The following is a 55,480-nucleotide window of genomic DNA, read 5'->3' on the forward strand; positions in this document are numbered from 1 at the left end:
GGACGACGAGATCCGCGACGCCCTGTCGTGGCTGGACGGCCTGGCCGGCGCGGCCGAATCGCATCACGGCGAACCCGGCGATCGGAGCATGCGCGTCTATACGCGCGACGAGCAGGAGCATCTGGGCGAGAGCTCGATCGGCTTCATCAGTTTCCTGGCCTCGGCAGGCGTGCTGCCGACCGCCATGCGCGAGATGGTGATCGATCGCGCGATGGCCATCCCCGGCGGACCGCTCGACCTCGAGGACCTGAAGATCATCGTGCTGATGGTGTTCTGGAGCCTGGGTGAGGAGCCCGATGCGCTGATCCTCGACGAGTTGTTCGTCGCGCCGGAAGAGCGCCTGATCCACTGAGCCCGAACGCGCGGCGAAACAAGAACCGGCCCCGCATCGCGGCGCCGGTTTTTTCATGGCGAGCGGCAGGCCGGCCTCAGGCGAGCAGGCGGCTGGGGTCGACTTCGAGCTTGGCGAGCGCGTTGCGTGTCGCCTTCACGGTGAGCGATTCGTCCTGCGCCGGCAGCATCAGCCCCGCCTGCAGGAACGCGGCCAGCCGGTTCAGCTGGAACAGCACGCCGCGCCCCTGTGGCGAAACGAACAGGATCAGGTGGTGTCGCAGCCCGCGCCAGACGAGCTGGACCGGCTCGACGCGGCCACGGTAGTCCAGCATGTACCAGCTGCCGACCTGCAGTTCGCGCGCCCAGGCCAGCATCGCCGTCGTCGGCGCCGCGCCGCCCTCGGCGACCACTTCCAGTCCTTCGCACTCATGGCTGGACAGGTCGCGCACCAGCGTCTCGTTGATCTCGCCGGAATCGGGCGACGGGAGCATCGCCTCCAGCGTCTCGAGCTGGCTCATCAGGTCGTCCAGCCGCTCGCGCGGAATGGCGGCAGTCTTGGCCGTGAACGCCGCCGCCAGGGCGTTGTTCAGCGACCGGATGTGCTCGTCCTGGCGCTCATGCGTCAGCCCCGCGTGACCCATGCCGTCGCGCAGCGTCTTCAACAGCGGCGGCAGGCGACGGATCACTTCGGCCCGATCCTCGCGCGACACCTTCGCGCTCGCCGACCAGATCAGATCGGCCGCGGCACGCTTCATCGCCTTGGTCTGCTCGGCCTGAGGTCCGTAACGCACGCCGGTCACCGCCAGCACATCCGCCCAGACCTGGAACAGGAAGTCGCGCACGCCGTCCTGGACCGGGACCTCGGACAGCATCTTACGCAGCTCGATGGTGTACTGGATCGCCAGCGTCTCGCGCTGCTCGACCTGCTGGGCAAGCGACACCCCCTTCTTCGAGACCTCGTTCTCCTGCTCGAAGTAGTGGTCGAGGAATTTCTCGAATTCGGTCAGCACCGTCTGGAAGACCCGTCGGCCGGTGTCGGGATAGGCCTCGACGACCTGCACCACCCGCTTGATCTCGCGCTCGAGCGCGTCGCCGATCTCAGCGGTCGACGTGCTGAAGCCCATCACGCATGAGCCCATCCGGTCGATCAGGCGGCGCGCGGGGTGGTCGTCGGTGGCGAAGAAATCCGGCTCGCCGACCGCCACCCGCAATACCGGCATCTGCAGTCGCGCGAACCAGACACGGATCGCCGGCGGGATGCGCTCCTCCTGCAGGATGGCCTGGAACAGCAGCGCGACCAGTTCGATCGTGGCGCGCTCGGCCGGCGTATCGGCCGCATTCTTCAGGACCTGCTTCAGGGCCTGGTTGCGGTGGCGGATCTCGTCCAGCGCCTGTGGCGCGGTCAGGTCCTGATCGACGGTCGGCACCTTGTCGGCGCGGCGCTGCACCGCTTCCTGCGCATGATTGATCGCGGCGCTCAGCCGCGGCGAGCCGGTCCGCGTCGGCGGGCCGCCCGGATGTCCGGACATCGTCCCCGGACCGGCCGGCGCGGCGGGTAGTCCGCTGCGCGTCGCCGGTCCCGCCGCCGGCATGCCGGAACGGGTCGGCGTCGGTGCCTGGGGTTGCCGTGGCGGTTGCGCCAGTTCCGGCACATGCCGCGCGAGCACGCGCTGCAGCTGCGCCATCACCTGCTGGGCCGACTGGCTCGCCGGCGTACCCACCGGGCCGGCGGCCTGAGCGCCCACCTGCCCGGCCTGAGGCGCGATGCCGCCGTGCGCCTGACCCACGCCCTGCGCGGGACCCAGTGGCGCCGCCTGCGTCATGCCTCCCGCCGGCGCGTTGCGACGGATGAAGGGACGCAGGTCCACCTCGGGCATCACCCCCTGCTGGATCAGCCAGTGGTTGGCCTCGTGATAGGCCTCGTTCAGCAGCTGGGAGAACTCATGGTGCAGCCAGCGCTGCAGCATCTGCCAGACCGAGCTGCTCAACCCGGCTTCGAACCAGGCGTCCAGCACCAGCCGCGCCAGCACCTGCGCACGCAGCAGGTCCTGTTGCGGCAGGTCCTCGATGCGCTCCAGCGACTGCATCCGGTTGCGCAGGTCGCTGAATTCCCAGCTGGCCTTGTCCATCATCGCCAGCGCCAGGCGCGAGGCGATGATCTCGCGCTCGATCGTGTCGTCGCTGACGAGGGTCAGGTTCTGCGGTCGCGAGGACAGCGAGGCCGACCGCGAGTCGCCCGCACCGTGGTGGAACGCGTGCCGCAGCGACTTGCCCAGCCGCGCATGCCACGGTGTCGAGGCGCGCTGCCACGCCTCGAAGGCGTCGCGGCGGGCCATCTGCAGCGCATGCTCGGCCGGCTGCATGAGCTGATCCTGCACCGCCGTGGTGAGGATGGCCACCATGGCGGGCAGCCCTCGCAGCAGCACCTCCGTGTGGACGCGCCGCGCTTGCGAAGCCAGGGCCTGGGATCTTGCGTCGGCGGCGGTCATCGAGCTCGAGTTTGAGGAGTGCGGATGACTCTACTACACCACCGCGCCCGCGTTGGGGTCATCCGGGTCGCCGGCCTTGGCGGGGCCCGCCTTGACCAGGTCCTCGCGCTTGACGCCCAGCCACATCGCGATCGCCGCAGCCACGAAGACCGACGAGTAGATGCCGAACAGGATGCCGATCGTCAGCGCCACCGCGAAGTAGTGCAGCGTGGGGCCGCCGAACAGCAGCATCGACAGCACCATCATCTGCGTCGAACCGTGCGTGATGATCGTGCGGCTGATCGTGGACGTGATCGCGTGGTCGATGACCTCGTGGGTGTTGAGCTTGCGGTACTTCCGGAAGGCCTCGCGGATCCGGTCGAAGATGACCACCGACTCGTTCACCGAGTAGCCCAGCACCGCCAGGATCGCCGCCAGCACCGCCAGCGAGAACTCCCACTGGAAGTAGGCGAAGAAGCCCAGGATGATCACCACGTCGTGCAGGTTGGCGATGATGCCGGCCACGGCGAACTTCCACTCGAAGCGGAAGGCCAGGTAGAGCATGATGCCGATGACGGTGAAGCCCAGCGCGTAGGCGGCGTCGTGCGCCAGCTCGGCGCCGACCGACGGCCCGACCACCTCGCTGCGGGTCAGCTTCAGCGGTTCGGCGTCGCCGACCGCGCAGGCCTGACGGGTCACCGCCTCGCCCTGCGGCGTGACCTCCTGGTGCTGGACGACCTGGCCCTTCTCGGACTTGCACAGCTCGCCGAACACGCGGCTGACCAGCACGTCCTGCTTGACGTCAGGCTTGACCGGCAGCCGGATCATGACGTCGCGCGAGGTGCCGAAGTTGGTCACCTGGATCTCGCCGAAGCCCATCTGCTCGACGGTATGGCGTGTCTTGTTGATGTCCGCGGCCTGGGCGTACTGGACCTCGACCACCGTGCCGCCGGTGAACTCGATCGAGAAGTGCAGGCCCTTCGTGAGCAGGAAGAAGACTGCGGCGATGAAGGTGAGGAAGGACACGGCGTTGAGGATCAACGCGTGTTTCATGAACGGGATGTCCCGTTTGATTCGGAAGAATTCCATGGCGTTGTGCGCTCGCTTCTCTTCGGGGGCCGCAGCCGTTACTTGGCCTCGACGGCCTCGGCCGCCGATTCGGTCGACAGCGCGGTCGTGCCGGGCTTCCAGACGGTGCCGATGGACACGGACTTCAGCCGCTTGCGGCCGCCGTACCAGAGATTGACCAGTGCGCGCGAGAACATCACCGACGAGATCATCGAGGTGATGATGCCCAGGCAGTGCACCACCGCGAAGCCCTTGATCGGACCCGAGCCGAAGGCCAGCAGCGCCAGGCCCGCGATCAGCGTCGTCACGTTGGAGTCCAGGATGGTCGCCCAGGCGCGCTCGTAGCCGGCGTGGATCGCCTGCTGCGGCGCGAGGCCGGCGCGCAGTTCCTCGCGCACCCGCTCGTTGATCAGCACATTGGCGTCGATGGCCATGCCCAGCACCAGCGCGATCGCCGCGATGCCCGGCAGGCTCAGCGTGGCCTGCAGCATCGACAGCACCGCCAGCAGCAGCAGCAGGTTGAAGCCCAGCGCCACCGCGGAGAACACGCCGAACATCATGTAGTACAGGCACATGAAGACGGCCACCGCGACGAAGCCCCAGGTCACCGACGCGATGCCCTTGTCGATGTTGTCCTTGCCCAGCGACGGGCCGATGGTGCGTTCCTCGATGATCTCCATCGGCGCGGCCAGCGAGCCGGCGCGCAGCAGCAGCGCGGTGTCGCTGGCTTCCTGCGTGGACATGGCGCCGCCGGTGATCGAGAAGCTGTTGCCCAGCTCGCCGCGGATGACCGGCGCGGTCACGACCTGACCCTTGCCCTTCTCGAACAGCAGGATGGCCAGGCGCTTGCCGATGTTCTCGCGCGAGACGTCCTTGATGACGCGGGCGCCCTTGGCGTCCATCTTCAGCGTCACGGAGGGCTGGTGGTTCTCGTCGAAGCTCGGCTGCGCGTCGTTCAGGTTGTCGCCGGTGACGACGACCTGGCGCTTGACGATGATCGGCGTGACGCCGTCCTTCTCGGTGAAGCGCTCGGTGCCGAAGGGCACCGGGCCCGTGCCGGACAGCGCGGCCGTGGCCTCGGCGCTGTCGTCCACCATGCGCATCTCCAGCGTCGCGGTGCGGCCGATGATGTCCTTGGCCTTGGCCGTGTCCTGCACGCCCGGCAGCTGGACGACGACGCGGTCGCGGCCCTGCTGCAGGATCACCGGCTCGGCGACGCCCAGCTCGTTGACACGGTTGTGCAAGGTGGTGATGTTCTGCTTGATCGCGGCGTCCTGGACGGCGATCACCGCCTTGGGCGTCAGCGAGCCGGTCAGGCGCAGCTCGGTGCCGGCGCCGGACGGCGTCCAGGCGAAGTCGGGCACCTGGTCGCGCAGCAGGTTCTGTGCCTGCGTGCGGGTGGCCTCGTCGCGGAAGTTGATGGCGACGTCGTTGCCCTCGCGGCTCACGCCGGCATGGCGGATGGTCTTGTCGCGCAGCATCGTGCGGACGTCGGAGGCCATCGACTCGGCCTTCTTCGTCAGCGCGGACTTCATGTCGACCTGCATCAGGAAGTGCACGCCGCCGCGCAGGTCCAGGCCCAGGTACATCGGGAACGCGTGCAGCGCGGTCAGCCAGGCCGGCGACCGCGACACGAGGTTCAGCGCGACGATGTAGGTGGGGTCGGACGTCTCGTTGCCGTTCAGGGCCTTGGCGATCGCGTCCTTCGCCTTGATCTGGGCGTCGGTGTCGTGGAAGCGCGCCCGGATCGAGCTGCCCTCCAGGTGCACGAAGTCGGGCGTGACGCCGACCTGCGTGATCGCCTGCTCGACGCGCTGGCGCACCGCGTCGTCGATCTTGACGACGACCTTGGCGCTGGACACCTGCACCGCCGGCGCTTCGCCGAACAGGTTGGGGAGCGTGTAGATCAGGCCGACGAGCAGCGCCACGACGAGCAGCGCGTACTTCCACAGCGGATAACGGTTCATGAGGAGGTCCTCTGCAAACCAGGCGCCGGGTCGGCCGATGCGGGGCATCGTGCCGGGGCGCCTCTGAAAACCGACCCGGCGCGTGCGTCGCACGGGCCGGGTCGTCAGGGGCGGTCACGCCGGACGCGGCCGCCCCGGGTCGGGGTTTCGAATTATTTCGAGACGGTGCCCTTGGGCAGGACCTGCACGACGGACGTGCGCTGGACCTGGATCTCGACGCCGGAGGCGATCTCGACGGTCAGGTACTGCTCGCCGATCTTGACGACCTTGCCGAGCATGCCGCCGCCGGTGATGACCTCGTCGCCCTTGGCCAGGGCCTCGACCATCGTCTTGTGCTCCTTCTGGCGCTTCATCTGGGGACGGATCATCACGAAGTACATGACGACGAAGACGGCCACCAGGGGCAGCATCTGCAGGAAGCCGCCGGTCGGGTCGGACGAGGCGGCACCCGCGGTCTGGGCAAAAGCGTTGGAAATAAACACGTCGATATCCCTCAGGAATTGCGTTGGCGCCGGCCCGCGGGCCGGAGCGCCGCCGGACACGAGGTCCTGGCGTACGGAAGAACCGGTGATTGTATGCGGCCCATCCGTCCGGCCCGGCACCGGTCGGACGCGGATTTAACTGGGGTTGACCTGCGCAAACTCAATCCGATGCCGCCCCGGGGATACCCGCACGCCGGACCTGCGATGATCCGCGCCCATGACTTCGGACACCCTCGAGCTGCAGGACGTCGACAAGCGCCGCCAGGCGGACCAGGCCTACGACGCGATAGAGACGCTGATCGCGACCTTGCAGTTGCGCCCCGGCGCGCCGGTGGTGGAATCGGCGTTGATCGCGCGGATCGGGCTGGGCCGGACGCCGACGCGCGAGGCGCTGATGCGGCTGGTCGCCAGCGGCCTGATCACGCAGCAGCCGCGGCGCGGCCTGCTGGTCAGCGACATGCCGCTGGCGGAGCACCTGGACCTGCTGGAAGCGCGACGGCCGCTGGAGCGGCTGATCGCGTGCTGCTCGGCCCGCCGGGCCTCACCGGCGCAACGCTCGGCACTGATGGCCTGCGCCGCCCTCATGGCCGAGGCGGCCGAGCGGCATGACCTCGAGGCCTACATGCGCGTGGACCAGTCGCTGGACCGGGTCAACCACACGGCCTGCCGCAACCGGTACGCGGTCGCGGCGGTGCTGCCGATGATCATCCAGTGCCGGCGCTTCTGGTATGCGTACCGGCACCTGGGCGACGTCGCCGTCGGCGCGCGCGCGCATCAGCAGCTCGCGGAGGCGATCGCCGGCGGGGACGGCGAGGCCGCCGCGTCGGCCTCGGACGTCCTGATGGATCACCTGCGCGCGTTCACGCAGCGGGTGATCGCCTGACAGTCCTGTGGCGCCCGCTCACCGGAAGCGCACGCGGGCGACGCTGATCTGCGTCGTGCCGTCCGGCAGCGGCTTCACCGAGACGACGCGAAAATCCTTCGGCAGGCCGACCTTGTAGAGCTGACCGCCGGCATCGGGCTTGTCGTCGTCGCAAGTCAGCGGACCACCGTCCTTCGGCTTGCCGCGCGGGGCGTCGGCGGCGCCGCAGTCCAGCGGCGTGCCGTAGCGCGACAGCGCACGGCGGTAGAACTTCCCGACACGATCGACTTCGTCCCTGCTCTGGAATTTTCCGGCCGCCAGCTGCATGCCGAACAGCCCGCCCCACAGGCTCATCTGCACGCTCGACTTGTCCTCGTCGCGATCCTTGTAGGGCACGGCGCCGGGGTAGAGCGGCGTCTCGAGACCGGCACCATCGGTCCTGGTGTCGACGCGGATGCCGGCACCGAACCCTTCCGCCGCGGGAGGGGGCGGCGCCGGCTGCGCGCAGGCACCGAGCGCCAGCGTGACGGCGCCGACGAGCAATGCGGCGCGAGGCATCCGGACAGGCGGGCGGCAGGCGGCGGACGGCGCCGGCGAGGACGCTGGCAAGGACAGCGAGGAGGTCGACGGCTGGATCACGGAGCGCTCCCTGGTTCGTGGTGTGCGACGCACTCTACGAAGGGGCGCGGTGGGGAGCACCCATGCGGCGACCAACTGCGGCTCCGGACGGACAGGCCGCATCGATGGCGGAGAAGCCGCGTCCTCAGGCCTGACGGCGCAAGGTCCACAGCGCGACGGCGATGAGTCCGACGCCCGCCATCTGCGACAGACTCAGCGCCCGGCCATAAACCGCCCAGTCGACCAGCACCGCGGTCCCGGGATAGACGAACTGCAGCACCGCGATGCGGCCGGTGCCGAGCCGCGCCATGCCCGCGTACAGCACGACATACGCCAGCCCCGTGTGCAGCACGCCGAGTCCCGCCAACCAGCCCCAGGAAGCGCCCAACGCCGGCAGCCCGTGCATCAGAGGCCACGGCAGCACCACCACGGCGCCCACGAGGCACTGCCCCGCCGACAGCGCGAACGAACCGGCGCGTTCGGCCTCGAGCTTGGCGATGAAACTCGCCGCCGCGTAACTCACTGAACCGAGCAGGCACATCCCCACCCCGAGCGCGTAGCCCGGCAGTCGCAGGGCGCCGCCGGTCGAGCCGACCGGCGCGAATGCCTCATCCGCGATGCCGGTGGCCAGCGCGAGGCCACACAAGGCGATGGCGGCGGCCATCCACTGGGCGCGCGTCACGCGTTCGCGCAGCCAGAACGCCCCCATCGCCATCAACCAGAAGGGCTGCACATGGAAGACGACCGTCGACACGGCGATCGAGCAGCGCGGAATGGCCGCGAAGAACAGCCCCCAATTCACGACGGTGAGCAGACCCACGGCAAGGACCGCCGCCAGCGCGCGCCCGCGCAGCCGCACGAGTTCGCCGAGTCGGCCGCGCGCGGCGCCCCACAGCAACAGGGCCGCGAGCCCGAACACACAACGGAACCACACCGTCGTTGCCGGGTCCTGCGCCGCCTCCTCGACGAACACGCCGATCGTGCCGAGCAGCAATCCGCCACCGACCATGAGCGCCAGGCCTTCGTGCTGGCGACGGCCCTGCGTGTCCGGGCCGGCCGGCGAGGCCTCGACGACGGAGGCCTCGCCAGTGCCGGGCCCAGTTCCGGTGGCAGCCCTGGTGGAGGGGATGTTGGCATCCGCGGCGGATGGCACGAGCGATGAGGACATGCGACGAGTCTCGGGCGCCACCTGCATCCGGCAAAGCGAATCCTTTTCACGTTTAGCATCAGGGAATCGAATGGAAGCCCATGATGGGCAGAGGACCCGGATGCCCTCGACCGACCTTCAACTGGATTGGCTGCGCGCCTTCGTGGCGGCGGTGGATGCCGGCTCGCTGACGGCGGCGGGCGTGCTGGTTCACCGCTCGCAATCCGCACTGAGCATGCAGATCGCCAAGCTGGAACAGGCGGTTGGCCAGCCGGTGCTGGTGCGCACGCCGCGACGGCTGGACCTCACGCCAGCGGGACGCGAACTGCTGGGCCACGCGCGCCGCCTGATCGCCCAGCACGACGAGGCGGTCCAGTCGCTCCGACGCGAGACGCTGCATGGCCGGCTCACGATCGGCGTGCCGGAGGACTACGCCCTGCCCTACCTCACCCCGGTGTTGCGGGACTTCGCCGGTCGGCACACGGCGGTGGAACTGACCCTGGTCTGCCAGCAGTCGACGGTCCTCATCCCCCGCGTGTCGCGCGGCGAAGTCGACGTGGCCGTCGTGACGCGTGATCGCGCCGGGCGCGGACGGCCGCTGTTCGACGAGCCGCTGGCCTGGTTCGGCGCGCCGCGCTTCGAGGCGTGGCGGCAGACGCCGCTGCCCGTCGCGGTGTACGAATCGGGCAGCCTCGCGCGCAAGGCGGCGCTGTCCGCGCTGACGGCGTTGAAGCGGCCGCACCGCATCGTCTGCGACAGCGCGAGCCCGGCCGGCATGCTGGCGGCGGTCGAGAGCGGCCTGGCCATCGCGCTGTTCACACGCTGCAGCGTGCCCGAGGGCATGGAACTGCTGGACGAACGGCACGGCATGCCGCCCGCCACCTCGCTGCCGGCGATGTCGGTGGTGCTGATGCGCAGCAAGGCATCGGCGGGCTCGGCAGCCGCCGACGCCTTCGCGGGCCAGGTCTTGCGCACGCTGGCGCGCAGCCGGACAGGCTCGACTATGCTGCGCCGATGATGCTGATCCGCTGGCTGCGGCCGCTCCTTCTCCTGCTGGTTTGCGCTGCGCTCACGGGCGCGCCGGGCGCCTGGGCCGCGGAGCCGCTGCGCATCGGCTCCAAGCGGTTCACGGAGAGCTACATCCTCGCCGAGGTGATCGCGCAGACGGTGCGCGCCGACGACCCGGACGCCGAGGTCGAGATCCGTCAGGGCCTGGGCAACACGGCCATCGTCCACGCCGCGCTGAAGGCCGGCAGCATCGACGTCTACCCGGAATACCTCGGCACGATCGAGCGGGAGATCCTCGGTCACGCGACCACCGGCGCGCCGCTCGAACAACTGCAGGCGGAACTGCGCCCGCTCGGCCTCGCGATCGGCGTGCCGCTCGGCTTCAACAATGGCTACGCGCTGGCGATGCGTTCAGCGCAGGCGCGCGAACTCGGTCTCACCGCGCTGTCCCAGTTGAAAGGGCAGCCGGCGTTGAAGCTCGGCCTGAGCAACGAGTTCCTGGGCCGCGCGGACGGCTGGCCGGGTCTGACGAAACGCTATGCGCTGCCGCAGACGCCCACCGGGCTCGATCACGGGCTCGCGTATCGCGCGCTCGCCGATGCCCAGATCGATGTCACCGACGTGTACACGACCGACGCGCAGATCGCGGCGCTCGACCTCACGGTCCTGGCCGACGACGGGCGATTCTTCCCGCGCTACGACGCGGTGCTGCTGTATCGCATCGATCTGCCGCAGCGGCATCCGCGCGCCTGGGCTGCCTTGCAGACGCTGCGCGGGCGCATCGACGAGACCGCGATGATCGCGATGAACGCGCAGGCGGAGGTCAAGCGCCAGCCGTTCGACGCGATCGCACGCGAGTTCCTCGCGAAACGAGGCTCGACGCCCGGGTCTGCCGGGCCGGTCAAGTCGGGCTTGTGGACGAGATTGACCGGGCCGGACCTCGGACGCCTCACGGGGCAGCACCTGGCGCTCGTGCTTGGCGCCGTCGCGCTGGCCACGCTGATCGGCGTGCCGCTGGCCGTCGCGCTGCACCCCTGGCCGCGCTGGCGCGAAACGCTGCTGGCCGTCTGCGCACTGCTGCAGACCGTGCCCTCGCTGGCGATGCTGGCGCTGTTGATCTGGGCGATGAACCGGATCGGGCCGGTGCCGGCGCTGGTGGCGCTGACCCTCTATGCGCTGCTGCCGGTGCTGAGCAACTGCACCGTCGGTCTCAGCGAGGTCCCCGAGGGCTTGACCACCGCCGCCAAGGCGCTCGGGCTCACGCGGGGTCAGGTGCTGCGGTCGGTGCAGCTGCCGCTGGCCTTGCCGGTCATGCTGGCGGGCCTGCGCACGGCGACCAGCCTGTCGGTCGGCACCGCCACGATGGCAGCCTTCATCGGCGCCGGGGGTTACGGGGAGCGCATCGTCACCGGGCTCGCGTTGAACGACCAGACCTTGCTGCTCGCGGGCGCACTGCCCGCGGCGGCGCTGGCGCTGCTCTTCGAAGGCGTGTTCGGATGGATGGCCTGGAAACTGGCGGAGCGCCACGGCGCCTGACGCTGGCGGCGCGCGCCGGCGCCGTCGATGGGCTCAGAGCTCGCCGGCCGTGAACTCGCGTTCCAGGTCCGCATAGCAGCGCTGCTGCGCGGCGGACCAGTCGCCCAATTGCGCGGCCTGCAGTCCAGGCTGCATCAGCTGGCGCAGCGCGACCGCCTGCGCCTGCCGCACCAGATGCGCCAGCACGACGGACTCGGCGCCCCGGCCCGGGCGCGGCGCCAGCGCCTCGGCGACCTGCGGCGGGAAGCCCCAGTGCTCGACGATCTGCGCCGACCATGCGGCCGTGAGCGGCAGCAACTGCCGATGCAGGCCTTCTCGGTCCAGCGGCGGCACCGAAGGCGCGGACATCCCGTCCAGCGCCCGCAGCAGCGCCATCAGGCCGAGTTGTGAACTGAGGCCGGCGAGGTAGGCGGAGAACTCGTCGTCGCCCACATTGGCCAGACGCGCCGTGGCAAATGCGGTGCGCTCGCTGAGGTCCCACAGCAGCGTGCCGGAACGGCTGCCGTAGCGCCCCTTGCCGTGATGGAAGATGGGCCGTAGCGCGACGCTCATCACCAGCTGGTCCAGGCCCTGCTGGCCGAGCACCATCACGGCACCGGCAAGATCGGTGATCTCGCGTTCGGTGCGGTAGCGCGGGGAGTTGGCGAGCCGCATCAGCTCGCCGACCAGACTGGGATCGCGCGACATCAGCTGCACCAGTTCCGTCGACGACACGTTGCTGCGGCGCACGAGGCGCATCAACTGCGGCAGCACGGCGGGCAGGCGGGGCAGCAGGTCGGCCCACTGCGAACCGCGCTGCGCCTGCAGGCGTTGCATCAGCCCCTGCTCGCCAGCCGACGGGGGCACGTCCTTCAGGCGCGACAGGCCGAACAGCCGGGTGCTGAAGTGCAGCCACTCCGGCGAGGCATCGAGCGTGGGGAAGACGATGTCGCCGCCGCTGTACACCGCGGTCTGGGTCGAGACCATGCCAGGGCCCTGCGAGTGCGAGGACGCCGAAGACAGCGTGGGCGGGAGCGGGATGTCGACCGGCCGGACCGGCGGCGGCGCGGACGGCGCCCCCTTCGATGCCCCGCCCGAGGCGGAGGCTCCGCCTGTCGACTTGGAGTCGGCGGAACCGGTGAGCAGTTTGCGGAGGGAGGACAGCAGAGCCATGGCGCGAATTCGACGAATTATGGTCGGCCGGTCACGCGCGGGTGTTTCGTGGGCGTCACGCTTCTCCCCCGATTCGGGGTGGAAAGGGTCGCTTGCGGCGTTTCGTCACGCTGCGGCGGGTCTCACTGCGGCTGGCGACTCGCTCCAAGGTAGGTGTCGATCACCCGCGGATCCTTCGCCAGCGCCGCGGCCGGGCCTTCGAGCGCGATCTCGCCGGTCTCCAGCACGTAGCCGTAGTCGGCGACTTCCAGCGCGGCGCGCGCGTTCTGCTCGATCAGCAGGATGGAGACACCCGCCTCGCGCAGCCGCGCGACGATGCGGAAGACCTCCTTGACGATCAGCGGCGCCAGGCCAAGGCTGGGTTCGTCGAGCATCAGCAGCTTCGGACGGGCCATCAGCGCGCGACCGACGGCCAGCATCTGGCGTTCGCCGCCGGACAAGGTGCCGGCGAGCTGCGCCCGCCGCTCCTTCAAGCGGGGGAAGAGCGCGTAGACGCGCTCCAGTTCGTCACGCCATCCCTTGACGCCCAGGCGCATCGGCCGGAATCCGCCGAGCACCAGGTTGTCCTCGACCGACATCGTGGTGAAGAGTTCGCGCTTCTCGGGAACCAGCGCAAGCCCCTTCATCACCCGATCCTCGAGGCTCAGGCCCTGGATGTCCTCCCCGTCGAAGATCACCTGCCCGCGCGCCGGCAGCACGCCCATCAAGGCATTCAGCGTGGTGCTCTTGCCGGCGCCGTTCGGACCGATGACGGTCACGACCTCCCCTTCCCGCAGGCGTAGGTCGAGGCCCGTCAGCACCTCGGCGCGGCCGTAGCCGGCCTGCAAGCCGGCGACCTTCAGCAACTCGCTCATGTCAGTGTTCCGTTCCCAGGTAGGCCGCGCGCACCTCGGGACTGGCCTGCACCTCGGCGGGCGTGCCCTCGATCAGCTTGGTGCCGAACTCCATCACGACGATGCGGTCCGTCAGGCCCATGACGAAGTCCATGTCGTGCTCGACCAGCAGGATGCTCATGCCTTCGGCGCGCAACTGCCGCAGCACGACGGCCAACGCCTGCTTCTCCTTGTGGCGCAGACCTGCGGCGGGCTCGTCCAGCAGCAGCAGCGACGGGTCGCTGCACAGCGCCCGCGCGATCTCCATCAGGCGTTGCGGCCCGAGCGCCAGGTTGCCCGCGAGTTCATGCAGATGGTCCTGCATGCCGATGCGGCGCAGCTGGGTCTCGGCTTCGGCGAAGAGGCGCTTCTCCTCCGCACGATCGAGACGCAGCATCGCCTGAGCCGTGCCGCTGTGCGAGCGCAGGTAGCCGCCGAGCGCGACGTTCTCCAGCACCGTCATGTCCGCGATCATCTTCACGTACTGGAAGGTCCGCGACAGGCCGCGGCGCGCGATCTGCCGCGCCGGCAGTCCGGTGATGGACTCGCCGGCGAAACGCAGTTCGCCGCTGGTCGCGCCCAGCACGCCGGAGACCAGGTTGAAGGTCGTCGACTTGCCGGCACCGTTCGGCCCGATCAGGCCCATGATCTCGCCCGCGCGCAGCTCGAAGCTGACATCGTTCACGGCCACCAGTCCGCCGAACTGCTTGCGCAGCTTGTCGACCTTCAACAGCACCGAGCCGGCCTGGGGCTTCGCGCGCGACTCGAGTGGGGCAGCCCCCTCCCAGTCCCGCTCGCGAGGCCGTGCGGGCCACCAGCGCGACAGCGCCGCCTGCAGCGAGGGCCACAGGCCTTTCGGCGCGTACTTCAGCATCAGCACCAGCACGACGCCGAGCACGATGATCTCGAAGTTGCCGTTGCTGCCGAGCAGCGCGGGCAGCAGCTCCTTGAGCTGGTCCTCGATGATCTTGAACACACCCGCGCCGACGAACGCGCCCCATACGCTCGACACGCCGCCGACGACCGCCATGAAGAGATATTCGATGCCCATCTTCAGGCCGAAGGGGCTCGGGTTCACGGTGCGCTGGACATGCGCGAAGAGCCAGCCCGAGATCGATGCCAGCAGCGCGGCGATCAGGAAGACCACGACCTTGTAGCGGAAGGTCGAGACACCCATCGATTCGGCCATCACCGTCGCCCCACCGAGCGCCCGGATCGCCCGTCCTGGACGCGAGTCCAGCAGGTTGCGCACGGCGATGGCGCCGAGGATCGCGAACAGCCAGATCAGGTAGTAGATCGCGCGACCGTCGGCGAGGCTGACGCCGAACAGCGTGATCGCCGGCACGCCGAGCAGGCCGTCGTACTTGCCCAGCGACTCCATGTTGGCGATGGTGAAGTTCAGGCTCAGCGCCCAGGCGATCGTCGCCAGCGGCAGGTAGTGCCCCGACATGCGCAGCGTGATCAGGGCCAGTACCAGCGCAATGCCGAGCGTGATCACGAGGCCCGCGGCCAGGCCGATCCAGGGCGAGAGCCCGTAGCGCGCGCTCAGCAGGGCCGTGGTGTACGCGCCGACGCCAACGAAGGCGGCCTGCCCGAACGAGGTCAGCCCGCCCACGCCGGTCAGCAGCACCAGCCCCAGGGCGACGAGCGCGAACATGCCGATGTAGTTGAGCTGGGTGATCCAGAACTCGGGGACCGGCATCAACGGGAGCACCGCGAGCGTGGCGAGCAGCAGCGCCGGAGCGATGCGTCGCGACCACGGGTTGGGAGCGACGGAGGAAGCCACGGTGGCGGCTGGCGTGACGGCGGCCTTCACGGCCGTGGATTGATCGGAGGCCACCTCAATGCTCCTCGTGATGCGGGTCTCGCCAGCTGCGCCACAGCAGCACCGGCAGGATGGAGGTGAAGACGATGACCTCCTTGAAGGCGCTGGCCCAGAACGAGCTGAACGATTCGATCAGTCCGACCAGCAGCGCGCCGAGCGCGGCGCCCGGATAGCTCGACAGCCCCGCGAAGACGGCGGCCACGAAGCCCTTCAGGCCGATGAGGAAGCCGCTGTCGTAGAAGATCGTCGTCGTGGGGCTGATCAGGATGCCCGACAGCGCGCCGATGAAGGCCGCGAGCGTGAACGACAGCCGGCCCGCCGACGTACTGGAGATCCCCATGAGCCGGGCACCGAGCCGGTTCACAGCGGTCGCGCGCAGCGCCTTCCCGTAGAGGCTCTTCTCGAAGAACAGCCACAGCGCGACGATCAGCGCCGCCGAGGCCATCACGATGATCAGCGTCTGGCCCGAGAACATCAGGGGACCCGCCGAATAGCTCGCCTCCCAGAAGCTCGGATTGCGCGAGCCCTCGGCGCCGAAGAACACCAGGCCCAGCCCGGTCAACGCGAAGTGCACGCCGACCGAGACGATCAGCAGCACCAGCACCGAGGCGTCCGCCAGGGACTGATAGGCCAGCCGGTAGAGCAGTCCGCCCATGGGCGTCACGACTGCCAGCGTGAGCAGCGCCTGCGCCACCAGCGGCAACTTCATCGGCGCGAGCCAGAGTGCGCAGAGTCCGATCGCGACGGCGGGCAAGGCGCGTGACGCGATCCGCGCCCATTCGCCCTTGATCCGTCCGGCGCGTGCGGCCGCGATCAGGTCCAGCAGGCCCGCCAGCAACCCCATGGCGATCAGGAAGTGGATCGTCAGCGGGGTATGTCCGAGCTGCAACCCCGCCAGCGTCAATGCGCCGAAGGCGACGAACTCCCCTTGAGGGATGAAGATCACCCGCGTGACCGCGAAGACCAGGACCAGGGCCAGTGCCAGCAGCGCGTAGATCGCGCCGTTGGTCACCCCGTCCAGCACCAGGATGCTTGCAATCGCCCCGTCCACCTTGTCTCCTGTCGTGGTGCCGGGCAAGGCCGTTGGCCGCGCGTCGCCGATGCGTGCCGGCGCCGTCGCGACCGCTCCGAAGGCCGTCGCCCGGGGGTTGGTCGTCCATGGGACGTGTGGCGACCGACTCTAGCGGGAAGCCTTCAGCCGTCCGTCAGTGGATGCCGCATTGACATTTCGCAAGACATTAATCCGACCGGTCGGTCGAAGTTGACGAGCCTTCACACCAGCGGGAGTGGGTCGGAGGTCAGACCGTCTCGAGCTCGTTGCGCAGTGCGTGCAGATGGAGGCACGCCTTCGCGGTGGCGCGGCGCAGATCCAGCTCCTCGCGCTTCGTCCAGACACGGGCGGCATCGCGCTGCCCGAGCGCGATCACGCCGAAGGTCTTGCCGTTGATCTGTCCGGAAACATCCAGCATCGCGCGCCAGGTCGGCGGCGGTTGCAACGCGCTCAGCCGGGGGTCGGCCTGCGCGTCGGCGCAGTTGTAGACCCCTCGGACAGCAGGGCATCGAAATATCCGGGATAGGCAAGCTGCTCGCAGACGGGCCGCTGATGACTTGCGCCGTCGACCGCGTGCGCGCCGAGGCAGCGCAGGCGGTGTTCGCCGGGCTCGCCATCCAGCAGCCAGAGGCTGGCGTGCGAGCTGCGGAAGTAGACGCACAGCGCTTCGCTGACAGCCTGTGCATACCGCTCGGCCAGCTCGCTGGTCGTTTCCAGGCGACTGTCGCGGGCCTCGGTCGCCGGCCATTCCATTTCCTGACTGGCCGCCCGCATGGCGGCAAACAGCCCTTCGATCCTTTCCATCGCTGCGCTCGCTCCCTGTGTGTCCTTGTTGTTGACGCCACGGTGAAACGGCGCGCCGGCATTCTAGGTGTTTTCCCTAGACCGCGCCAAGCACCTTTGGATGGGCGTTCGCCAGAGGGGAACGCAAGCGCCGCCTGCAGCGACGAATGTCTCTTGGAACCGATTCGGGCGACCTTCGCGCGAGGTCATTAGCGATGCCCCGGTACGGGGACGCTCCGGCTTATAGGAAAATACGGGTTTCGCCGTCTGTCCCTGGGGGAACTTGGGACGGTCGGCGCGGCATTTCAAACTCTCATCAGGATCAGGAACAGCGTGGCCAAGGATACGACCAAGACGACCATCGAAGCCGATGGTCTGCGCTATCGCTCTAAAGCGCCGGGTTCGCCGTTCGCGGCAACCTCTTCGTTTGGCGCGGCAACCATGTCGTGCTTCCTCTGCGGCAAGCATCGCCCCCGGGCGCTGCTGAAGTCCCGCAAGCTGCTGGGCAAGTCCCAGCCGGTCTGCGCTCCTTCCTGCAAGGAACTGGAAGAGCAGCTGACCAAGAAGTAAGCCCAGGCTTACCGGGCCTCCTCAAGAGGCCCTGAAGCAGCGTCCACAGACCGCGCGGTAACGGGAGTTGCCGCCGATCTCGACCTGCGCGCCTTCGGTCTGCTTGCGGCCGGCGGCGTCGACACGCATGTTCATCGTGGCCTTGCGGCCGCAATCGCAGATGGTCTTCATCTCGTCCATCTCGTCGGCGAGCGCCAGCAGCGCGGCCGAGCCGGTGAACAGTTCGCCGAGGAAGTCCGTCCGCAGTCCGTAGCAGATCACAGGCACATGGCGCATGTGCGCGATCTCGTGCAGCGACCAGACCTGGTCCTTCGTGAGGAACTGCGCCTCGTCGACAAGGATGCAGGCGATGCCAGGCGACTGCGTGATCAGCGCGCGGAAGTCCGTCTCGCCGTTGAAGACCTCCGCCACCCGCTGCGGACCCAGCCGTGACGTGACCATCCCCTTCCCATAGCGGTCGTCGACCCCTGCGGTGAACAGGCGCACCGCATGACCGCGCTCCTCGTAGTTGTGCGCCACCTGCAGCAGGGCGGTGGACTTGCCGGCATTCATCGCGGCGTAGCGGAAAAACAGTTTGGCCATGGGTCTCGAACGCCCGGGGCGCCGGGCACGCGGGCGATTGTCGGCGTAAAAGCCGCCGTTCGTCGGACGGTGCTTTCACCCCCGGGCAAGCGATGTAGCGGGGCGTCACACGCCCCACCTACTATTGATCGAGAGGGAATCGATGCGCCGACGGGACACGAATCCGCCGGTGCGAACAAGAGCGCCAAGCGAAGCGAGACCATGAGCAAAGACACCTGCACCGCCGTTCGGGATGACGGCCTGCGCTATGCCTCCAAGCTGGGGGGTCGCCGTTCCAGGGTAGCGGCCAGACCCGCTCCTGCTTCAAGTGCGGTCGCCATCGGCCGCCGAGCAGCCTCCAGTCCAAGCGGATCCTGGGCCGGACCGAACTGGTCTGCAAGCCCGCCTGCGAACCGAAGACCTGATTCCCCTCCGGAAGACGTCCTCAGGCAGGACGGGCGGCTTCCGTCGATCGGCGCGAATTGCCACGCCCGCGCGGCTATGGGCACAATCCCCCTTTTCCCCGAAGGCCGGCCCCGCGCCGCTTGATGCATGTCCTCCAGCACCCCGCCGCAAGGCGAAGTGATCTCCTCCGAGTTCCCCGATCAGAAGGCCACCGCCACCGAGACGATGGAGGCCGACCTGACGGCACCCGCGTCGGAGGCCGCAGAGCCCGTGCAGGAAGTTGACGAATCCTCCGGCGAGGTCGCCACCGACGTCGAATCTGGCGAGGTCGCGCCTGTCGGCGCAATGCCTGGTCAGCCGAAGACCGCCGAGGGCGGTCGCGTCGATGTCCAGGCCGTCGCGGCCAAGCTCAAGGAGCTGTTCCCTGCGTTGTTTTCCGGCGGCGCCAAGCCGCTGAAGCTGCGCGTGCAATCCGACATCCAGCAGCGTGCGCCGGGCCAGTTCACCAAGGCGCAGCTGTCCGCATTCCTGCGCCGCTACACGGGCGGCACCGGCTACCTGATCGCACTGACCCGCGCGAAGACACGCTTCGACCTCGACGGCCAACCTGCCGGCGACCTCAGCGACGAACACAGAGTCGCCGCACAGGAAGAACTGACGCGCCGCCGCGGCATCTCCGACGCACGCCGCGCCGAGGAAGATCGCGGTCGCCAGGAACGCGCGCAGTTGCTGCGCGACTTCTCACGCACGACGCTGACGCCGGCGAATTTCTGCGCGCTGAAGGGCCTGACTCAGGAACAGCTGGACGCTCAGCTGAAGCTGGCGCGCGAGGAAGAAGCGCAACAGCCGCCGCGTCCGGAGCGCAATGACCGCCCCCTCGCGGCGGTGAGCACCGTCGTGGTGGCGGACCTCGCGGCGAAGGCCATCCGGGAGGCCCGGGCCAGGGTCCGCGCGGCGACCGTCCGCGCCGTGACGGCCCAGGCCGTCCGAACGACGGACGCAAGCCCCCGCGTCAACCGCGCTGATCTTCCGATGCCTGCCACCGAGGGTGGCCTGAGCGGCCGACGCCCCCTCTGCGAGGGATGCGGACGGCCGCTCGTCGCTTGCTGGTGTGGCTGCGTACGCCCTGTCGAGAACCGCACGTCGCTGCTCATCCTCCAGGATTCCGCCGAGGCAGGGCACGCGAAAGGGACCGCCGCACTGCTGGCGCGGTGTTTGTCGCGCATCGAGCTGAGGATCGGCGAGCGCTTCGAACCGCCGCCGTCCGTCAAGGGACTCGTTCTGCTCTACCCGCGGACATCCGGTGAGCCGCCGAACGGCGCCTCGATCCATCGGACTGCACCAACCGCTTCGGACGCCGACGCCGCCACGACGCTGGTGGCGCTTGATGGCACCTGGCGCGGAAGTCGCCGGTTGCTCGCACTCAACCCTTGGCTTCAAGTGCTGCCGCGGCTCGCCCTCGATGCGCCGCCGCCATCGCGCTACGCCGTTCGCCGCGCCCATGCGGACACGCAGCGCAGCACCCTCGAGGCCTGCGCCTCGGCGCTGGCCGCACTCGACGGTGACGAGGCCCGCTATCTGCCGCTGTGGGAGGCCATGACGGCCTTTGTCGCACTGCAGCAGCGACTGGCAGGCACCCCCACATCCTCGCTGGTTTGAAGCGCCAGGGGTAAGCTGCGCTGCCATGACACCCCTCACCGCCTCCACTGCCCCAACCTCCGAGCCGCGACTGACCTCGCTCTCACACGGCGGCGGGTGCGGCTGCAAGATCGCACCGGGCGTGCTGTCGGAGATCCTCAAGGGCACGAACGCCCTGCCGGTGCCCAAGGAATTGCTGGTCGGCATCGAGACTTCGGACGACGCGGCGGTCTACCGGCTCAACGATGACCAAGCCCTGGTCGCGACCACCGACTTCTTCATGCCGATCGTCGACGACCCGTACGACTTCGGCCGCATCGCCGCGACCAATGCGATCAGCGACGTCTACGCGATGGGCGGGCGACCCATCATGGCGTTGGCACTCGTCGGCATGCCTATCGCGGTGCTGAGCGCAACGACGATCGGGCGCATCCTTGAAGGCGGCGCTTCCATCTGCCGCCAGGCCGGCATCCCGATCGCTGGCGGGCACACGGTCGATTCCGTTGAGCCGATCTATGGACTGGTCGCTCTGGGGCTGGTTCACCCCTCGCGCGTGAAGCGCAACGCGGATGCCAAGGTCGGCGACGTGCTCGTGCTGGGCAAGGCGCTCGGCGTGGGCGTGATGTCGGCGGCGCTGAAGAAAGGCAGACTCGACGATGCGTCCTATCAGCGAATGCTGGAGACGACCACGCTGCTGAACACACCAGGTCCGGAACTCGCAGCTCTCGACGGCGTGCACGCCTTGACCGACGTGACAGGCTTCGGCCTGGCCGGGCATGCGCTCGAGATCGCACGTGCCTCGCGCTGCGGGATCGAGATGGATTGGGCGGCGGTGCCCTTGCTCGAAGGCGTCCGATCCCTGGCCTCCGAGGGCCTGATCACCGGAGCATCCGGGCGCAATTGGTCCGCCTATGGCGCCGAGATTGCGCTCTCCGCCTCACTGCCGACGGGCACGCAGGCACTGCTCAGCGATCCGCAGACCAGCGGCGGCCTGCTCGCGTCATGCACTCCGGAGAGCGTCGACCGCGTGCTGGAAATCTTCGCGCGACACGGCTTCAACGCGGCCACCGTCATCGGTCGCTTGGTCGCACCGGTCGACGGCGCTCGACTGAAGATCAGTTGACACCCGGAAAAAACAAAGGGCCCTCGCATGAGGGCCCTTGTTCGATTGGTTGCGGGGGCAGGATTTGAACCTACGACCTTTGGGTTATGAGCCCAACGAGCTACCAGACTGCTCCACCCCGCGGCTGTACCGCACGGCGATCAGCGACGACGCTGATCTGCCGATTTGCTGAACGGATCAAATGCCTCGTCGGCTTTCGTTTCGTTCAACGACGCTGCCTCCTGAGACAACGTTCAATATTCTGGTTGCGGGGGCAGGATTTGAACCTACGACCTTTGGGTTATGAGCCCAACGAGCTACCAGACTGCTCCACCCCGCGACTGAAGAATGAGAGTGTAGCACGGAAAAGACCGCCCCTTCAAATTTCGGCGACAGTCTTCCCAGAGTCAGAGTCCGGCCGCCTGCAGCGATTGCAAAAAGCGGTCGGCATCCTGGAATCCGATCACGCGCACGCCGGTCAGCTCCTCGCCCTTCGCGTCGAAGAAGATCGTGCCCGGCGGGCCGAAAAGCTTGAAGCGCTTCAGCAGCTCGCGGTCTCCAGCGTTGTTCGCGGTGACATCGGCCTTCAACAGGAGTGCGCCGGTCAGTTTGGCCTGCACGCGCGCATCGGTGAAGGTGAAGCGCTCCATCTCCTTGCATGAGACGCACCAGTCCGCATAGAAGTCGAGCATCACGGGTCTGCCAGCCCTGTGCAACGCTTCGTCCAATTCGGCAACCGTCGCGATCTTGCGGAAGCTCACCGCGGAGGATTCTGCGGTGGAGGCGACACCCGTCGCCTTGCTGGTGCCGACAACTCCGGCCAGCGGCTTCAATGTATCGGTCCCGCCGGCGGCAACGCCGATGAACTGCGCCACACCGAACACCATCGCTGCCACCGCCGCACTCTTTCGCAGCCACATGCGGGGCGTGCTGCCTTCGGCGCGCTGAAAGAGCCCCAGCAAGGCCGCGACAGCCACCAGCAACGCGCCCCACAAGAGTTGCGCAATCACCGGTGACAGCACCGGCTGCACGATCCACAGCGCCACCGATAGCAGCAGCAGGCCGAAGAAGTACTTGACCGTCTCCATCCACGCACCGGCGCGCGGCAGGAGGGTGCCGGCAGAGAGCCCCAGGAGCAGCAGCGGAACGCTCATGCCCCACGCGAGCGCGAACAGCGCCAAGCCACCGATCGCCACGTTGCCGGTCTGACTGATATAGAGCAGCGCGCCGGCCAAGGGGGCGGCCACACAGGGGCTGACGATCAACGCGGACAGGCCGCCCATGACGAACACGCTGACGAACTTTCCGGCAGGCAGACGCTGCGTGGCGTCCGACACGCCACCGGTGAAGCGACTCGGCAGCTGGATCTCGTAAACGCCGAACATCGACAGCGAGAAGCCCACCAGCAACAGCGCGAAGAGGGTCAGCACCCAGGGCTTCTGCAGGTAAGCCGCCAGGCCGCCGCCAGCCAGCCCCGCCGCAACGCCCAGTGCGGTGTAGAGCAGTGCCATGCCAAGCGAGTAGCTGAACGCGAGAAAGAACCCGCGCGCGCGCGAGGGTGCCACCCCCTGGCCAACGATGATCGAGGACAGGATCGGCAACATCGGCAGGACGCAGGGCGTGAGCGACAGCAGGACGCCGGCGGCGAAGAACGCGCCGATGACCAACCACAGTCGACCGGACGCCAGCGCATCGTCGAGTGGCGATCCGCCCGACGACTTGGCGGTGGACGCCTGCGCATCCTCCGCCGCCTTGACCGGAGACGCGTCGGCAGGCGTGGCCGCCACTGCATTGGCAACGCCGAAGCCGCTGAGCGCATCCGGCGCCGCGCCAACCTTCACGGCCCCGTCGCCACCGAAGCCCTTCAGGCCGAGGGTCAGCTGGCTCTTCATCGGCGGGTAGCACAAGCCCTTGTCCGCGCAGCCCTGCCCCGTCAGCACCAGCTTCAGCGGGCCGGCGGCGAGCGCCTCCACCGGCACCTTGATGCTCAGGTGATCGCGATAGGTCTCGACCTCCTTCTGGAAGGTCTCGTCGAACTTGCGCTTCGGGGTCGGCCAGGCGATGTCGCCGAACTTCGCGTCGGTCGCGTCCAGCTTGAACTGGTCGCGGTACATGTAATAGCCCGGCGCGATCGTGAAGTTCACCTGGAACTCGCGATCACCGGTCAGTTGAACATCAATCTTGAAAGCCTGCTCGGGATCGAGGAAATCGTCGGCGCGGGCCGGTCCGGCGAGCAAGGTCGAGGCCAACGTCAGCAGCAGGAACAGCGCCGGCAGCAGGCGTCGCATCAAGGCAAAGGGAGTCATGAACGCGGGGCGCATGCGGGCCGCTGAGGCTCGCGTCGCCGTGAGGTCGGAAAGGCGCGAAGCTTAGCGCCAAGCGGGCCCTCATGACGTTGGACAGGCGCCATGCCCTGCCCGCGTTGCGCGTATCGCGGACACACAAGAAAAAGGCCAGCATTGCTGCTGGCCTTTTGAGCAGACGCGAGTCGCTGATTTATTCAGCAGAGCCTTCGCCTTCAGCGGCGTCAGGACGGTCCACCAGCTCCACGTACGCCATCGGCGCGTTGTCGCCGACGCGGAAGCCCATCTTCAGGATGCGGGTGTAGCCGCCCGGACGGGTGGCGAAACGCGGGCCCAGTTCGTTGAACAGCTTCACGACGATGTCGCGGTCGCGCAGGCGGTCGAACGCCAGGCGGCGGTTCGCGACAGTCGCTTCCTTGGCCAAGGTGATCAGCGGTTCGACGATGCGACGCAGTTCCTTCGCCTTGGGCAGCGTGGTCTTGATCGCTTCGTGCTTCAGCAGCGAGACCGCCATGTTGCGGAACATCGCGGCGCGGTGTTCGCTGGTGCGGTTCAGTTTACGGAGGCCGTTACGGTGGCGCATGGTGCTTTCCTTCCTTCAGTTATTGCCAGCAGCCGGATCAGGTACTGCCGGGGGCACCGGACGGATCGTCAGATCCGTCCTCTTTCAAAAATCAACGCTTGTCGAGACCTTGGGGCGGCCAGTTCTCGAGACGCGAACCCAGGGTCAAGCCGCGCGAGGCGAGCACTTCCTTGATTTCGTTCAGCGACTTGCGACCCAGGTTCGGGGTCTTCAGCAGCTCGGTCTCGGTACGCTGGATCAGGTCACCGATGTAATAGATGTTCTCGGCCTTCAGGCAGTTGGCCGAGCGCACGGTCAGCTCGAGCTCGTCGACCGGACGCAGCAGGATCGGATCGAAGCTGCTGGAACGGGCGGCCGGGGCCTGGTCGAACACGTCGACCAGATCGGTACCCTGCAGCTGCGCGAACACGGCCATCTGCTCGACCAGGATCTTGGCCGAAGCACGGATCGCTTCCTCGGGCGAGATCGCGCCATTGGTCTCGATTTCCATGACCAGCTTGTCCAGGTCGGTACGCTGCTCGACGCGGGCGTTCTCGACGGCGTAGCTGACCCGCTTCACCGGGCTGAACGAGGCGTCCAGAACGATGCGGCCAATGGCCTTGGTCGGCTCGTCGCCATAGCGGCGCATGTTGCCGGGCACGTAGCCGCGACCCTTCTCGACCTTGATCTGCATGTCCAGCTTGCCGCCTTGCGACAGGTGGGCGATGACGTGATCCGGGTTGATGATCTCGACGTCGTGCGGGGTCTGGATGTCGGCGGCCGTGACCGGGCCTTCGCCTTCCTTGCGCAGGACCAGCGTCACTTCCTCACGGTTGTGCAGACGGAAGACCACGCCCTTCAGGTTCAGCATGATGTGGACCACATCTTCCTGAACGCCGTCGATGGCGGAGTACTCGTGCAGCACGCCCGCGATCGTCACTTCCGTCGGCGCATAACCCACCATCGAGGACAGCAGCACGCGACGCAGGGCGTTGCCCAGCGTGTGGCCATAGCCGCGTTCGAACGGCTCCAGGATCACCTTGGCGCGATGACCGCCCAGGGGCTCCACAGTGATGGATTTGGGTTTGAGCAAATTCGTTTGCATGAGGTCTTTCTTTCAATACCCTCGGTTCGTTACACCGATAAGGCTGAGGGACCAACCAGGCCCGCCCACAACGGCTGGCGATGCCCGGACGAGGAAAAGCCGAGCAGGCCCTTGCAGGGCCGCTCGGCAGGCACGAAAGAATTAACGCGAGTACAACTCAACGATCAGCGACTCGTTGATTTCAGCGCCGAATTCGTCACGGTCCGGCGTCTTCTTGAAGATGCCTTCCAGCTTCGTGGCGTCCACGGCCACCCAGGCCGGCAGACCGATCGACTCGGCCAGCTTCAGGCTGTCGATGATGCGCAGCTGCTTCTTGGACTTCTCACGCACGGCGACGACGTCACCGGCCTTCACCAGGTAGGAGGCGATGTTCACGACTTCGCCGTTCACGGTGATGCTCTTGTGCGAGACCAGCTGGCGGGCTTCCGCGCGGGTCGAGCCGAAGCCCATGCGATAGACGACGTTGTCCAGGCGCGATTCCAGCAGCACCAGCAGGTTGACACCGGTCGAACCCTTGCGACGCTCGGCTTCAGCGAAGTAGCGGCGGAACTGACGCTCCAGCACGCCATACATGCGCTTGACCTTCTGCTTCTCGCGCAGCTGCAGGCCGAAGTCGGACGTGCGCTGACCCGAGGTCCGGCCATGTTGGCCAGGCTTGGTGTCGAACTTGGCCTTGTCGCTGATGGCGCGGCGGGCGCTCTTCAGGAACAGGTCGGTGCCTTCACGGCGGGAGAGTTTGGCCTTCGGGCCGAGGTAACGTGCCACTTTGCGTGTCCTTCATCAATCTGACGCGAGCCCGGAGACATTCCGGGCAACGCGCGAGTCCGGCCAGTGTTTTTGTAGGCTCGGACGGTGGGCTTCAAGAAGTCTGAGACTTCGACCGGGTCGACGTTGCCGCCGATGCCCGGGGAGGTGGCGTTTCAGCCCCTCAGCAAAACGGCCGGCTGGCGCTCTCGCACCAGCCGGCGTGTTCTGAACGAACCGGAGATTATCGCACTAATCGCGACCGTTCAGCGGAGCCGCTTAGATGCGGCGGCGCTTCTGCGGACGGCAACCGTTGTGCGGCACCGGCGTCACGTCAGAGATCGAGTTGATGCGGATGCCGAGCGCAGCCAGAGCGCGCACCGACGATTCGCGACCCGGGCCCGGGCCCTTGATCTTGACGTCCAGGTTCTTGATGCCTTGCTCTTGAGCTGCACGGCCAGCCACTTCGGCAGCCACCTGGGCGGCGAAGGGGGTCGACTTGCGCGAGCCCTTGAAGCCCTGGCCGCCCGACGACGCCCAAGACAACGCGCCACCTTGGCGATCAGTGATCGTGATGATGGTGTTGTTGAACGAAGCGTGGACGTGGGCGATACCGTCGGCAACGTTCTTGCGAACCTTCTTGCGAACGCGCTGGGCAGCCTGGTTATTGGGTGCTTTTGCCATGGTTAGCTTTCTTCAGATGCCGCGGATTACTTCTTGCCGGTCGCCGCCGACTTGCGCGGACCCTTGCGGGTACGGGCATTCGTGCGGGTACGCTGGCCGCGCACCGGCAGGCCGCGACGATGGCGGAAGCCACGATAGCAACCCAGGTCCATCAGGCGCTTGATGTTGATGGACATCTCGCGACGCAGGTCGCCCTCGATGGTCAGGCGGCCGACTTCCTCACGGATCTTTTCCAGATCGGAGTCGTTCAGGTCCTTGACCTTCTTGTCCAGCGGGATACCGCAGCTGTTGCAGATCTTCTGCGCGGTCGTACGGCCAATGCCGTAGATCGAAGTCAGACCGATCTCCGTGTGCTTGTGCGGCGGAATGTTGATACCAGCAATACGTGCCATGTGCGTCCTCTAATTCGCTTGCAGTCGTTAGGCCAAATCAGCCTTGGCGCTGCTTGTGCCGCGGATCGGTACAGATCACACGCACCACGCCATTACGACGGATGATCTTGCAATTGCGGCACATCTTCTTGACAGATGCCGAAACTTTCATGGTCTGCTCCTTGACCTACTCTGTTCGCTCAATCAGCGTTGATCCGGGGGTTGCTAAAAAGCTCACTTCGCCCGGAACACGATGCGAGCACGACTCAAATCGTACGGCGTCAATTCAACGGTCACCTTGTCGCCTGGAAGGATGCGGATGTAGTGCATCCGCATTTTCCCCGAGATGTGACCGAGAACGACGTGACTGTTTTCCAGCTTGACTCGGAAGGTTGCGTTGGGGAGGTTCTCCAGAATCTCCCCTTGCATTTGGATGACGTCATCTTTCGCCATACCTTCGCACTTGCCAAATTGGAATCCAATATTCTGTTTTGCCTAGCGCCTTCAGTTGGCCTTGAAACTGGCCTTCTTCAGCAGCGATTCATACTGCTGGCTCATCACATAGGACTGGACCTGAGCCCAGAAGTCCATCGTGACGACCACGATGATCAGCAGTGAGGTTCCACCGAAGTAGAACGGGACGTTGTACTTCAGCGTCAGGAACTCAGGCAGCAGACACACGCCGGTGATATACACCGCACCCGCCAGCGTCAGCCGAGACAGGATCTTGTCGATATGTCGAGCCGTCTGGTCACCAGGACGGATCCCAGGGATGAACGCTCCGCTCTTCTTCAGGTTGTCAGCAGTCTCGCGGCTGTTGAACACCAGTGCCGTGTAGAAGAAGCAGAAGAACACGATCGCGGCCGAATACAACAGCACGTAGATCGGTTGCCCCGGACGCAGTGCGTCCGAGATGTCCTTCAGCCAGCGCATGCTGTCACCCGTCGCAAACCAACTCACCAGCGTGGTGGGCAGCAGGATGATCGACGACGCGAAGATCGGCGGAATCACGCCCGACATGTTCAGCTTCAACGGCAGATGCGAGCTCTGACCGCCGTAGACCTTGTTGCCGACCTGCCGCTTGGCATAGTTGACCAGGATCTTCCGCTGACCTCGTTCAACGAACACGACCAAGTAGGTCACGCCGATGACGATTGCGATCACGAGCAAGCAGGAGATCACGCTCATGGCGCCGGTGCGGACCAGCTCAAGCAGACCACCGATTGCGCCCGGCAGACCCGCAGCGATACCGCCGAAGATCAGGATCGAGATGCCGTTGCCCAAGCCACGTTCCGTGATCTGCTCACCCAGCCACATCAGGAACATCGTGCCAGCCACCAGACTCGTCACCGCAGTGATGCGGAAGCCGAAGCCCGGGCTCAGCACCAGACCAGGCGAACTCTCCAGAGCGAAAGCAATGCTCAAGCTCTGGAAGATCGCCAGGCCCAGCGTGCCATAGCGGGTGTACTGCGTGATCTTGCGACGCCCTGCCTCACCTTCCTTCTTCAGCGCTTCCAGGCTCGGCACCACGTACGTCATCAACTGCATGACGATCGAGGCCGAGATGTAGGGCATGATGCCCAGCGCGAAGACGGTGAAGCGCGACAGCGCACCGCCCGAGAACATGTTGAACAGGCTCAGGATCCCGCCCTGCTGACCCTTGAACAGCTGCTGGAGCTGCGTCGGATCGATGCCGGGCACGGGGATATGAGCCCCGACACGGTAGACGACCAGCGCGAGCACCAGGAACACAAGACGGCGACGCAGGTCGCCGAACTTGCCACTCTTGGCCAACTGTGATGCGTTGCTTGCCACTGCTGCCTAGTCCTGTGCTTGGCTGATTAAGCGACGGAACCGCCGGCGGCTTCGATTGCCGCCTTCGCGCCAGCCGTCACGCCCAGACCCTTGATGCTCACCTTGCGGGTGATCTCGCCGGATTTGATGACCTTGACGGCCTTCGCCAGCTCGGACACCAGGCCGACAGCCTTCAGCGTCAGCAGGTCGATCTCTTCGCTGGTCAACAGGTTCAGTTCAGACAGCGTCACTTCCGCATTGAACGGACGAGCCAGCGACTTGAAACCGCGCTTCGGCAGGCGACGCTGCAGCGGCATTTGACCGCCTTCGAAGCCGACCTTATGGAAGCCACCGGCACGCGACTTCTGCCCCTTGTGGCCACGACCTGCGGTCTTACCCAGACCGGAGCCGATGCCACGGCCCACGCGACGCTTGGCGTGCTTGGAGCCAGCGGCGGGCTTGATGGTATTGAGTTGCATCTTGTGTTCCTCGTCGATGCCGTGCTTACAGCACCTGCACCAGGTAGGCGATCTTGTTGATCATGCCGCGGACCGCCGGCGTGTCTTCCAGCGTCTTCGTGCTGTTCAGCTTGCGAAGACCCAGGCCGACCACCGTCGCGCGATGATCCTCGCGGCAACCGATCGGGCTACGGACCAGCTTGACCGTGAGCGTTTTCTTTTCAGACATCTCGATCTCCTGGCGCTCAGTTGAAGATTTCTTCAACCGTCTTGCCGCGCTTCGCTGCCACTTGGGCAGGCGTGGAGCAGCGCTTGAGCGCGTCCAGCGTGGCACGAACCATGTTGTAGGGATTGGTCGAACCGTGGCTCTTGGTCACGATATCGGTCACGCCCATCACTTCGAAGACAGCGCGCATCGGGCCGCCGGCGATCACGCCGGTACCGGCAGGAGCCGGAGCCATGATCACGTGCGCAGCGCCATGCTCACCCACCACGTTGTGCTGGATGGTGCCGTTGCGCAGCTGGACCTTGACCATGTTGCGGCGAGCCGATTCCATCGCCTTCTGCACGGCGACCGGAACTTCCTTGGCCTTGCCCTTGCCCATGCCGATGCGGCCATCGCCGTCACCGACCACGGTCAGCGCAGCGAAGGACAGCGTGCGGCCGCCCTTCACAACCTTCGTGACGCGGTTGACCGCAATCATCTTTTCCTTCAGGCCGTCGTCGTTGCCTTCGGTCTGAGCGCGGGGTTGAAACTTTGCCATTTCCTAATCCTTTGAGCGTCAGAACTGCAGGCCGGCTTCGCGAGCGGCTTCAGCCAGGGCCTTGACACGGCCGTGGTAAGCGAAGCCCGAACGGTCGAAAGCCACCTTCTCGACGCCAGCGGCCTTCGCCTTCTCGGCGATGCGCTTGCCGATCAGGCTTGCGGCGGCCACGTTGCCACCCTTGCCGGACAGTTGCGTGCGCACTTCCTTTTCGGCAGTCGAAGCGGAAGCCAGCACGCGCTGACCGTCTTCGGAAATGACCGAGGCGTAGATATGCAGGTTCGAGCGGAAGACCGTCAGACGGGCCACGCGCTGCAGGGCGATGCGAGCACGCGTTTGACGCGAACGACGCAGGCGTTGTTCCTTCTTGTTCAGCATGGCGCGGCTCCTTACTTCTTCTTGGTCTCTTTGAGGGAGACCTTTTCGTCGGCGTAGCGGATGCCCTTGCCCTTGTAGGGCTCCGGCGGACGAATCGCGCGCACTTCAGCAGCGATCTGACCGACGACCTGGCGATCGGCACCCTTGATCAGGATTTCCGTCTGGGTCGGGCATTCGACCTTGATACCAGCCGGCATGTCCTTCACGACCGGATGCGAGAACCCGATCTGCAGGTTCAGCTTCTGGCCTTGAGCCTGGGCACGGAAACCCACGCCAACCAGGTTCAGCTTCTTTTCGAAGCCCTTGCTGACGCCGTTGGCCATGTTGGCCAGCAGTGCGCGCATCGTGCCGCTCATCGCATCGGCTTCAGCCGATTCGTTGACGGGGACGAACGTCAGCTTGCCAGCTTCCAGCTTGACCGTGACCAGCGGGTTCACGGCAACGAACAGGGTACCTTGGGCGCCCTTGACGCTGATCTTTTCAGCGGTGATCGTCACTTCCACGCCTTGCGGGAGGACGACCGGCATTTTTCCAACGCGGGACATTGTCTGTCTCTCCTTGGCTTATGCGACGTAGCAGAGCACTTCGCCGCCGACACCGGCTTGACGTGCTTTGCGGTCGGTCATCACGCCCTTCGGGGTGGTGACGATCGCCACGCCCAGGCCATTCATGACCTGGGGAATATCGTGGCGGCCCTTGTAGATGCGCAGGCCGGGACGGCTCACGCGCTCGATGCGCTCGATCACCGGACGGCCGGCGTAATACTTCAGCGCGATCTCGAGCTCGGGGCGGGCAGCATCGCCACGCACCGCGAAATCATCGATATAGCCTTCATCCTTCAGGACCTTGGCGATCGCGACCTTCAGCTTCGACGAAGGCATCACGACGCTGGCCTTCTCAACGCTCTGCGCGTTGCGAATGCGGGTCAGCATATCGGCGATAGGATCACTCATGCTCATACGAAATCTCCTAAACCTGCCGATTACCAGCTGGCCTTGACGACACCGGGGATGTCGCCCTTGAAGGCCAGCTCACGAATCTTGTTACGTGCCAGGCCGAACTTGCGGAACGTGCCACGGGGGCGGCCGGTCAGCTCGCAGCGGTTGCGCTGGCGGGTCGGGTTGGCGTTGCGGGGCAGCTTCTGCAGCTCCAGGCGGGCCAGATAGCGCTCTTCGTCCGACTTCTTGCTGTCGTCGATGATGGCCTTCAGTTCCGCGTACTTCTTCGCGTACTTGGCGACCAGTTGGGCGCGCTTCAGCTCACGTTGCTTGATCGAGAGTTTTGCCACGGGTCACCTCAGTTCTTGAACGGGAACTTGAACGCAGCCAGCAGTGCCTTGGCTTCGTCGTCCGTCTTGGCCGTCGTCGTGATGCTGATGTTCAGACCACGCAGAGCATCCACCTTGTCGTATTCGATTTCGGGGAAGATGATCTGTTCCTTGACGCCGATGTTGTAGTTGCCGCGGCCGTCGAACGAGCGACCCGAGATACCACGGAAGTCACGCACGCGCGGCAGGGCCACGGTCACGAAACGGTCCAGGAATTCGTACATCGTGGCGCCACGCAGCGTCACCATGCAGCCGATAGGCACGCCGTCACGAATCTTGAAGCCGGCGATCGCCTTCTTCGACTTCGTCACGACCGGCTTCTGGCCAGCGATCTTGGTCAGGTCGCCCACGGCGTGGTCCATGACCTTCTTGTCGGCGACCGCCTCGCTCACGCCCATGTTCAGCGTGATCTTGGTGATGCGCGGCACTTCCATCACGGACTTGTAGCCGAACTTCTCGGTCAGACCGGGGACGACCTTCTCGCGATAGAACTCTTGCAAACGAGCCATGTCTTACCCCTTAGGCCTTGATCTCTTCGCCGGTCGACTTGAACACGCGCACCCGCTTGCCGTCGGCGCCGAGCTTGATGCCCACGCGATCGGCCTTGCCGGAAGCGGCGTTGAAGATCGCCACGTTGGATTGATGGATGGGCATGGACTTGTCGACGATGCCGCCGGTCGTGCCCTTCAGCGGGTTCGGCTTGACGTGCTTCTTGACGACGTTGATGCCGTCGATGACGACATGGTCAGCGTCCACCCGCAGCGTCACGGTGCCGCGCTTACCCTTGTCGCGGCCGGTCAGGACGATGATCTCGTCGCCTGTGCGAATCTTGTTCATGGCAATACCTTTGTCTGAGCGGGGCTTAGAGCACCTCAGGCGCCAGCGACACGATCTTCATGAAGCGCTCGGTACGCAGTTCACGCGTGACCGGGCCGAAGATGCGGGTGCCGATGGGCTCCAGCTTGGCGTTCAGCAGCACGGCGGCATTGCCGTCGAACTTGACCAGGGAACCGTCTTGGCGGCGCACACCCTTGGCAGTGCGCACGACCACCGCGTTGTAAACCTCGCCCTTTTTGACGCGGCCACGCGGCGCAGCTTCCTTGATGCTGACCTTGATGATGTCGCCAATATGCGCATAACGACGCTTGGAACCACCAAGCACCTTGATGCACATGACGGACTTGGCGCCAGTGTTGTCCGCGACGTCGAGTCGCGATTGCATTTGGATCATGTCTGTCCCCAACTTTTCCCGCTCAGGCAACTGCGACCATCGCAGCCATCCAGAGAGCGGTCAGTCTTGGGCCCGTAAGCCAAATCACCTGTCACCTTGCGGCGACCCGCGTCTGGCCTAAATGGGCAAGAAACCTAGAACCGAAGGCAGCCGCCCTGTGCGCTGGTCACAGAACCCGTCGAGCGACGGAGCCACCAATCGGCGAAGCTGCGGATTATGCGGCAAGCACAATCCACCTGTCAACTGCTGTTGTTGCGCGTCAGAGCGACTGCGCCTGTTTGAGCAGCGTCTCGGCGTCGCTCACCTCGAATTTGCCGGGCGCTTCGATGTTGAGGCTCTTGACCACGCCGTCCTTGACCAGCATCGAATACCGCTGGGAGCGCAAGCCCATGCCGCGCGCGACGAGGTCCAGCGTCAAACCAGTGGCCTGCGTGAATGTGGCGCTGCCGTCCGCCATCATCCGGACCTTGCCAGCCGTCTTCTGTTCGCGACCCCAAGCACCCATCACGAACGCATCGTTGACGGACACACACCAGACCTCATCCACGCCCGCAGTCTTGAGCGCATCGGCCTGCGCGACGTAGCCCGGAACATGCTGAGCGGAGCAGGTCGGCGTGAACGCGCCAGGCAACGCGAAGATCGCTACGGTCTTTCCCGCAGTCAGCTTCTCGATGTCGAAACTGTTCGGGCCGAGCGAACAACCTTCGCCTTCGACCTCGATGAATTCCTGCAGATTGCCGGCCGGCAGTCGATCGCCCACTTTCAGCATGTCGCGCTCCTGATTCAGTTGTCGGTTGGATGAAAGCGGCAGAGTGTGCCGCGAAAAACGAAAAATGGCTGGACACCGGGAATTCCGATGTTCCAGCCATTCACGGCCATGAAGCGATCACCCGCCCCAGACCACGTCGCGCGCAACGCGCGACATTGAGGATCAGACCAGCTGAGCCTTCTGGACCAGGCGGGTCACGACCCAGCTCTTGGTCTTCGAGAGCGGACGGCCTTCGGCGATCTCAACCACGTCGCCCATCTTGTACTCGCCATTTTCGTCATGGGCGTGGTACTTGCGGGAACGGGCCACGATCTTGCCGTAGAGCTCGTGCTTGGCACGGCGCTCAACCAGCACGGTGATCGTCTTGGCGCGCTTGTCGCTGACGACGCGACCGATCAGGGTGCGGGTGTTCTTCTCTTGAGCTTGCGTCATTTCGCGGCTCCCTTCTTCTCGGCCAGGATGGTCTTGGCGCGTGCGATGTCACGACGCGTATTGCCCAACACCGAAGTGTTGGTCAGTTGTTGCGTCGCCTTTTGCATGCGCAGACCAAAGTGGGCCTTCAGCAGATCGGTGACTTCCTTCTTAAGGGCAGCCACGTCTTTCGCGCGCAGTTCAGATGCTTTCATGGGGTGTTCTCCAATCAGGCGCCGAGCTGGCGGGTCACGAAGGTGCAGCGCAGGGGCAGCTTGGCAGCGGCCAGCGTGAACGCTTCGCGCGCCAGGGTTTCCGGCACACCATTGACTTCGTACAGCACCTTGCCGGGCTGGATTTCAGCAACGTAGTACTCCGGGTTGCCCTTGCCGTTACCCATCCGGACTTCGGCGGGCTTCTGCGAGATCGGCTTGTCCGGGAAGATGCGGATGAAGATCCGGCCACCGCGCTTGATGTGACGCGAGATGGCGCGGCGAGCCGCTTCGATTTGACGGGCCGTGATGCGGCCGCGTTCGGTGGCCTTCAGGCCGAAGTCACCGAAAGCGACGGTCGCGCCGCGGGTCGCAACACCAGTGTTGCGGCCCTTTTGCTCCTTGCGGTATTTGCGACGAGCGGGTTGCAGCATGTTGAGTTCTCCTTACGCCTGGCCGCCGTCAGCGGCGGGCTTGCGCACCACACGCTTCGCAGCAGGCTTGTCCCCGCCTTCGGCAGGCTTGTCGCCACGACCACGGCCACCCGGCGCGCCCGGACGGGCATTGCGACGGGGACGACGATCATCTTCGGCACCCGGGGGGTGTTGATCACGGGCGCCTCGCCATTGGCCAGGCGGTCACCGCGGTACACCCACACCTTGACGCCGATCACGCCGTAGGTGGTCTTGGCTTCGGAGAAGCCGTAATCGATGTCAGCCTTCAGGGTGTGCAGGGGCACACGACCTTCGCGATACCACTCGGTACGAGCGATTTCGATGCCGTTCAGACGGCCGGCGGACATGATCTTGATGCCCTGCGCGCCCAGACGCATCGCGTTCTGCATGGCGCGCTTCATGGCGCGGCGGAACATGATGCGCTTTTCGAGCTGCTGGGTGATCGAGTCGGCGATCAGTTGAGCATCGATTTCGGGCTTGCGCACTTCCTCGATGTTGACCGCGACAGGCACGCCCAGACGCTTGGTCAGTTCGGCCTTCAGGTTCTCGATGTCCTCGCCCTTCTTGCCGATCACCACGCCCGGACGGGCCGAGAAGATCGTGATGCGGGCGTTCTTGGCAGGACGCTCGATCAGGATGCGCGAAACGGCGGCGTTCTTCAGCTTGGCCTTCAGAAACTCGCGCACTTGCAGATCTTCGGCCAGCATGCTGGCGAAGTTCTGGTTGTTCGCGTACCAGCGCGACGCCCAGTTACGGGTGACGGGCAGGCGGAAGCCAGTCGGATGAATTTTCTGTCCCATAGTCTTCCTTCAGGCTCAGTGGCCGACGGTCACGTAGATATGGCAGGTCGGCTTGCTGATGCGATTGCCGCGGCCCTTGGCGCGCGCGGAGAACCGCTTCAGCGTGGTGCCCTGCTCCACGTAGATCGAAGTGACCTTCAGCTCGTCAATGTCGGCACCGTCGTTGTGCTCAGCATTGGCGATCGCCGATTCCAGCGCCTTCTTGATGATCAGCGCGGCCTTCTTCTGGGTGAACTCGAGGATGTTCAGCGCTTGATCCACCTTCTTGCCGCGGATCAGGTCCGCCACCAGGCGGCCCTTATCAAACGACAGGCGGACGCCACGAACGATTGCTTTGGTTTCCATCGTCGTCATCCTTACTTCTTGCCGGCCTTCTTGTCGGCCGGGTGGCCTTTGAAGGTACGGGTCAGAGCGAACTCACCCAGCTTGTGACCGACCATCTGGTCCGACACATAGACCGGCACGTGCTGCTTGCCGTTGTGCACCGCGATCGTCAGACCGATGAACTCGGGCAGGATCGTCGAGCGACGCGACCAGGTCTTGATGGGCTTCTTGTCCTTGATGGCAACGGCCTTGTCGACCTTGGCCATCAGGTGATGGTCCACAAAGGGACCCTTCTTGAGGGAACGAGCCATGTGGGTCTACCCCTTACTTCTTGCGACGCGAGACGATGAAAGTCTGCGTGCGCTTGTTGTTGCGAGTGCGGTAGCCCTTCGTCAGGGTGTTCCACGGCGACACAGGGGCCTGACCTTCACCCGTACGACCCTCACCACCACCGTGCGGGTGGTCGACCGGGTTCATGGCGGTACCACGCACGGTCGGGCGGATACCCTTCCAGCGGATGGCGCCGGCCTTGCCGTACTGGCGCAGGCTGTGCTCTTCGTTGCTCACTTCGCCGATGGTTGCGCGGCAATCGATGTGCACACGGCGGACTTCGCCGGAGCGCAGACGGATCTGAGCGTAGGAACCATCACGCGCCATCAGCACCACGGAGGTACCAGCGGAGCGGGCGATCTGGGCACCCTTGCTCGGGAGCAACTCCACGCAGTGGATCGTCGAACCCACCGGGATGTTGCGAATGGGCAGCGTGTTGCCGACCTTGATCGGAGCCTCGGCGCCGCTCAGGAGCGTCGAACCGACTTCCAGATTGCGCGGAGCGATGATGTAACGACGCTCGCCGTCGGCGTAGCACACCAGAGCGATGTGGGCCGTGCGGTTCGGGTCGTACTCGATGCGCTCGACCTTCGCCGGGATACCGTCCTTGTTGCGACGGAAGTCCACCACGCGGTAATGGTGCTTATGACCACCACCCTTGTGGCGCATCGTGATGTGACCGTTGTTGTTACGGCCGGCATTCTGCTTCTGGGGCTCCAGCAGCGAAGCCTCAGGAGCGCCCTTGTGCAGGTGCTTGTGCACCACCTTCACCACGCCACGACGGCCAGGCGAAGTCGGCTTGACTTTAACGACGGCCATTACGCAGCCTCCCCGGAGAAGTTGAGCTCCTGGCCAGCCTTCAGCGACACATACGCCTTCTTGACGTGGTCGCGACGGCCTTGACGGCCACCGAAGCGCTTGGTCTTGCCCTTGACGTTGACGACGTTGACCGCGTCGACCTCGACCTTGAACATCAGTTCAACAGCGGCCTTGATCTCAAGCTTCGTCGCATCGCGCAAGACCTTGAACAGGACTTGATTGTGCTTTTCGCCAGCCATCGTGGCCTTTTCGGACACGATCGGAGCGAGCAGCACCTTGGCCAGACGGCCATCAGCAAACTTGGGCGCGCTCATGCCAGCATCTCCTTCAGTTGCTCGATCGCAGCCTTCGTCACCAGGACCTTCTTGTAGAAGACCAGCGACAGCGGATCGACATAACGCGGCTCGACGACCAGCACGTTCGGCAGATTGCGCGACGCGAGCAGCAGGTTGTCGTCCACCGAGTCGGAGATCACCATGACGTGATTCAGACCCATGCCCTTGAGCTTGGCAGCCAGCAGCTTGGTCTTCGGGGCTTCGATCGAGATCGAGTCCACGACGGCCAGGCGACCTTCACGAGCCAGCTGCGACAGGATCGCGGCCATGCCAGCGCGGTACATCTTCTTGTTCAGCTTGTGCGAGAAGTTCTCGTCAGGCTTGTTCGGGAAGATGCGACCGCCCCCGCGCCACAGCGGCGAGGAGGTCATACCAGCACGCGCGTTGCCGGTGCCCTTTTGACGGAACGGCTTCTTCGTCGAGTGACGGACTTCAGCGCGGGTCAGCTGGGCGCGGGTGCCTTGACGGGCGTTGGCTTGATAAGCCACGACCACCTGGTGCACCAGGGCTTCGTTGTAGTCACGAGCGAAAAGGGTGTCGGGAGCGTCGACCTTCGACGTCGCCTGACCCTGCTCATTCAGGAGCTCGAGTTGCATCAGTTGGCTCCCTTCTTGGCCTTGACCTTGACGGCCGGATGGATCACGACGAATCCTTCCTTCGCGCCAGGAACGGCACCACGAACCAGCACCAGCTGGCGGGCTTCGTCGATACGGACGACATCCAGGTTCTGGACGGTCACGGTGACGTCGCCGAGGTGGCCCGACATCTTCTTGCCCGGGAACACGCGGCCCGGATCCTGCGCCATCGAGATGGAACCAGGAACATTGTGCGAACGGCTGTTACCGTGCGAAGCGCGCTGCGAACTGAAGTTGTGGCGCTTGATGGTGCCCGCGAAGCCCTTACCGATCGAGGTGCCCTGCACGTCGACCAGTTGGCCGGCGGCGAGCAAGGTCACGGGGACCTGAGCGCCAGCCTTGTATTCGGCGGCGACTGCGGCATCAACGCGGAATTCTTTGATGATTTCACCGGCTTCAACACCAGCCTTGGCGAGGTGACCCGCTTGCGGCTTGGTCACGCGGGATGCCTTGCGGGCACCGTACGTCACCTGGATGGCGCTGTAGCCGTCGGTTTCTTCGGTCTTGATCTGGGTCACGCGGTTGTTGGACACGTCCAGCACGGTCACGGGGACGGTATCACCGTCGACCGTGAACACACGCATCATGCCCACCTTGCGGCCCAGCAATCCGAGACGATTGCTAAGACTCATGGTTTTCTCCTGACCCCGAACGCTTCGACGGAGACACCGCCGAACGCCTGAAGTCATTTCACACACCCGACATCGATTGGCCGGGCCGACAAGCATCGCTCCTTCGATGAGGACAGGGGTAAAGGCCCCAAACCCCTTCGACGGCGATGCGACGAAGCCGCGCCAGGAAATCCCGGCGCGGAAAAGCTGCGGAGTATAGCGTCAACCCTGACCACACCGCAAGCCGAGCGCCACGTGCGCCCAAAGAAAAAGGCGACCCGAAGGTCGCCTCTCAGAGAGCAGCCGGATTGCTCCGGCGCCCGACTGCATTACTGCAGCTTGATCTCGACGTCCACGCCGGCCGGCAGGTCCAGCTTCATCAGCGCGTCGACCGTCTTGTCGGTCGGGTCGACGATGTCCATCAGACGCTGATGGGTGCGGATTTCAAACTGGTCACGCGACGTCTTGTTGACGTGCGGCGAACGCAGGATGTCGAAACGCTCCTTGCGGGTCGGCAGGGGCACGGGGCCCTTGACGATCGCGCCGGTGCGCTTGGCGGTTTCCACGATTTCCAGGGCCGATTGGTCGATCAGCTTGTAATCGAAGGCCTTCAGCCGGATGCGGATCTTTTGCTTGGTAGACATGACTTTTCCTTCAAAGAGCGACGCAATGCGCGAGGCATCGCGGAGGCAGCGATGGCGCCGCCGAGTGGGGGACGCGCCACCCGCCGAAGCGGGCAGCGCGCCTCACCGGTACCCGACGGGTACCAGCAAAAGATTTACTCGATGATGGTGGCCACGACGCCCGAGCCGACGGTACGACCGCCTTCACGGATGGCGAAGCGCAGACCTTGCTCCATGGCGATCGGAGCGATCAGCTTCACGGTGATGCTGACGTTGTCGCCAGGCATGACCATTTCCTTGTCCTTCGGCAGCTCCACGGCACCGGTCACGTCCGTCGTGCGGAAGTAGAACTGGGGACGGTAGTTGTTGAAGAACGGGGTGTGACGGCCGCCCTCTTCCTTGCTCAGAACATAGATCTCAGCGGTGAAGTGGGTGTGCGGCTTGATCGAGCCGGGCTTGGCCAGCACTTGGCCGCGCTCGACGTCTTCACGCTTGGTGCCGCGCAGCAGGATACCGACGTTGTCGCCAGCCTGACCCTGATCCAGCAGCTTGCGGAACATTTCCACGCCGGTCACGGTCGTCTTCTGGACTTCGCGGATACCGACGATCTCGATTTCCTCGCCGACCTTGATGATGCCGCGCTCGACACGACCCGTCACCACGGTGCCGCGGCCCGAGATCGAGAACACGTCTTCCACCGGCAGCAGGAACGCGCCGTCAACGGCACGGTCAGGCTGGGGGATGTAGGTGTCCAGCGCGTCAGCCAGGCGCATGATGGCCTGCTCGCCCAGGTCGCCCGTGTCGCCTTCCAGCGCCAGCTTGGCCGAACCCTTGATGATCGGGGTGTCGTCGCCGGGGAAGTCGTACTTGCTCAGCAGCTCGCGGACTTCCATTTCCACCAGCTCCAGCAGCTCGGCATCGTCCACCATGTCGCACTTGTTCAGGAAGACGATGATGAACTTCACACCGACCTGACGTGCCAGCAGGATGTGCTCGCGGGTCTGGGGCATCGGGCCGTCAGCGGCCGAGCACACCAGGATCGCGCCGTCCATCTGTGCCGCGCCCGTGATCATGTTCTTCACATAGTCAGCGTGGCCCGGGCAGTCAACGTGCGCGTAGTGGCGGTTGGCCGTCTCGTACTCGACGTGCGCGGTGTTGATCGTGATGCCACGCGCCTTTTCTTCCGGCGCCGCGTCGATCTGGTCGTACGCCTTCGCTTCGCCGCCGAACTTCTTCGACAGCACGGTCGCGATCGCGGCCGTCAGCGTGGTCTTGCCATGGTCAACGTGGCCAATCGTGCCCACGTTCACGTGCGGCTTGGTACGTTCAAACTTGCCTTTTGCCATTTCAATTCTCCAAAAAGAGCATCTGTCCGGTCTGTTGGTTTAGCGTTTCCGCAGTGTCCTGAAACCCCGGCGACCGGCAACCGGGAGGAGTCACTGCGAAGACGATTCGATGATCGAAAACGAAACGAGCCGGCACTCGGAAGCACCGGCCCAGATCATCACTTCGCGCGAGCGGTGATGATCGCGTCGGCGACGTTCTTCGGAGCTTCGCTGTAGTGCTTGAACTCCATCGTGTACGTCGCACGACCTTGCGTGGCCGAACGCAGCGAGGTCGAGTAGCCGAACATCTCGGACAGCGGAACTTCCGCCTTGATGATCTTGCCACCGCCGACCATGTCGTCCATGCCCTGCACCATGCCGCGACGGCTGGACAGGTCGCCCATCACCGTACCAGCATAGTCTTCCGGCGTTTCGACTTCCACAGCCATCATCGGCTCGAGGATGACCGGGCTGGCGCGACGGCAGGCTTCCTTGAAGCCCATCGAGGCGGCCATCTTGAACGCGTTTTCGTTCGAGTCCACATCATGGTACGAGCCGAAGGTCAGCGTGACCTTCACGTCCACGACCGGGTAGCCAGCCAGCACGCCGTTCGGCAGGCTGTCGATGACACCCTTCTCGACCGCGGGGATGAACTCGCGGGGCACAACGCCGCCCTTGATGGCATCGACGAACTCGAAGCCCTTGCCGGCCTCCTGCGGCTCCAGCGAGAACACGACGTGACCGTACTGGCCCTTGCCGCCCGACTGACGCACGAACTTGCCTTCAACGTCGACCACCGACTTGCGGACGGTTTCGCGGTAAGCCACTTGCGGCTTGCCCACGTTGGCCTCGACGCCGAATTCACGCTTCATGCGGTCGACGATGATTTCCAGATGGAGCTCGCCCATGCCGGAAATGATGGTCTGGCCGGACTCTTCGTCGGTACGCAGACGGAAGGACGGATCTTCGGCGGCCAGACGGCCCAGCGCGATACCCATCTTTTCCTGGTCGGCCTTGGTCTTCGGCTCGACAGCCTGCGAGATCACCGGCTCAGGGAAGACCATGCGTTCCAGCGTGATGATGCTGTCCGGATCGCACAGGGTCTCACCCGTGGTGACATCCTTCAGGCCAACGCAAGCCGCGATGTCACCCGCCAGAATTTCCTTGATTTCTTCACGCTGGTTGGCGTGCATCTGCAGGATCCGGCCGATGCGTTCCTTCTTGCCGCGGACCGGGTTGTAGACAGTCGCACCCGACTGCAGCACACCCGAATAAACGCGCACGAAGGTCAGTTGACCAACGTACGGGTCGGTCATCAGCTTGAAGGCCAGCGCCGAGAACTTCTCTTCGTCGGTGCGTTGACGCGAGATCGGCTGATCATCTTCGTCAGTGCCCGAAACCGGCGGGATGTCCAACGGCGACGGCAGGAAGTCGATGACGGCGTCCAGCATGCGCTGCACACCCTTGTTCTTGAACGCGGTGCCGCACAGCATCGGCTGGATCTCGGTCGCGATGGTGCGCTTGCGGATCGCGAGCTTGATCTCTTCCTCGGTCAGGTCGCCCGTCTCGAGGTACTTGTTCATCAGCTCTTCGGTGGCTTCAGCAGCCGCCTCGACCATCTTCTCGCGCCATTCCTGGGCAACTTCGACCAGGTCAGCGGGGATGTCTTCGAAGGTGAACTTCATGCCCTGGGACGCTTCGTCCCAGATGATGGCCTTCATCTTGAAGAGATCCACCACGCCCTTGAAGTTCTCTTCAGCGCCGATGGGGATGACCACGGGCACAGGATTGGCCTTCAGGCGGGTCTTCATCTGGTCGACGACCTTGAAGAAGTTCGCGCCGGTGCGGTCCATCTTGTTGACGAACGCCAGGCGGGGCACCTTGTACTTGTTGGCTTGGCGCCAGACGGTTTCCGACTGGGGCTGCACGCCACCGACGGCGCAGTACACCATGCAGGCGCCGTCCAGGACGCGCATCGAACGCTCGACTTCAATCGTGAAGTCGACGTGTCCGGGGGTATCGATGATGTTGAAGCGATGCTCAGGGTAGGACATGTCCATGCCCTTCCAGAAGCAGGTCGTCGCGGCCGACGTGATCGTGATGCCGCGCTCTTGTTCCTGCTCCATCCAGTCCATCGTGGCAGCGCCGTCGTGCACTTCACCGATCTTGTGGTTCACACCGGTGTAATACAGGATGCGTTCCGTCGTGGTGGTCTTGCCGGCATCGATGTGCGCCGAGATACCGATGTTGCGGTAGCGCTCGATGGGGGTCTTGCGGGACATGGTGTCACTCCAAATGCATGGAGCCGCCATCGGGTCAGTAGTAACCCGAGGCGGCCAGAGAGGTCTTGATTAGAAGCGGAAGTGCGAGAACGCCTTGTTGGCGTCTGCCATGCGGTGGACTTCATCGCGCTTCTTCATCGCGCCACCACGGCCTTCGGAGGCCTCCAGCAGTTCGTTGGCCAGACGTTGGGCCATCGACTTCTCACCGCGCTTGCGCGCGGATTCCTTCAACCAGCGCATGGCGAGGGCCAGACGGCGGACGGGGCGAACTTCCACGGGAACTTGGTAGTTCGCACCGCCAACGCGGCGGGACTTCACTTCGACCATGGGCTTCACGTTGTTGATCGCGATCATGAAGATCTCGAGCGGGTCCTTGCCGGACTTGTTCTCGACCTGTTCCAGGGCACCGTAAATGATGCGCTCTGCGACCGCCTTCTTGCCCGATTCCATGATGACGTTCATGAACTTGGACAGATCAACGCTACCGAACTTCGGGTCCGGGAGGATCTCGCGCTTGGGTACTTCGCGACGACGTGGCATGGATTCTTCCTTCAATGCTTCAGTTGGTCAGGGCTCTCGCCCCGCCGGGGATCTCCACCGACATCTGGGGGGATCCACTTACTCGGCTGCCGGTGCACAGGCACTCGGGCCGCAAAAATTCGATGACCTCTCGGCCACCAAGACCTTGGCTGTTGAGCCTTACTTCTTCGGACGCTTCGCGCCGTACTTGGAACGCGACTGCTTGCGATCCTTGACGCCTTGCAGGTCGAGCGAACCGCGCACGATGTGGTAACGCACACCCGGCAAGTCCTTGACCCGGCCGCCGCGCACGAGCACGACGCTGTGCTCCTGCAGGTTGTGGCCTTCACCGCCGATGTACGAGATGACCTCGAAACCGTTGGTCAGGCGCACCTTGGCGACCTTGCGAAGCGCCGAGTTCGGCTTCTTCGGGGTGGTGGTGTACACGCGGGTGCAGACGCCACGACGTTGCGGGCACGACTGCATGGCCGGCGACTTGGATTTCGTCACCTCGGTCTCACGACCGTGGCGAACGAGCTGATTGATGGTTGGCATAAGTAACTTGTTCCCGTTTGAAGTCACAACCCCAGCCGGCCCTGGCCTTCTGGAAGCCCGCGAAATCGAGGGCCTTCCACAAGCGACAAAAGCGCAGCGCCTTGCGGCACCACGCTCGAATCAACCCCGGTCCGGTTCGAAACCTGGACTCGGGACGCATCAAGACATGCTGGAGAGCCGGCGATTGTAGGCGAGTTCAACCGAAACACACAAGGCGCTATGCTCCCGGACCCTATGAACGACGCCGCTTCCACCGTTTTTCGCTGCATCCGGACAACGCCGAGCCGCCCCCGCCCCTGGTCATCCTCGACACGCAGATCGTCATGGACTGGCTGGTCTTCGACGAGGCTAGCCTGGCACCGTTGATTGCGGCCGTAGTGAGCCGGCGCTTGCATTGGACCGCCACATTGGCGATGAAGGAGGAGCTTCTTCATGTGATCGGCCGCGGCGTGGCCGCGCGTTATGCGCCGGATCCGGCGCGCATCCATGACGCGTTCGAGCGGCATTGCCGCTTCGTTGGCGAGCCTGAGCTCGGCATTGCACGCCCGCGCTGTAGCGACACTGACGACCAGAAGTTCATCGATCTCGGCCTGGCGTTGGCAGCTTCGCAACCGACAAGCCTCATCTCCCGTGATCGCGCCGTGCTCAAGGTGGCCAAACGCGCCGCAAAGCTCGGGCTCCCCATCTTGTCTCCCACCGCTTGGCTGAAGCTGAACGCGCCGACATCCGCGCCCTGATTCCGTCGCGTCAATGAAAAAGGCTGCCGCCCTTTCGGGACGGCAGCCTTCGGATCAAGCCGCGAGCGGCTCGATGTCCTTGCGCTTACTCGCTGGCGCCGGCGTCGCTGGCCGCGTCAAGCGCGGACAGCTGCACAGCCGCCATTTCCTCGGCTTCCTGGATGGCGATGGAACGGCGCTCGGCGTCGTCCATCTCTTCCTTGGCGCGACGCGCCTGGTGGAAGGCCATGCCGGTACCGGCGGGGATCAGGCGACCCACGATGACGTTCTCCTTCAGACCACGGAGTTCGTCGCGCTTGCCCATGATCGCGGCTTCGGTCAGCACGCGGGTCGTTTCCTGGAACGACGCCGCGGAGATGAACGAGTCCGTCGACAGCGAGGCCTTCGTGATACCCAGCAGCACGTCGGCATGCGTGACCGTCAGCTTGCCCTCGCCGCGCAGGCGGTCGTTGGTGTCCAACAGTTCCGAACGCTCGACCTGCTCGCCGGCGATGTAGGCCGAGTCGCCCGGGTTGACGATCTGCACGCGACGCAGCATCTGGCGAACGATCACCTCGATGTGCTTGTCGTTGATCTTCACGCCCTGCAGACGGTACACGTCCTGCACTTCGTCGACGATGTAGCGCGCCAGTTCCTCGATACCCAGCAGACGCAGGATGTCCTGCGGATCGGCCGGGCCGTCGACCACCAGTTCGCCGCGGTTCACCACCTGGCCTTCGTGCACCAGGATGTTCTTTTCCTTGGGCACCAGCAGCTCGTGCTTGCGGCCTTCCGGATCGGTGATCTCGAGGCGGACCTTGCCCTTGGTCTCCTTGCCGAACGAGACCGTGCCGGTCTGTTCTGCCAGGAAGCCGGCGTCCTTCGGCGAGCGGGCTTCGAAGAGCTCGGCGACACGCGGCAGACCGCCGGTAATGTCGCGGGTCTTCTGACCTTCCACCGGGATACGCGCCAGCACTTCACCAGGAGCCAGCTCCTGACCGTCGCGGATCTGGACCAGCGAGCCGACCTGGAATCCGATCGTCACCGAGTGATCGGTGCCGGGGATCTTCACTTCCTGGCCATTGGCGTCCAGCAGCTTGACCTGCGGGCGGATGACCTTGGCTGCGCCGCGGCGCTTCGGGTCGATCACGACCAGCGTGGACAAGCCCGTCACCTCGTCGACCTGCTTGGCCACGGTGACGCCTTCCTCGACGTTCTCGAACTTCGCCTGACCGGCGAATTCCGTGATGATCGGGCGGGTCAGCGGGTCCCAGGTCGCCAGGATCGTGCCGGCCTTGATGGTCTGGTCCGCCTTGATGTTCAGCAGGGCGCCGTAAGGCACCTTGTGACGCTCGCGCTCACGGCCGTGCGGATCCGAGATGACGATTTCGCCGGAACGCGAAATCACCACCAGTTCGCCCTTGCCGTTCGTGACGTAGCGCATCGTGGCGTTGAAACCGATGATGCCGTCCGACTTCGCTTCGACGCTCGAGGCCACCGCCGCACGCGACGCCGCACCACCGATGTGGAAGGTCCGCATCGTCAGCTGCGTGCCGGGTTCGCCGATCGACTGCGCGGCGATCACGCCCACCGCTTCGCCGGTGTTCACCATGCCGCCGCGACCCAGGTCACGGCCATAGCACTTCGCGCACAGGCCGAAACGGGTGCCGCAGGTCAGCGGGGTGCGGACCTTGACCTCGTCCACGCCGGCAGCTTCCAGCATGTCCAGGATGTCTTCGTCCAGCATGTTGCCGGCCGTCAGCAGGACGCCTTGCGTTTCCGGATGCACGACGTCGATCGCGGCCACGCGACCCAGGATGCGGTCACGCAGGGACTCGATCACCTCACCGCCTTCCACCAGGGCGCGCATGTTGATGCCGTTGTCCGTGCCGCAATCGGTCTCGGTCACGACCAGATCCTGCGTCACGTCGACCAGACGACGGGTCAGGTAACCCGAGTTCGCGGTCTTCAGCGCCGTGTCCGCCAGGCCCTTACGAGCACCGTGGGTGGAGATGAAGTACTGCAGAACGTTCAGGCCTTCGCGGAAGTTCGCCGTGATCGGCGTCTCGATGATGGAGCCGTCCGGCTTCGCCATCAGGCCGCGCATGCCGGCCAGCTGGCGGATCTGCGCCGCGGAACCCCGCGCGCCCGAGTCGGCCATCATGTAGATCGAGTTGAAGGACTCCTGCTCGACTTCCTTGCCGTGGCGGTCCAGGATCTTTTCCTTGGACAGCTGCGACATCATGACCTTGCCGACCTCGTCACCGGTCTTGCCCCAGATGTCGACGACCTTGTTGTAGCGCTCGCCGGCGGTCACGAGACCCGAGACGTACTGCTGCTCGATCTCCTTGACTTCCTTCTCGGCGCGGTCGATCAGCTCGGCCTTCTGCTTGGGCACGAGCATGTCGTCGATGGCGATCGAGATGCCCGCGCGCGTGGCCAGCTTGAAACCGGACTGCAGCAGCTTGTCTGCCAGCACCACGGTTTCCTTCAGGCCGCACTTGCGGAAGGACGTGTTGATCAGCTTCGAGATTTCCTTCTTCTTCAACGCCTTGTTGATGTTGGAGAAGGGCAGGCCCTTGGGCAGGATCTCGGACAGCAGCGCACGGCCGACGGTCGTGTCGGTCAGCTTGGTCTGGGCAACCCATTCCTCGCCTTCCTTGACGTACTCGACCAGGCGCACGCTGATCTTGGCGGTGATCTCCACCGCGCCGTTTTCCAGCGCGCGGATCATCTCGGGGATGTCCGAGAAGACCATGCCCTCGCCCTTGCCGTTGGTGCGTTCGCGGGTCGCGTAGTACAGACCCAGCACCACGTCCTGCGACGGCACGATCGACGGCTCGCCCGAGGCCGGGAACAGCACGTTGTTCGACGCCAGCATCAGCACGCGGGCTTCCATCTGCGCTTCGATGGACAGCGGCACGTGGACGGCCATCTGGTCACCGTCGAAGTCGGCGTTGAACGCCGCGCAGACCAGCGGGTGCAGCTGGATCGCCTTGCCTTCGATCAGCACCGGCTCGAACGCCTGGATGCCCAGGCGGTGCAGCGTCGGCGCGCGGTTCAGCAGGACCGGATGCTCCTTGATGACCTCTTCCAGGATGTCCCAGACGACGGGGGTGCCGCTCTCGACTTCCTTCTTCGCGGCCTTGATCGTGGTCGCGATGCCCATCGCTTCCAGGCGCGAGAAGATGAAGGGCTTGAACAGCTCCAGCGCCATCAGCTTCGGCAGGCCGCACTGGTGCAGCTTGAGCGTCGGGCCCACGGTGATGACCGAACGACCCGAGTAGTCGACGCGCTTGCCCAGCAAGTTCTGACGGAAACGACCGCTCTTGCCCTTGATCATGTCGGCCAGCGACTTGAGGGCACGCTTGTTTGCGCCGGTCATCGCCTTGCCGCGGCGACCGTTGTCCAGCAGCGAGTCGACGGCTTCCTGCAGCATGCGCTTTTCGTTGCGCACGATGATCTCAGGGGCCTTCAGCTCGAGCAGACGGGCCAGGCGGTTGTTGCGGTTGATGACGCGGCGGTACAGGTCGTTCAGGTCCGAGGTCGCGAAGCGACCTCCGTCCAGCGGCACCAGCGGACGCAGGTCCGGCGGCAGCACCGGCAGCACTTCCAGCACCATCCAGTTCGGCTTGATGCCCGAGCGCTTGAAGGCTTCCATCACCTTGAGGCGCTTGGAGTTCTTCTTGATCTTCAGCTCGGAGCCGGTCATGTCGTTGCGCAGGCGGTCGATCTCGACGTCGAGATCCATTTCCGCCAGCAGCTTCTGGATGCCTTCGGCGCCCATCAGCGCGATGAACTCGTCACCGAACTCGATGCGCTTCGCGTCGTAGTCGTCCTCGGACATGATGCTGAACTTCTTCAGCGGGGTCATGCCCGGATCCACCACGACATACGCTTCGAAGTACAGCACGCGTTCGATGTCGCGCAGCGTCATGTCGAGCACCAGGCCCAGACGCGACGGCAGCGACTTCAGGAACCAGATGTGCGCGCAGGGAGCGGCCAGCTCGATGTGGCCCATGCGCTCACGGCGCACCTTGGTCTGGGTGACTTCGACGCCGCACTTCTCGCAGATCACGCCACGGTGCTTCAGGCGCTTGTACTTGCCGCACAGGCACTCGTAGTCCTTGATCGGGCCGAAGATCTTGGCGCAGAACAGGCCATCACGTTCCGGCTTGAACGTCCGGTAGTTGATGGTCTCGGGCTTCTTCACTTCACCGAACGACCACGAGCGGATCTTCTCGGGCGAGGCCAGCCCGATCTTGATCGCGTCGAAATGCTCGTCCGGCGTGAATTGCTTGAACAGGTCCAACAAACCCTTCATACGATTCTCCTGTTCTCTTTAGTTGCGCTCGAGCTCGATGTCGATGCCCAGCGAACGGATTTCCTTCACCAGCACATTGAACGACTCGGGCATGCCGGCTTCGATCGAGTGCTCGCCCTTGACGATGGACTCGTACACCTTCGTACGGCCGTTCACGTCGTCGGACTTCACCGTCAGCATTTCCTGCAGGATGTAGGAAGCGCCGTAGGCTTCCAGCGCCCACACTTCCATCTCGCCGAAACGCTGTCCGCCGAACTGCGCCTTGCCGCCCAGCGGCTGCTGCGTGACCAGCGAGTACGGGCCGGTGGAGCGGGCATGCATCTTGTCGTCGACCAGGTGATGCAGCTTCAGCACGTGCATGTAGCCGATCGTCGTGGGACGCTCGAACTGCTCGCCGGTGCGGCCGTCATACAGGAAGGCCTGCGTGCGAGTGGGGGTCAGGCCCTTCTTCGCCGCGATGTCGTCCGGATAGGCCAGCTTCAGCATTGCGCGGATCTCGCTCTCCTTCGCGCCGTCGAAGACGGGGTCGCGAAGGTCGCGCCGTGCTGCAGGTTCTGCGCCATGCCGAGGATCTCGTCATCGCTCAGTTGCGCCAGCTCCTCGGACTTGCCGCCGTTCTGGTTGAACAGCTGGTCCATGAAGTCGCGCAGCTCGGCCACGCGGGCCTCGCGTTGCAGCATGTCGCCGATGCGTTGACCGATGCCCTTGCCGGCCCAGCCCAGATGGACTTCCAGCACCTGGCCCACGTTCATCCGCGACGGGACGCCCAGCGGGTTCAGCACGATGTCGGCAGGCGTGCCGTCGGCCATGTAGGGCATGTCTTCGATCGGGGTGATCTTGGACACGACGCCCTTGTTGCCGTGACGGCCGGCCATCTTGTCGCCCGGCTGCAGGCGGCGCTTGACGGCCAGGTACACCTTGACCATCTTCAGCACGCCGGCCGGCAGCTCGTCGCCTTGCGTCAGCTTCTTGCGCTTCTCGTCATAGGCGAGGTCGAAGCTGTGACGGGTCTGCTCCAGCGAGTTCTTGATCGACTCCAGCTGGTTGGCGATGTCGTCCTCGGCGGGACGGACGTCGAACCAGTGGAACTTCTCGACCTCGGCCAGGTAGTCCTTCGAGATGACGGTGCCCTTGGTGATCTTCTTCGGACCGCCGTTGGCGATCTTGTTCACCAGGAGCTTCTCGACGCGGTCGAACGCGTCGGCTTCCACAATGCGCAGCTGGTCGTTCAGGTCCAGGCGGAAGCGCTTCAGCTCGTCGTCGATGATCTGCTGGGCGCGCTTGTCGCGCTGGATGCCTTCGCGGGTGAACACCTGCACGTCGATGACCGTACCGTTGGTGCCCTGGTCCACGCGCAGCGACGTGTCCTTCACGTCCGACGCCTTCTCGCCGAAGATCGCGCGCAGCAGCTTCTCTTCCGGCGTCAGCGTGGTCTCGCCCTTGGGCGTGACCTTGCCGACCAGCACGTCGCCCGGGTTCACCTCGGCACCGATGTACACGATGCCGGATTCGTCCAGACGAGCCAGTTGCTGTTCGCTCAGGTTCGGGATGTCGCGGGTGATTTCCTCGCTGCCCAGCTTCGTGTCACGGGCCATGACCACCAGTTCCTCGATGTGGATCGAGGTGTAGCGGTCTTCGGCCACCACGCGTTCGGAGATCAGGATCGAGTCTTCGAAGTTGTAGCCGTTCCACGGCATGAACGCGACCAGCATGTTCTGGCCCAGGGCCAGTTCACCCAGGTCGGTCGATGCGCCGTCGGCAATGATGTCTTCCGCGCCGACCTTGTCGCCACGCTTGACGATCGGACGCTGGTGGATGTTGGTGTTCTGGTTGCTACGCTGATACTTGATCAGGTTGTAGATGTCGACACCGACTTCACCAGCCACGGTCTCGTCGTCGTTCACGCGGATCACGATGCGGTTCGTGTCGACGTAGTCGACCACGCCGCCGCGGCGTGCCGCGACCACCGTGCCCGAGTCCTTCGCGGCCACGCGCTCGACGCCCGTGCCCACGAACGCCTTTTCAGGACGCAGGGTCGGAACGGCCTGGCGCTGCATGTTGGCGCCCATCAACGCGCGGTTCGCGTCGTCGTGCTCCAGGAACGGCACCAGCGAGGCCGCGACCGACACGATCTGCGTCGGCGCCACGTCCATGTACTGGATGCGTTCCGGCGAGGTCAGCACCGATTCGCCGTTCTCACGCGCGGAGACCAGCTCGTCGACCAGTTGACCGCCTTCGTTCAGCGACGCGTTCGCCTGGGCGATCACGTACTTGCCTTCTTCGATGGCCGACAGGTAGTCGATCTGGTTGGTGACCTTCGAGTCCACCACGCGGCGGTACGGGGTCTCCAGGAAGCCGTACTCGTTCAGGCGCGCATACAGCGCCAGCGAGTTGATCAGACCGATGTTCGGGCCTTCCGGCGTTTCGATCGGGCAGACGCGGCCATAGTGGGTCGGGTGCACGTCACGGACTTCGAAGCCGGCGCGCTCGCGGGTCAGACCGCCCGGGCCCAGGGCCGAGACACGACGCTTGTGCGTGATCTCGGACAGCGGGTTGGTCTGGTCCATGAACTGCGACAGCTGCGACGCACCGAAGAACTCCTTCAGCGCCGCGGAGATCGGCTTGGAGTTGATCAGGTCGTGCGGCATCAGGGCTTCGGTCTCGGCCTGGCCCAGACGTTCCTTGACGGCCTTCTCGATACGGGCCAGACCCGAGCGGTACTGGTTCTCGGCCAGTTCGCCGACGCAACGGACGCGACGGTTGCCCAGGTGGTCGATGTCATCGACCTCGCCGCGGCCATTGCGCAGCTCGACCAGGATCTTGACGACGTCGAGGATGTCCTCGTTCGACAGCGTCATCGCACCGGTCGGGATGTCGCGGCCCACGCGGGCGTTGAACTTCATCCGGCCGACGCGCGACAGGTCGTACGTGTCTTCGCTGTAGAACAGGCGGTTGAACAGCGCCTCGACCGCATCTTCGGTCGGCGGCTCGCCGGGGCGCATCATGCGATAGATCGCGACGCGGGCGGCCAGCTGATCGGCGGTCTCGTCCGAGGCCAGCGTCTGGCTGATGTACGCGCCTTCGTCCAGCTCGTTCGTGAACAGCGCCTGGATGTCCTTGATGCCGGCGCCGCGCAGCTTCTTCAGCAGCGAGTCGGTCAGCTCATCATTGGCCTTGGCGATGATCTCGCCCGTGTCCGGGTCGACCATGTTCTTGGCCAGCACGCGGCCCAGCAGGAAGTCTTCCGGCACGGTCACATGCTGCGTGCCGGACTGCTCCAGCTGACGCACGTGACGGGCGGTGATGCGCTTGTCCTTCTCGACCAGCACGTTGCCGCTCTTGTCGGTGATGTCGAAGCGCGCGACTTCACCCTTCAGGCGTTCGGCCACGAACTCCATCTGGGCGCCCGAGTCCATCAGGCGGAAGTTGTCGAAGACGAAGAAGTGCGCCAGGATCTGCTCGGGGTTCAGGCCGATGGCCTTGAGCAGGATCGTGACCGGCATCTTGCGGCGGCGGTCGACGCGGAAGTACAGGATGTCCTTCGGGTCGAACTCGAAGTCCAGCCACGAGCCGCGATACGGAATGATGCGGGCCGAGAACAGCAGCTTGCCGGACGAGTGGGTCTTGCCCTTGTCGTGTTCGAAGAACACGCCGGGCGAGCGGTGCAGCTGCGAGACGATGACGCGCTCGGTGCCGTTGATGATGAACGAGCCGTAGTCGGTCATGAGCGGCACTTCGCCCATGTAGACCTCTTGCTCCTTGATCTCCTTGACCGTCTTCGGCTGCGGGCTTTCCCGGTCGTAGATGATCATCTGCAGCTTCGCGCGGACAGCCGCGGCGAAGGTCAGACCGCGCTGCTGGCATTCGCGAACGTCGAATGGCGGCTTGGCGATGTTGAATTCGAGGAACTTCATTTCCACGAACCCGTTGTGCGACGTGATCGGGAACGTGGAGAGGAACGCCGCTTGCAGGCCTTCCGGTTTGCGCTTCAGGGGAGCGACATCCTTCTGCAGGAAGTCGACATACGACTCCTTCTGCATCGTCAGCAGATACGGAACGTTGAGCACGCTCACGCGCTTGCCGAAGCTCTTGCGGATACGCTTGCGCTCGGTGTAGCTGTAGGGGGTTGCTTGCGCCATAAAGACTCCGTGTCGAGCGCGCCCCTGGCCTGGAGGCGTGCTGCGTCGGCGACTGGCTGTTCGGGCGTTGCACCACGAAGCTTGGTGGTTGGCCACTACCAACCGCTGGCGGACAACCCCGATCACCGGGCGGCACGGAGGGCGTTGCACCCCACGCGTGACGCACGGCTTGACCGCGGTCCGACCAAACCGTTCTCTGCAGTCGGATCAGAGAACACTCGAAAGAACCGTGCATGATACAGCACGATGCTTTCGATTGCACTTTGTCAACCGAAACCGCCCCAGGACAAACCCTGAAACGAGGAAAGGGGAGGCCCCATGGGACCACCCCTCTCGCAGTGCGGAACCCGGTGAACAGGTCACCGGATCCCCACAAGGTCTTACTTGAGTTCGACCTTGGCGCCGGCTTCTTCCAGCTTCTTCTTGGCGGCTTCGGCGTCGGCCTTGGCGATGCCTTCCTTGACGGGCTTCGGAGCGCCGTCGACCAGGTCCTTGGCTTCCTTCAGGCCCAGGCCGGTGATTTCGCGAACGGCCTTGATGACCGAGACCTTCTGGGCGCCGGCGTCGGTCAGGACGACGGTGAACTCGGTCTTTTCTTCAGCGGCAGCAGCGCCACCGGCGGCGGCGCCACCAGCAGCCGGAGCGGCCATCGAAGCGGCGGACACGCCGAACTTCTCTTCAATCGCCTTGACCAGGTCGTTCAGTTCCAGAACGGTCATGCTGTCCAGGGCAGCCAGGAAAGCGTCTTTGTCGAATGCCATGATAGGTTCCTAAATACAGAGAGATTTGAATACGCGAATGCAGCGTCGATCAGGCCGCGGCGGGAGCTTCTTCGGCGACGGCTTCGGCGCCGCCACCCTTCTGCTGGGCCAGGGCAGCCAGCACGGCCGCGGTGCGTTGCACCGGCGACTTGAGCAGGCCGGCGATCTGCGACAGCAGGACTTCCTTGCTCGGGACAGCCGCCAGCGCCTTCACGCCATTGACGTCCAGAGCCTTGCCGCCGTAGGCACCACCCTTGATGACGAGCTTGTCGTTGGTCTTGGCAAAGTCAGCGATGACTTTGGCAGCCGCGACAGCGTCTTCGGAAAAGCCGTAGATCAGCGGGCCGACCATGGCGTCCGTTGCAGCCTCGAACGAGGTGCCGGCGACAGCACGACGTGCCAGGGTGTTCTTCAGGACATGAAGGTACACGCCTTGGGCACGCGCGGTGACGCGCAGCTTGTTCAGGGCTTCAACGGTGAGGCCACGATACTCAGCCAACGCCAGCGTCTGGGACTTGGCGGCTTGCGCTGCCACGTCGGACACGACGGCTGCTTTCTCGTTGCGATTGAGACTCAAGGTCTACTCCTCACATTTCGCCCTCGATGCGATGGTTGAACATCGCGTCTCGGGCACCGGAATCAGCGACCTCCTGTCAGGAACCCACCGCGACGAATCGCGATTCGAATCCTTTCAGCGGGACCGCCATCTGCGCTGGCCGGAAGCGGATGCCTCCGATTAAGCGATCTCCCCAGAACTGCGGGATTTCTCGCCAGCGGTCTTGGATGACCTGGCTGGAAAAACTCCAGCCAGCCCACCAATTCATCAGCATCACGCCAGACTCGCGCGACGCCTCAATTGAATGCAGCTTAAGCGGCGGCCGCGGCGTTGACCGTGCCGACGTCCACGCGGGCACCAACGCCCATCGTCGACGACACAGCGATCTTGCGCAGGTAGATGCCCTTGCTCGAGGCCGGCTTGGCCTTGTTCAGGGCTTCGATCAGCGCGCGCAGGTTGCCTTCCAGCTTGTCGGTGTCGAACGAGCGACGGCCGATCGTGCCGTGGATGATGCCGGCCTTGTCGACGCGGAACTGGACCTGACCAGCCTTGGCGTTCTTGACGGCGGTGGCGACGTCCGGGGTCACGGTACCGACCTTCGGGTTCGGCATCAGGCCGCGCGGGCCCAGGATCTGACCCAGGGTACCGACGACACGCATGGTGTCCGGCGAGGCGATCACGACGTCGAAGGGCATGTCGCCCGCCTTGACGCGCTCGGCCAGGTCTTCCATGCCGACGACGTCGGCGCCGGCGGCCTTGGCTTCTTCAGCCTTGGCGCCTTGGGCGAACACGGCGACGCGCGTGGTCTTG

At 65.0% G+C, this 55,480-nt stretch carries 60 protein-coding genes, 2 tRNA genes and 2 pseudogenes (2 of these 64 only partly in view); 8 read left to right on the top strand and 56 right to left on the bottom strand.

Going from position 1 to position 55,480, the window contains the following annotated elements; all coding sequences use genetic code 11:
* Window positions 1–352: the 3' portion of a DUF494 family protein gene (locus ACQ86G_RS04420; protein WP_431259503.1), read on the top strand. The gene continues 101 nt to the left of window position 1, outside the view; the window shows 352 of its 453 coding nt (coding positions 102–453); its start codon lies beyond the left edge, outside the window; the stop codon is at window positions 350–352.
* Window positions 353–428: 76 nt separating this feature from the next.
* On the opposite strand, the gene ACQ86G_RS04425 is transcribed toward ACQ86G_RS04420, so the two are convergent.
* The 4 genes from ACQ86G_RS04425 to yajC form a co-directional block, all read right to left on the bottom strand.
* Complete coding sequence (locus ACQ86G_RS04425) at window positions 429–2,822, bottom strand: DUF1631 family protein (protein WP_431259504.1); 2,394 nt, start codon at window positions 2,820–2,822, stop codon at window positions 429–431.
* 33 nt (window positions 2,823–2,855) lie between these two features.
* On the bottom strand, window positions 2,856–3,890 hold the full coding sequence (gene secF, locus ACQ86G_RS04430) for a protein translocase subunit SecF (protein WP_431259505.1): 1,035 nt from the start codon (window positions 3,888–3,890) through the stop codon (window positions 2,856–2,858).
* A 38-nt stretch (window positions 3,891–3,928) separates the two neighbouring features.
* Window positions 3,929–5,836: a protein translocase subunit SecD gene (gene secD / locus ACQ86G_RS04435; protein WP_431259506.1), complete on the bottom strand. Its 1,908-nt coding sequence runs from the start codon at window positions 5,834–5,836 to the stop codon at window positions 3,929–3,931.
* A gap of 152 nt (window positions 5,837–5,988) precedes the next feature.
* The gene (gene yajC / locus ACQ86G_RS04440; protein ID WP_431101423.1) at window positions 5,989–6,318 is read right to left on the bottom strand and encodes a preprotein translocase subunit YajC; all 330 of its coding nucleotides are present in this window, start codon (window positions 6,316–6,318) and stop codon (window positions 5,989–5,991) included.
* Window positions 6,319–6,535: 217 nt separating this feature from the next.
* On the opposite strand from yajC, the gene ACQ86G_RS04445 reads away from it, so the two are divergent.
* On the top strand, window positions 6,536–7,201 hold the full coding sequence (locus ACQ86G_RS04445) for a GntR family transcriptional regulator (RefSeq protein WP_431259507.1): 666 nt from the start codon (window positions 6,536–6,538) through the stop codon (window positions 7,199–7,201).
* An 18-nt stretch (window positions 7,202–7,219) separates the two neighbouring features.
* On the opposite strand, the gene ACQ86G_RS04450 is transcribed toward ACQ86G_RS04445, so the two are convergent.
* Window positions 7,220–7,819, bottom strand: a complete 600-nt coding sequence (locus ACQ86G_RS04450; RefSeq protein WP_431259508.1) for a hypothetical protein — start codon at window positions 7,817–7,819, stop codon at window positions 7,220–7,222.
* 124 nt (window positions 7,820–7,943) lie between these two features.
* Window positions 7,944–8,966 carry a DMT family transporter gene (locus tag ACQ86G_RS04455; protein ID WP_431259509.1) on the bottom strand — a complete coding sequence of 341 codons (1,023 nt, stop codon included), beginning with the start codon at window positions 8,964–8,966 and terminating at the stop codon, window positions 7,944–7,946.
* Between the two features lie 100 nt (window positions 8,967–9,066).
* On the opposite strand from ACQ86G_RS04455, the gene ACQ86G_RS04460 reads away from it, so the two are divergent.
* Window positions 9,067–9,963 carry a LysR family transcriptional regulator gene (locus ACQ86G_RS04460; RefSeq protein ID WP_431259510.1) on the top strand — a complete coding sequence of 299 codons (897 nt, stop codon included), beginning with the start codon at window positions 9,067–9,069 and terminating at the stop codon, window positions 9,961–9,963.
* Window positions 9,960–11,489: a glycine betaine ABC transporter substrate-binding protein gene (locus tag ACQ86G_RS04465; RefSeq protein ID WP_431259511.1), complete on the top strand. Its 1,530-nt coding sequence runs from the start codon at window positions 9,960–9,962 to the stop codon at window positions 11,487–11,489. Before ACQ86G_RS04460 ends, ACQ86G_RS04465 begins: the two co-directional genes overlap by 4 nt.
* A gap of 33 nt (window positions 11,490–11,522) precedes the next feature.
* Here ACQ86G_RS04465 and ACQ86G_RS04470 read toward each other — a convergent pair whose 3' ends face one another.
* The 6 genes from ACQ86G_RS04470 to ACQ86G_RS04495 all read right to left on the bottom strand — a co-directional run bounded on the left by ACQ86G_RS04470 (window position 11,523) and on the right by ACQ86G_RS04495 (window position 17,193).
* Entirely contained in the window at window positions 11,523–12,455 is a 933-nt protein-coding gene (locus ACQ86G_RS04470) for an HDOD domain-containing protein (RefSeq protein ID WP_431259512.1), read from the bottom strand.
* Window positions 12,456–12,763: 308 nt separating this feature from the next.
* Window positions 12,764–13,495 (bottom strand): ABC transporter ATP-binding protein, encoded by a 732-nt coding sequence (locus ACQ86G_RS04475; RefSeq protein WP_431259513.1) that lies wholly within the window; start codon window positions 13,493–13,495, stop codon window positions 12,764–12,766.
* 1 nt (window position 13,496) lies between these two features.
* Complete coding sequence (locus tag ACQ86G_RS04480) at window positions 13,497–15,215, bottom strand: ABC transporter permease subunit (protein ID WP_431261333.1); 1,719 nt, start codon at window positions 15,213–15,215, stop codon at window positions 13,497–13,499.
* A gap of 139 nt (window positions 15,216–15,354) precedes the next feature.
* A complete protein-coding gene (locus ACQ86G_RS04485) occupies window positions 15,355–16,389 on the bottom strand; it encodes a branched-chain amino acid ABC transporter permease (protein WP_431259514.1) in 1,035 nt (344 codons plus the stop codon).
* A gap of 247 nt (window positions 16,390–16,636) precedes the next feature.
* Entirely contained in the window at window positions 16,637–16,807 is a 171-nt protein-coding gene (locus ACQ86G_RS04490) for a hypothetical protein (RefSeq protein ID WP_431259515.1), read from the bottom strand.
* Between the two features lie 32 nt (window positions 16,808–16,839).
* Window positions 16,840–17,193, bottom strand: coding sequence for a hypothetical protein (locus tag ACQ86G_RS04495; RefSeq protein WP_431259516.1), 354 nt, complete (start codon window positions 17,191–17,193; stop codon window positions 16,840–16,842).
* Window positions 17,194–17,505: 312 nt separating this feature from the next.
* On the opposite strand from ACQ86G_RS04495, the gene ACQ86G_RS04500 reads away from it, so the two are divergent.
* Window positions 17,506–17,742: a hypothetical protein gene (locus ACQ86G_RS04500; RefSeq protein ID WP_067278790.1), complete on the top strand. Its 237-nt coding sequence runs from the start codon at window positions 17,506–17,508 to the stop codon at window positions 17,740–17,742.
* A 21-nt stretch (window positions 17,743–17,763) separates the two neighbouring features.
* Here ACQ86G_RS04500 and ACQ86G_RS04505 read toward each other — a convergent pair whose 3' ends face one another.
* Window positions 17,764–18,324, bottom strand: coding sequence for a thymidine kinase (locus ACQ86G_RS04505; RefSeq protein WP_431259517.1), 561 nt, complete (start codon window positions 18,322–18,324; stop codon window positions 17,764–17,766).
* Between the two features lie 531 nt (window positions 18,325–18,855).
* On the opposite strand from ACQ86G_RS04505, the gene ACQ86G_RS04510 reads away from it, so the two are divergent.
* A complete protein-coding gene (locus ACQ86G_RS04510) occupies window positions 18,856–20,367 on the top strand; it encodes a DTW domain-containing protein (RefSeq protein WP_431259518.1) in 1,512 nt (503 codons plus the stop codon).
* A gap of 25 nt (window positions 20,368–20,392) precedes the next feature.
* Window positions 20,393–21,469: a selenide, water dikinase SelD gene (selD, locus tag ACQ86G_RS04515; protein WP_431259519.1), complete on the top strand. Its 1,077-nt coding sequence runs from the start codon at window positions 20,393–20,395 to the stop codon at window positions 21,467–21,469.
* A 46-nt stretch (window positions 21,470–21,515) separates the two neighbouring features.
* Here the strand turns inward: selD and ACQ86G_RS04520 are convergent.
* From ACQ86G_RS04520 to rpsL, 37 genes and pseudogenes are all read right to left on the bottom strand, one after another.
* Window positions 21,516–21,592 (bottom strand) — tRNA-Met (locus tag ACQ86G_RS04520).
* A gap of 119 nt (window positions 21,593–21,711) precedes the next feature.
* Window positions 21,712–21,788: transfer RNA gene (locus ACQ86G_RS04525), tRNA-Met, on the bottom strand.
* Window positions 21,789–21,855: 67 nt separating this feature from the next.
* Window positions 21,856–23,736: a protein-disulfide reductase DsbD gene (gene dsbD, locus ACQ86G_RS04530; protein WP_431259520.1), complete on the bottom strand. Its 1,881-nt coding sequence runs from the start codon at window positions 23,734–23,736 to the stop codon at window positions 21,856–21,858.
* Window positions 23,737–23,944: 208 nt separating this feature from the next.
* Window positions 23,945–24,334 (bottom strand): 50S ribosomal protein L17, encoded by a 390-nt coding sequence (gene rplQ, locus ACQ86G_RS04535; RefSeq protein ID WP_067278807.1) that lies wholly within the window; start codon window positions 24,332–24,334, stop codon window positions 23,945–23,947.
* A gap of 91 nt (window positions 24,335–24,425) precedes the next feature.
* Window positions 24,426–25,418: a DNA-directed RNA polymerase subunit alpha gene (locus tag ACQ86G_RS04540; protein ID WP_067278809.1), complete on the bottom strand. Its 993-nt coding sequence runs from the start codon at window positions 25,416–25,418 to the stop codon at window positions 24,426–24,428.
* 141 nt (window positions 25,419–25,559) lie between these two features.
* A complete protein-coding gene (gene rpsD / locus ACQ86G_RS04545; RefSeq protein WP_088404622.1) occupies window positions 25,560–26,183 on the bottom strand; it encodes a 30S ribosomal protein S4 in 624 nt (207 codons plus the stop codon).
* 258 nt (window positions 26,184–26,441) lie between these two features.
* A complete protein-coding gene (rpsK, locus tag ACQ86G_RS04550) occupies window positions 26,442–26,846 on the bottom strand; it encodes a 30S ribosomal protein S11 (protein WP_088404621.1) in 405 nt (134 codons plus the stop codon).
* A 26-nt stretch (window positions 26,847–26,872) separates the two neighbouring features.
* Entirely contained in the window at window positions 26,873–27,238 is a 366-nt protein-coding gene (gene rpsM / locus ACQ86G_RS04555) for a 30S ribosomal protein S13 (RefSeq protein ID WP_088404620.1), read from the bottom strand.
* Between the two features lie 37 nt (window positions 27,239–27,275).
* Complete coding sequence (rpmJ, locus tag ACQ86G_RS04560) at window positions 27,276–27,389, bottom strand: 50S ribosomal protein L36 (protein WP_058933616.1); 114 nt, start codon at window positions 27,387–27,389, stop codon at window positions 27,276–27,278.
* 62 nt (window positions 27,390–27,451) lie between these two features.
* The gene (gene infA, locus ACQ86G_RS04565; RefSeq protein ID WP_088404619.1) at window positions 27,452–27,670 is read right to left on the bottom strand and encodes a translation initiation factor IF-1; all 219 of its coding nucleotides are present in this window, start codon (window positions 27,668–27,670) and stop codon (window positions 27,452–27,454) included.
* Window positions 27,671–27,721: 51 nt separating this feature from the next.
* Complete coding sequence (gene secY, locus ACQ86G_RS04570; protein ID WP_088404618.1) at window positions 27,722–29,032, bottom strand: preprotein translocase subunit SecY; 1,311 nt, start codon at window positions 29,030–29,032, stop codon at window positions 27,722–27,724.
* A gap of 26 nt (window positions 29,033–29,058) precedes the next feature.
* Window positions 29,059–29,490 carry a 50S ribosomal protein L15 gene (gene rplO, locus ACQ86G_RS04575; RefSeq protein ID WP_431259521.1) on the bottom strand — a complete coding sequence of 144 codons (432 nt, stop codon included), beginning with the start codon at window positions 29,488–29,490 and terminating at the stop codon, window positions 29,059–29,061.
* Window positions 29,491–29,515: 25 nt separating this feature from the next.
* Window positions 29,516–29,698, bottom strand: a complete 183-nt coding sequence (gene rpmD / locus ACQ86G_RS04580; protein ID WP_067278823.1) for a 50S ribosomal protein L30 — start codon at window positions 29,696–29,698, stop codon at window positions 29,516–29,518.
* Window positions 29,699–29,714: 16 nt separating this feature from the next.
* The gene (gene rpsE, locus ACQ86G_RS04585) at window positions 29,715–30,233 is read right to left on the bottom strand and encodes a 30S ribosomal protein S5 (RefSeq protein WP_067278825.1); all 519 of its coding nucleotides are present in this window, start codon (window positions 30,231–30,233) and stop codon (window positions 29,715–29,717) included.
* A gap of 18 nt (window positions 30,234–30,251) precedes the next feature.
* Window positions 30,252–30,611, bottom strand: a complete 360-nt coding sequence (rplR, locus tag ACQ86G_RS04590) for a 50S ribosomal protein L18 (RefSeq protein WP_067278827.1) — start codon at window positions 30,609–30,611, stop codon at window positions 30,252–30,254.
* A gap of 11 nt (window positions 30,612–30,622) precedes the next feature.
* The gene (gene rplF / locus ACQ86G_RS04595; RefSeq protein ID WP_431259522.1) at window positions 30,623–31,156 is read right to left on the bottom strand and encodes a 50S ribosomal protein L6; all 534 of its coding nucleotides are present in this window, start codon (window positions 31,154–31,156) and stop codon (window positions 30,623–30,625) included.
* Between the two features lie 18 nt (window positions 31,157–31,174).
* On the bottom strand, window positions 31,175–31,570 hold the full coding sequence (gene rpsH, locus ACQ86G_RS04600; protein ID WP_058933609.1) for a 30S ribosomal protein S8: 396 nt from the start codon (window positions 31,568–31,570) through the stop codon (window positions 31,175–31,177).
* 23 nt (window positions 31,571–31,593) lie between these two features.
* Window positions 31,594–31,899, bottom strand: a complete 306-nt coding sequence (gene rpsN / locus ACQ86G_RS04605; RefSeq protein WP_067065192.1) for a 30S ribosomal protein S14 — start codon at window positions 31,897–31,899, stop codon at window positions 31,594–31,596.
* Between the two features lie 8 nt (window positions 31,900–31,907).
* Complete coding sequence (gene rplE / locus ACQ86G_RS04610) at window positions 31,908–32,447, bottom strand: 50S ribosomal protein L5 (RefSeq protein ID WP_067278833.1); 540 nt, start codon at window positions 32,445–32,447, stop codon at window positions 31,908–31,910.
* Between the two features lie 10 nt (window positions 32,448–32,457).
* On the bottom strand, window positions 32,458–32,775 hold the full coding sequence (rplX, locus tag ACQ86G_RS04615; RefSeq protein ID WP_067278835.1) for a 50S ribosomal protein L24: 318 nt from the start codon (window positions 32,773–32,775) through the stop codon (window positions 32,458–32,460).
* A gap of 25 nt (window positions 32,776–32,800) precedes the next feature.
* Complete coding sequence (gene rplN / locus ACQ86G_RS04620) at window positions 32,801–33,169, bottom strand: 50S ribosomal protein L14 (protein ID WP_058933605.1); 369 nt, start codon at window positions 33,167–33,169, stop codon at window positions 32,801–32,803.
* A gap of 259 nt (window positions 33,170–33,428) precedes the next feature.
* Complete coding sequence (locus tag ACQ86G_RS04625; protein ID WP_431259523.1) at window positions 33,429–33,938, bottom strand: peroxiredoxin; 510 nt, start codon at window positions 33,936–33,938, stop codon at window positions 33,429–33,431.
* A gap of 162 nt (window positions 33,939–34,100) precedes the next feature.
* Window positions 34,101–34,370: a 30S ribosomal protein S17 gene (rpsQ, locus tag ACQ86G_RS04630; protein WP_067278841.1), complete on the bottom strand. Its 270-nt coding sequence runs from the start codon at window positions 34,368–34,370 to the stop codon at window positions 34,101–34,103.
* The gene (gene rpmC, locus ACQ86G_RS04635; RefSeq protein ID WP_088404614.1) at window positions 34,367–34,564 is read right to left on the bottom strand and encodes a 50S ribosomal protein L29; all 198 of its coding nucleotides are present in this window, start codon (window positions 34,562–34,564) and stop codon (window positions 34,367–34,369) included. The genes rpsQ and rpmC overlap by 4 nt, the downstream gene beginning before the upstream one ends.
* Window positions 34,565–34,578: 14 nt before the next feature.
* Entirely contained in the window at window positions 34,579–34,995 is a 417-nt protein-coding gene (gene rplP / locus ACQ86G_RS04640) for a 50S ribosomal protein L16 (protein ID WP_431259524.1), read from the bottom strand.
* 12 nt (window positions 34,996–35,007) lie between these two features.
* Window positions 35,008–35,816, bottom strand: a pseudogene (rpsC, locus tag ACQ86G_RS04645) (30S ribosomal protein S3).
* 15 nt (window positions 35,817–35,831) lie between these two features.
* On the bottom strand, window positions 35,832–36,161 hold the full coding sequence (gene rplV, locus ACQ86G_RS04650; protein ID WP_067283213.1) for a 50S ribosomal protein L22: 330 nt from the start codon (window positions 36,159–36,161) through the stop codon (window positions 35,832–35,834).
* An 11-nt stretch (window positions 36,162–36,172) separates the two neighbouring features.
* Window positions 36,173–36,451: a 30S ribosomal protein S19 gene (rpsS, locus tag ACQ86G_RS04655; protein WP_058933599.1), complete on the bottom strand. Its 279-nt coding sequence runs from the start codon at window positions 36,449–36,451 to the stop codon at window positions 36,173–36,175.
* Between the two features lie 13 nt (window positions 36,452–36,464).
* Window positions 36,465–37,289, bottom strand: coding sequence for a 50S ribosomal protein L2 (gene rplB, locus ACQ86G_RS04660; RefSeq protein WP_431259525.1), 825 nt, complete (start codon window positions 37,287–37,289; stop codon window positions 36,465–36,467).
* Window positions 37,289–37,603, bottom strand: a complete 315-nt coding sequence (gene rplW, locus ACQ86G_RS04665) for a 50S ribosomal protein L23 (protein ID WP_377158104.1) — start codon at window positions 37,601–37,603, stop codon at window positions 37,289–37,291. The genes rplB and rplW overlap by 1 nt, the downstream gene beginning before the upstream one ends.
* Window positions 37,600–38,220 carry a 50S ribosomal protein L4 gene (gene rplD, locus ACQ86G_RS04670; protein WP_431259526.1) on the bottom strand — a complete coding sequence of 207 codons (621 nt, stop codon included), beginning with the start codon at window positions 38,218–38,220 and terminating at the stop codon, window positions 37,600–37,602. The genes rplW and rplD overlap by 4 nt, the downstream gene beginning before the upstream one ends.
* The gene (gene rplC / locus ACQ86G_RS04675) at window positions 38,220–38,891 is read right to left on the bottom strand and encodes a 50S ribosomal protein L3 (protein WP_067278865.1); all 672 of its coding nucleotides are present in this window, start codon (window positions 38,889–38,891) and stop codon (window positions 38,220–38,222) included. The genes rplD and rplC overlap by 1 nt, the downstream gene beginning before the upstream one ends.
* A gap of 308 nt (window positions 38,892–39,199) precedes the next feature.
* Window positions 39,200–39,514 carry a 30S ribosomal protein S10 gene (gene rpsJ, locus ACQ86G_RS04680; RefSeq protein WP_067278868.1) on the bottom strand — a complete coding sequence of 105 codons (315 nt, stop codon included), beginning with the start codon at window positions 39,512–39,514 and terminating at the stop codon, window positions 39,200–39,202.
* A gap of 134 nt (window positions 39,515–39,648) precedes the next feature.
* On the bottom strand, window positions 39,649–40,839 hold the full coding sequence (gene tuf, locus ACQ86G_RS04685; RefSeq protein ID WP_377158110.1) for an elongation factor Tu: 1,191 nt from the start codon (window positions 40,837–40,839) through the stop codon (window positions 39,649–39,651).
* 158 nt (window positions 40,840–40,997) lie between these two features.
* Window positions 40,998–43,100, bottom strand: coding sequence for an elongation factor G (gene fusA, locus ACQ86G_RS04690; RefSeq protein WP_431259527.1), 2,103 nt, complete (start codon window positions 43,098–43,100; stop codon window positions 40,998–41,000).
* A 69-nt stretch (window positions 43,101–43,169) separates the two neighbouring features.
* A complete protein-coding gene (rpsG, locus tag ACQ86G_RS04695) occupies window positions 43,170–43,640 on the bottom strand; it encodes a 30S ribosomal protein S7 (protein ID WP_088409123.1) in 471 nt (156 codons plus the stop codon).
* Window positions 43,641–43,799: 159 nt separating this feature from the next.
* Complete coding sequence (rpsL, locus tag ACQ86G_RS04700; protein WP_067278874.1) at window positions 43,800–44,174, bottom strand: 30S ribosomal protein S12; 375 nt, start codon at window positions 44,172–44,174, stop codon at window positions 43,800–43,802.
* A 101-nt stretch (window positions 44,175–44,275) separates the two neighbouring features.
* Here rpsL and ACQ86G_RS04705 point away from each other — a divergent pair, with 101 nt between their 5' ends.
* Window positions 44,276–44,911: a PIN domain-containing protein gene (locus ACQ86G_RS04705; RefSeq protein ID WP_431261334.1), complete on the top strand. Its 636-nt coding sequence runs from the start codon at window positions 44,276–44,278 to the stop codon at window positions 44,909–44,911.
* Window positions 44,912–44,996: 85 nt separating this feature from the next.
* Here the strand turns inward: ACQ86G_RS04705 and rpoC are convergent, their stop codons facing one another.
* From rpoC to rplA, 6 genes and pseudogenes are all read right to left on the bottom strand, one after another.
* Window positions 44,997–49,214, bottom strand: a complete 4,218-nt coding sequence (rpoC, locus tag ACQ86G_RS04710) for a DNA-directed RNA polymerase subunit beta' (protein WP_431259528.1) — start codon at window positions 49,212–49,214, stop codon at window positions 44,997–44,999.
* 18 nt (window positions 49,215–49,232) lie between these two features.
* Window positions 49,233–53,353, bottom strand: a pseudogene (gene rpoB / locus ACQ86G_RS04715) (DNA-directed RNA polymerase subunit beta).
* 380 nt (window positions 53,354–53,733) lie between these two features.
* The gene (gene rplL, locus ACQ86G_RS04720; protein WP_067278882.1) at window positions 53,734–54,114 is read right to left on the bottom strand and encodes a 50S ribosomal protein L7/L12; all 381 of its coding nucleotides are present in this window, start codon (window positions 54,112–54,114) and stop codon (window positions 53,734–53,736) included.
* A gap of 49 nt (window positions 54,115–54,163) precedes the next feature.
* Entirely contained in the window at window positions 54,164–54,691 is a 528-nt protein-coding gene (rplJ, locus tag ACQ86G_RS04725) for a 50S ribosomal protein L10 (protein WP_088409119.1), read from the bottom strand.
* A gap of 76 nt (window positions 54,692–54,767) precedes the next feature.
* Window positions 54,768–54,947, bottom strand: coding sequence for a hypothetical protein (locus tag ACQ86G_RS04730; protein ID WP_431259529.1), 180 nt, complete (start codon window positions 54,945–54,947; stop codon window positions 54,768–54,770).
* Window positions 54,948–54,981: 34 nt separating this feature from the next.
* Window positions 54,982–55,480 carry the 3' portion of a 50S ribosomal protein L1 gene (gene rplA / locus ACQ86G_RS04735; protein ID WP_431259530.1) on the bottom strand. It continues 209 nt past the right edge of the window, so the window shows 499 of its 708 coding nt (coding positions 210–708); its start codon lies off the right edge, out of view; its stop codon occupies window positions 54,982–54,984.

Source organism: Roseateles chitinivorans, from assembly GCF_050632145.1.
Taxonomy (GTDB): domain Bacteria; phylum Pseudomonadota; class Gammaproteobacteria; order Burkholderiales; family Burkholderiaceae_C; genus Roseateles; species Roseateles chitinivorans_B.

Bases quoted from the DNA above. Each gene is read 5' to 3' on its own strand.
- fusA (WP_431259527.1), bottom strand. From the start codon at position 43,100: ATGTCCCGCAAGACCCCCATCGAGCGCTACCGCAACATCGGTATCTCG.
- rpsH (WP_058933609.1), bottom strand. From the start codon at position 31,570: ATGAGCATGAGTGATCCTATCGCCGATATGCTGACCCGCATTCGCAAC.
- secF (WP_431259505.1), bottom strand. From the start codon at position 3,890: ATGGAATTCTTCCGAATCAAACGGGACATCCCGTTCATGAAACACGCG.
- rpsG (WP_088409123.1), bottom strand. From the start codon at position 43,640: ATGCCACGTCGTCGCGAAGTACCCAAGCGCGAGATCCTCCCGGACCCG.
- rpmC (WP_088404614.1), bottom strand. From the start codon at position 34,564: ATGAAAGCATCTGAACTGCGCGCGAAAGACGTGGCTGCCCTTAAGAAG.
- tuf (WP_377158110.1), bottom strand. From the start codon at position 40,839: ATGGCAAAAGGCAAGTTTGAACGTACCAAGCCGCACGTGAACGTGGGC.
- ACQ86G_RS04510 (WP_431259518.1), top strand. From the start codon at position 18,856: ATGTCCTCCAGCACCCCGCCGCAAGGCGAAGTGATCTCCTCCGAGTTC.
- dsbD (WP_431259520.1), bottom strand. From the start codon at position 23,736: ATGCGACGCCTGCTGCCGGCGCTGTTCCTGCTGCTGACGTTGGCCTCG.
- rplV (WP_067283213.1), bottom strand. From the start codon at position 36,161: ATGGAAACCAAAGCAATCGTTCGTGGCGTCCGCCTGTCGTTTGATAAG.
- rpsE (WP_067278825.1), bottom strand. From the start codon at position 30,233: ATGGCAAAGTTTCAACCCCGCGCTCAGACCGAAGGCAACGACGACGGC.
- rplO (WP_431259521.1), bottom strand. From the start codon at position 29,490: ATGCAACTCAATACCATCAAGCCCGCCGCTGGCTCCAAGCACGCCAAG.
- rpsS (WP_058933599.1), bottom strand. From the start codon at position 36,451: ATGGCTCGTTCCCTCAAGAAGGGTCCCTTTGTGGACCATCACCTGATG.
- ACQ86G_RS04505 (WP_431259517.1), bottom strand. From the start codon at position 18,324: ATGGCCAAACTGTTTTTCCGCTACGCCGCGATGAATGCCGGCAAGTCC.
- rplD (WP_431259526.1), bottom strand. From the start codon at position 38,220: ATGCAACTCGAGCTCCTGAATGAGCAGGGTCAGGCGACGTCGAAGGTC.
- rpsK (WP_088404621.1), bottom strand. From the start codon at position 26,846: ATGGCAAAAGCACCCAATAACCAGGCTGCCCAGCGCGTTCGCAAGAAG.
- rpsL (WP_067278874.1), bottom strand. From the start codon at position 44,174: ATGCCAACCATCAATCAGCTCGTTCGCCACGGTCGTGAGACCGAGGTG.
- rplR (WP_067278827.1), bottom strand. From the start codon at position 30,611: ATGCTGAACAAGAAGGAACAACGCCTGCGTCGTTCGCGTCAAACGCGT.
- ACQ86G_RS04470 (WP_431259512.1), bottom strand. From the start codon at position 12,455: ATGGTCTCGACCCAGACCGCGGTGTACAGCGGCGGCGACATCGTCTTC.
- rplP (WP_431259524.1), bottom strand. From the start codon at position 34,995: ATGCTGCAACCCGCTCGTCGCAAATACCGCAAGGAGCAAAAGGGCCGC.
- secD (WP_431259506.1), bottom strand. From the start codon at position 5,836: ATGAACCGTTATCCGCTGTGGAAGTACGCGCTGCTCGTCGTGGCGCTG.
- ACQ86G_RS04495 (WP_431259516.1), bottom strand. From the start codon at position 17,193: ATGGAAAGGATCGAAGGGCTGTTTGCCGCCATGCGGGCGGCCAGTCAG.
- rplQ (WP_067278807.1), bottom strand. From the start codon at position 24,334: ATGCGCCACCGTAACGGCCTCCGTAAACTGAACCGCACCAGCGAACAC.
- ACQ86G_RS04445 (WP_431259507.1), top strand. From the start codon at position 6,536: ATGACTTCGGACACCCTCGAGCTGCAGGACGTCGACAAGCGCCGCCAG.
- rplL (WP_067278882.1), bottom strand. From the start codon at position 54,114: ATGGCATTCGACAAAGACGCTTTCCTGGCTGCCCTGGACAGCATGACC.
- rplX (WP_067278835.1), bottom strand. From the start codon at position 32,775: ATGAACAAGATTCGCACAGGCGACGAGATCATCGTCCTGACCGGCCGC.
- rpsJ (WP_067278868.1), bottom strand. From the start codon at position 39,514: ATGTCTACCAAGCAAAAGATCCGCATCCGGCTGAAGGCCTTCGATTAC.
- ACQ86G_RS04475 (WP_431259513.1), bottom strand. From the start codon at position 13,495: ATGAGCGAGTTGCTGAAGGTCGCCGGCTTGCAGGCCGGCTACGGCCGC.
- selD (WP_431259519.1), top strand. From the start codon at position 20,393: ATGACACCCCTCACCGCCTCCACTGCCCCAACCTCCGAGCCGCGACTG.
- ACQ86G_RS04490 (WP_431259515.1), bottom strand. From the start codon at position 16,807: ATGCTGGATGTTTCCGGACAGATCAACGGCAAGACCTTCGGCGTGATC.
- rplE (WP_067278833.1), bottom strand. From the start codon at position 32,447: ATGGCTCGTTTGCAAGAGTTCTATCGCGAGAAGGTCGTCCCCGGTCTG.
- ACQ86G_RS04540 (WP_067278809.1), bottom strand. From the start codon at position 25,418: ATGCAAACGAATTTGCTCAAACCCAAATCCATCACTGTGGAGCCCCTG.
- rplF (WP_431259522.1), bottom strand. From the start codon at position 31,156: ATGTCCCGCGTTGGAAAAATGCCGGTCGTCCTCCCGCAAGGCGTGGAA.
- rplW (WP_377158104.1), bottom strand. From the start codon at position 37,603: ATGAGCGCGCCCAAGTTTGCTGATGGCCGTCTGGCCAAGGTGCTGCTC.
- ACQ86G_RS04455 (WP_431259509.1), bottom strand. From the start codon at position 8,966: ATGTCCTCATCGCTCGTGCCATCCGCCGCGGATGCCAACATCCCCTCC.
- rplN (WP_058933605.1), bottom strand. From the start codon at position 33,169: ATGATCCAAATGCAATCGCGACTCGACGTCGCGGACAACACTGGCGCC.
- rpoC (WP_431259528.1), bottom strand. From the start codon at position 49,214: ATGAAGGGTTTGTTGGACCTGTTCAAGCAATTCACGCCGGACGAGCAT.
- rpsQ (WP_067278841.1), bottom strand. From the start codon at position 34,370: ATGACGCAAGCTCAAGAGAAGAACACCCGCACCCTGATCGGTCGCGTC.
- ACQ86G_RS04465 (WP_431259511.1), top strand. From the start codon at position 9,960: ATGATGCTGATCCGCTGGCTGCGGCCGCTCCTTCTCCTGCTGGTTTGC.
- ACQ86G_RS04480 (WP_431261333.1), bottom strand. From the start codon at position 15,215: ATGCCGGTCCCCGAGTTCTGGATCACCCAGCTCAACTACATCGGCATG.
- rplC (WP_067278865.1), bottom strand. From the start codon at position 38,891: ATGAGTCTTAGCAATCGTCTCGGATTGCTGGGCCGCAAGGTGGGCATG.
- infA (WP_088404619.1), bottom strand. From the start codon at position 27,670: ATGGCGAAAGATGACGTCATCCAAATGCAAGGGGAGATTCTGGAGAAC.
- rplB (WP_431259525.1), bottom strand. From the start codon at position 37,289: ATGGCCGTCGTTAAAGTCAAGCCGACTTCGCCTGGCCGTCGTGGCGTG.
- rpmJ (WP_058933616.1), bottom strand. From the start codon at position 27,389: ATGAAAGTTTCGGCATCTGTCAAGAAGATGTGCCGCAATTGCAAGATC.
- ACQ86G_RS04625 (WP_431259523.1), bottom strand. From the start codon at position 33,938: ATGCTGAAAGTGGGCGATCGACTGCCGGCCGGCAATCTGCAGGAATTC.
- ACQ86G_RS04425 (WP_431259504.1), bottom strand. From the start codon at position 2,822: ATGACCGCCGCCGACGCAAGATCCCAGGCCCTGGCTTCGCAAGCGCGG.
- ACQ86G_RS04460 (WP_431259510.1), top strand. From the start codon at position 9,067: ATGCCCTCGACCGACCTTCAACTGGATTGGCTGCGCGCCTTCGTGGCG.
- rpsM (WP_088404620.1), bottom strand. From the start codon at position 27,238: ATGGCACGTATTGCTGGTATCAACATTCCGCCGCACAAGCACACGGAG.
- rpmD (WP_067278823.1), bottom strand. From the start codon at position 29,698: ATGTCTGAAAAGAAAACGCTCACGGTCAAGCTGGTCCGTAGCCCGATC.